Here is a 57,671-nt window from a genome sequence, read left to right on the forward strand (position 1 = left end):
CAAGAATAATCTTGCTCCCTCCCCGCGGGAGGGGAGGGTTGGGGTGGGGTACTTTGGATTTTTGCAAGAGTTTTATTGAATTATCTGCGTCTATCTGTGTCTATCCGCTGGAAATCGGCAGTTAACAGATCGAATATTTATGCCGATCGAGTTTAGCTTCAGCGGATATCGTATTGCTTTAAGATTAATTAGCCACAAAAAGTCTAACTTTCGGGCTTCTACAGACTTTTAAGTAGACTCTAGCGGAGCCATTGTCAGTCCAGCACGGCTCAATTGCATATGATAAAGTTCTGCTTGTTCTTGCGGGCCAACCCAGACGGTGGCCTGGCCTTCGTTGTGGATTTGGTTGGCGAGATCCCAAGCTCGATCGCTCGTCATCCCTGGAATGTATTTTGTCAAACATTCCACTACGTGCTGAAATGTATTGAAATCGTCGTTGAGGACTATTACCCGATAGTTAGGATAAGGCTTGCGGGTAACTTGACTCGATCGAACGGGTGCTATGGTTGGTGAAGAGGTCATCGCGCGAACAGCCACTGAAACTACAAAATTCGTAAAATAGTTACCTCTTCAACTATATCACAATTTCTGAACTTTAAAACCGCCCCTTGCAAATAAATCGACTTTGGCGATTTTCCAGGGCGATTTTTCGATTTGAGATTTGAGGACAAAGAAACCGGGTTTTCAGGAAATTGAGGGTTTCTACCCACGATTTTTGTTGAAAAACCCGGTTTCCGATCGATCGTTAGATGCAGTACAGCTTATCCAACTACAGTTAACTCTCGATCGACCCCAGAAGTGTTGGTGTCAGAGTATGCTTGCAGCAGAAGTTGCTTTAAATCTTCAATCAGCGGATAGCGGGGGTTTGCTCCGGTGCATTGATCGTCAAAAGCGCGATCGGCCATTTCCTCAACGCGAGCAAAAAAGAAATCATCACTCATTCCCTGACTGGCGATCGCCTCCTGAATCGTGCTAGGAATATCTACCTGACGCTTCAAATCTTCCACCGCTGCGATCAAGTTCTCAACTTTCTCATCTAGTGTTTCCCCGCCCAAATTCAGATAATCCGCAATTCGCGCATAACGCCACTTGCTGTTAGGATACTTATTCTGAGAAAAAATCGCTTGCTTGAACGGAACATCCGTTGCATTGTAGCGAATTACATGGGAAATCATCAGCGCGTTCGCTAAACCGTGAGGGACGTGACAAGTTGCACCTAATTGGTGAGCCATTGAGTGACAAACCCCCAGAAAAGCGTTCGCAAATGCCATCCCGGCGATCGTAGCAGCATAATGTACTTTCTCCCGCGCTTTCGGATCGTTAGCACCATTTTTGTAAGCGCTAGGCAGATATTTAAACAGCAAACGAATCGCTTCTAAAGCCAAACCATTTGTATACTCAGAAGCCAACACAGAAACATAAGCTTCTAAAGCGTGAGTCAGCGCATCAACGCCACCATAAGCAGTCAGTTTCCGGGGCATATTCAGCGTAATTTCGGGATCGACAATCGCCATACTCGGAGTCAGAGCATAATCAGCCAGCGGATACTTAATCCCCGATTTCTCATCGGTAACAACCGCAAAAGGTGTAACTTCCGAACCCGTTCCCGAAGTAGTTGGAATTGCCACCATAAGTGCCTTAGAACCCAAAGGAGGCAGTTCGTATACCCGCTTGCGAATATCCATAAACCGCATCGCCAATCCTTCAAACTCAATTTCTGGATGCTCGTACATCAGCCACATTACCTTAGCAGCATCCATCGGCGAGCCACCACCAAAAGCAATAATTACATCGGGATGGAAACTATTGCAAATTTCTAAACCTTTGCGAACAGTAGCAAGGGAAGGATCGGGTTCCACATCATAAAATGTATAATGAGCGATGCCAATTTCTTCCAAACTATCTGTGACTTCCTTAACCAATCCCAATTCAAACAAAGGTTTATCCGTCACAATCAAAGCACGTTTCTTACCTGCAAGATCCCTCAAAGCTACAGGAATGCAGCCAGACTTAAAATAAATCTTGGGAGGAATGCGGAACCAGAGCATATTTTCGCGCCTTTCTGCTACAGTTTTGATATTCAGCAGGTGATGGGGTGTCACGTTGACAGAAATCGAATTATCGCCCCAGCTACCGCAACCGAGGGTAAGGGAGGGATCGAGGCGGAAATTGTACAAATCGCCGATCGCACCTTGAGAAGAAGGCGTATTAATCAGCACCCGCGAAGTCTCTAGTTTGCTTTCAAAATAACGAATGTGGTTTTGATTGTGCGGAGCCGTGTAGAGTACAGAAGTATGGCCGTGTCCGCCAAAAATTATCAGCGCTTCAGCTTTGTCTACTGCTTCAGTAAAATCCTTGGCGCGGTACATTGCGAGAATCGGCGAAAGTTTTTCACAAGCAAAGGGTTCTTCTTTACCTATCGCCTCCACTTCTCCAATCAAAACCCTGATGTTTGACGGCACTGAAAAGCCAGCAATTTCTGCCACCTTTTGCACCGATTGTCCGACAATTTCAGCATTCAATCGACCATCAATTAAGATTACCTGCCGCACTTTTTCCCGTTCTTCAGCATTCAGGAAATAAGCACCGCGCTTGATAAATTCTAGTTGCACGGCATCGTACACCTCATCCACAACAACTACCGATTGTTCCGAAGCACAAATCGTGCCGTTGTCGAAAGTTTTGCTGAGCAAAATTGAGCTAACAGCCATTTGGATGTGGGCGGTTTCATCGATGATGGCCGGAGTATTTCCCGCGCCGACACCGAGGGAGGGATGTCCTGAAGAGTAGGCCGCTTTTACCATTCCCGGCCCGCCAGTTGCCAAAATTAATTTGATATCGGGGTGCTGCATCAAAGCTTGGGAAAGTGGCACAGTTGGCTCGTCAATCCACCCAATAATATCCGGTGGTGCTCCAGCAGCTACAGCAGCATCGAGGATGATTTTTGCCGCCGCAGCCGTGCAGGATTTGGCGCGGGGATGGGGAGAAAATATAATGCCATTTCTCGTCTTGAGCACGATTAAAGACTTAAAGATGGTGGTGGAAGTCGGGTTAGTTACAGGGACGATTCCCGCCAGCAGTCCCACCGGTTCGGCAATGCGTTCGTAGCCAAAATGGCGATCGGACTCGATGATACCGCAAGTCTTATCGTTTTTGTATTTGTTGTAAATCATTTCCGAGGCAAAATGATTTTTGATTGCCTTATCTTCGATGACTCCCATTCCCGATTCTTTGACTGCTGCCTTGGCTAAGGGAATGCGGGCGGCATTAGCGGCTAAAGCTACTTGCTTGAATATGCGATCGACTTGTTCTTGAGTGTAGGTAGCAAATTCAGCTTGGGCTGCTTTAACTTTTTGAATTAGGACTTCTAATTCTTCTAAATTGGTAACTTTCATGAGTTTTTTCCTGATGTTTATTTTGTGATAATTATTGCCTCAACCTTTGATTGGTAGGTAGGTAACCCGCAGATCGGCGCAGATAATTTCAAGGTTGTTGGTGAATTGTGAACGCGGTATTTTAATTATTATATACCGCTAGCTCCGATCGCATAAATGCCGCGATTGCTAAAAATATCAACAGTTTTTTGGACGAGTTCCGGTGAAGCTGGAGGTGTATCTTTGAGTTCGTAATTCAGCTTTAATTGTTCCCATTTGTATTCTCCCATTTTATGAAATGGTAATACTTCTACTCTTTCCACACTGGTCAGACTGGCAATAAAATCTGCTAGTTTTTCTATGTTTTCGATGGCATCTGTGAGGTGAGGAACTAAAACGAAGCGAATCCAAGTCGGTTTGCCAATTTCGCTGAGATATTTAGCCATTGCTAAAGTAGGCTCGATGGAAACGTTGGTGACTTTGTAATACACTTCGGGAATGTAGGATTTGATGTCCAACAAAACCAGATCGGTCATTTCCAGCACCGGTTTAGCAAGTTCTAGCAGACAGAATCCTGATGTGTCTAAGGCTGTATGCAACCCCATTTGATGACAGCGGCTAAAGATTTCTCTGACAAAATCTGGCTGCATCAAAGGTTCGCCGCCGCTGACTGTAACGCCTCCTTTCCGCAGGTATGATTTACATTTGGTAATTTGATCGATTAAATAATCGACGGTTACTTCTTTACCATCGTGGGAATTGCGACAGTCGGGATTGTGACAGTAAAGACAGCGTAAGGGACAGCCTTGGGTGAAGACGATAAACCGGATTCCGGGGCCATCGACGGTACCAAAAGTTTCGATTGAGTGAATACGTCCAATTCCAGACATTGATTTGGTTTTGAATTTTGCTTGGTTTCAACTCCGCTCAGCCAGCGGTTAAATTGTTAACTGAGCGAAGTCGAAGTTTGAGTTTGGGCTTTGCTCAGACACCGTTTAGGTTGGTGGCTGAGCGAAGTCGAAGCTATACCCGTTCGTGGAATGTCCGTTTAATCACATCTAATTGTTGTTCGCGGGTAAGCTTGATGAAGTTCACCGCATAACCGGAGACGCGAATTGTTAGCTGTGGATATTTTTCGGGATGTTCCATCGCATCTAGTAATGTTTGCCGATCGAGCGCGTTAACATTAATGTGATGGCCGCCATCGTGGAAATAGCCGTCTAGCAGCCCGACTAGGTTTTTTGTCCGATCGCCTTCCATTCTGCCCAAGGCTGCTGGTAGAATCGAAAAAGTATTCGATATGCCATCTTGACAATCGCTGTAAGGCAGTTTGGCGACAGAAGATAAGGATGCGATCGCCCCGCAGGAATCTCGCCCGTGCATCGGGTTAGCACCGGGAGCAAAGGGTTCCCCTGCTTTGCGTCCGTCGGGTGTACTACCAGTTTTTTTGCCGTACACTACGTTAGAAGTAATCGTGAGTACCGATTGAGTTGCTACAGCATCACGGTAGGTTTTGTGCTGGCGAATTTCGTTCATGAAACTTTGCACGAGTTCGATCGCCAAATTGTCTGCGAGATCGTCATTATTGCCGTATTTGGGATATTCGCCTTCCGTCGAGTAATCTACTGCTAAACCTTGCTCGTTGCGAATCACCTTAACTTTAGCGTATTTAATCGCCGAAAGCGAATCCGCCACCACGGACAGTCCGGCAATTCCACAGGCCATTGTCCGATAAACATCGCGATCGTGCAATGCCATTTCTAGACGCTCATAGCAGTATTTATCGTGCATATAGTGAATGACATTCAGCGTATTGATATAGGTTTTTGCCAACCACGCCATCATGTCATGGAACCGCGCTTTTACCTCGTCATAATCGAGATATTCGGAAGTAATTGGTGTAAATTGCGGCGCAATTTGGTCGCCGGATTTCTCATCTATACCGCCGTTGATTGCATAGAGCAAAGTCTTAGCTAAGTTAACTCGCGCTCCGAAAAACTGCATTTGCTTACCAATTCGCATCGCGGAGACGCAACAGGCGATCGCATAATCGTCGCCGTAGTCAGGACGCATTAGATCGTCGTTTTCGTACTGAATCGAACTCGTATCGCTGGATATTTTTGCACAAAATTCCTTGAAGCTTTCCGGCAAATTTTCCGACCACAAAACGGTAAGGTTAGGTTCTGGCGCAGTACCGAGATTTAAGAGAGTGTGCAAGAATCGGAAACTGTTGCGAGTTACCAATGTTCTCCCGTCATTGCTCATACCGCCGATCGCCTCTGTTACCCAAGTTGGATCGCCAGAGAACAGTTGGTTATAGTCGGGAGTTCGCAAAAACCGCACCATGCGGAGTTTCATTACAAAATGGTCGATTAGTTCTTGCAATTCCTGTTCGGAACTGGTGCCACTTTGCAAATCGCGCTCGAAATAAATGTCTAGAAACGTGGATACACGGCCGAGGGACATCGCCGCCCCATTTTGTTCTTTCACTGCTCCCAAGTAGCCAAAATACAGCCACTGGATAGCTTCTCGTGCATTGGCCGCCGGCTTGCCAATATCAAAGCCGTAGTTAGCAGCCATTTCTTTCAACTCAAACAAGGCGCGAATTTGCTCGGATAACTCTTCGCGCAGGCGAATTGTTTTCTCGTCCATCGCTTCTAGTTCGAGCGATTCTTGCTGGTGTTTCTTATCATCAATTAGGCGATCGACACCGTACAGAGCAACGCGCCGGTAGTCACCAATGATGCGCCCGCGTCCGTAGGCATCTGGCAAACCTGTGATGATACCAGAACGTCTCGCCAAACGCATGGAGCGGGTGTAAACATCGAAGACACCATCGTTGTGTGTTTTGCGATATTTCGTAAATATTTCTTCTGTTTGTGTATCGAGTTGATAACCGTAAGCTTCTAAACCAGCCTTGACCACGCGAATTCCGCCGAAGGGCATAATCGCGCGTTTCAAAGGTCGATCGGTTTGCAAACCTACTATTTGTTCTAACTCGCGATCGATGTATCCTGCTGCATGAGCGACGATCGATGTGGGTACTTTTGTATCAACATCCAACACGTCTTTTTCGCGCTCTTGCTTCATTAGTTCCAGAACTTTTTGCCAAAGCTGCTGGGTTTTTTCGGTTGGTGCTGCGAGAAATTCTGCATTCCCTTCGTAGGGGGTGTAATTCTTTTGAATAAAGTCTCTAACGTTGACTTCTTTTGTCCAACTGCCTTCTGTAAAGCCCTGCCATTCTATAAACATAGCTTTTTTTCGCCTCAAGTTTTTGTTAGCGATCTTTTTTTCTTCTTTAATCGCTAAATCTAGCATATCTTGAATTTCCAAATTTTTAATAGCTTTTTTGCCCTTTGTGACAAAAGTTTACTTTCCAATTTTGGGGAAAAAATCAAAATAGATAATATCCAGAAATCCCTCTGGAGTTTTTGATGAAATTATGATAAAATTGGATTCTGAACTAACACTTTGACAACAGCCTTGTTGTTTAATGTCGGGTTGGTCGGAAACGTGCAATCAGATTTTGTTGTCACAGGAATTTGGCAAGTGACACCATCAGTAGGGTGCGTTAGTGAAAAAAACAAATTTTTGGTACTAACCTTAAAACTGACGCACCCGGAGATCCTATTTAAAATGTGACAATCACGTAAGTAAGATGTCCAAAACGCTACTGGAGCGAGATCGAGAACCAGCCGAACAAGCCGAAAAAACCGAAAAATAGTTCGGATTTGATGCGGTAATTGTTCAGTAAATTCACCTAATTAAACTTTCAATAAGGCTGGTTTGGCTGGTTCCGTCAGTATTATCACTGCTCTCCTAGATGGCTAAGCTGTGAGAGCATTTAGATTGTGTATGGCGATCGAGCGCCAGAGGAGAAAAAGGAAGCTATAAAGGCTTCCTTCCACTGCGCTCTTAGCACAAGTTGCTCTTCGGATAAAAAGGAGAGTGGATTTGACGATTTTCGCTCGATTATCGAAATATACAATTTAAATGCAGAATAGCTTAAAGCCTTCTTGGTTCTTGTTTCTTGGTTCTGCTTTCTGGTTTATTGCTTTTACCGACAGCAAAGCAACATTAATGGCCGATCAATTGAACTAGGGTATTATGCAGATAAATTCAGTCAATCACAGCACTGCGAGCGATCCGGCTCACGATATTTGGAAAGAACAGCGTCACGAACTCGATCGCATTTTTCATCCTCGATCCGTGGCTGTTATCGGCGCAACAGAGAGAAAAGGAAGCGTCGGACGCACTCTCCTGTGGAACTTGATTAGCAATCCCTTTGGCGGAACAGTTTTTCCGGTAAATCCCCAGCGCCACAGCGTCCTGGGGCTCAAGTCTTATCCAGACATTGCTAGCGTCCCGGAAGTAGTGGATTTGGCGCTGATTGCTACGCCGGCGGCTGTTGTACCGCAAGCAATCCGCGAATGTATCGCTGCTGGGGTGAAAGGGGCAGTGATTGTTTCTGCTGGTTTTAAAGAAATTGGCCCGGCAGGCGTTGCGCTAGAACAGGAAATTATGGCTGCAGCGCGTCTGGGCGGAATGCGGATTATCGGCCCCAATTGTCTCGGCGTGATGAATCCTGTTCTCGGGCTCAATGCTACTTTTGCAGGTACGATCGCCCGTCCGGGTAATGTAGCCTTCATCAGTCAAAGTGGCGCCCTCTGTACTTCGATTCTGGATTGGAGTTTGGGAGAAAATGTCGGTTTTAGCACTTTTGTGTCGATCGGCTCTATGCTCGATGTCGGTTGGGGCGATCTGATCGAGTATTTTGGGGATGACCCCCACACCAAAAGTATTGTTTTATACATGGAATCGATGGGTGATGCTCGATCGTTCCTGTCCGCCGCCCGCCCAGTGGCGATCGACAAACCGATCATCATTCTCAAGGTGGGACGTACCGCCGCCGCCGCCGCCGCCGCCGCTTCCCATACGGGAGCTTTGACTGGCAGCGATGACGTGCTCAACGCTGCTTTCCGCCGCTGTGGTGCGTTGCGGGTACATACGATTTCCGATCTGTTTGACATGGCAGAAATTCTGGCAAAGCAACCCCGACCCCTAGGGAACCGCCTATCGATCGTCACCAATGCAGGAGGCCCAGGGGCGATCGCCACTGATGCCTTAATTAGCGGCGGCGGTGCCCTGGCAGAGCTTGCACCGGAGACGCTGCAGCAGCTTGATGGGTTTTTGCCGCCTCAGTGGAGCCATCAAAACCCGATCGATATTTTGGGCGATGCTAGTAGCGATCGCTACGCCAAAACTATAGAAGTTGTCGCTCCCGATCCCAATAGTGACGGATTGTTGGTCATCCTCACACCCCAAGCGATGACAAATCCCACCAAAACCGCAGAAGAATTAAAGTCCTACAGCAAACTCGGAAAGCCCTTATTAACAAGCTGGATGGGCGGTGCAGAAGTTTTAGCAGCAACGGAAATTCTCAATCAAGCCAAAATTCCGACTTTCCCCTATCCCGATACGGCCGTCAGGTTATTCAATTATATGTGGCGGTACAGCTACAACCTGCGCGCTATCTACGAAACGCCTTCTCTCGCGGCTGATTCGGATCTCTGGAGTCCCGATCGACCGACGATCGCTAAGATTTTGACTTCTGCACGCACAAGCGATCGCGCTCTGTTAACAGAGTACGAATCAAAGCAGTTACTCTCTGCTTATGGGATTCCCACCATCGCCACATCCATAGCCACCAGCGATCGCGAGGCTGTGGAAATTGCCGATCGCCTCGGTTATCCTGTGGTGCTAAAACTGCATTCTGAGACGATTACTCACAAGACCGATGTGGGGGGCGTACAACTAAATTTAGGCGATTCTAAGGCTGTAATTAGTGCCTTTGAGGCGATCGCCCAGCGGGTACGGGCGATCGATCCCGCAGCGTTTCTCGGCGTGACTGTGCAGCCGATGGTGCGTTTGGAAGGCTACGAACTAATTTTGGGTAGCAGTATCGACCCCCAATTTGGGCCAGTCATGCTGTTTGGTTCCGGCGGACAATTAGTAGAAGTGTTTCAGGATCGATCGCTAGCACTGCCGCCTTTAAATACCACCCTAGCGCGGCGGATGATGGAGCAAACGCGCATCTACAAAGCTTTGCAAGGAGTGCGCGGGCGATCGGCAATTGACCTAGAAAAACTCGAACAGTTATTAGTTCGTTTCAGTCAACTGATTGTCGAGCAACCTCAGATTGCCGAGATAGATATTAATCCGCTGCTGGTTTCTCCAGAAGGTGCGATCGCCCTCGATGCCCGCGTTGTGCTCCAGACTACAGAAAACACCGTTTCACCTGCGATTCGCCCCTATCCGGTGCAATACGTTCAACAATGGTCAACAGATAGTTCCATTACCATCCGTCCGATTCGCCCGGAAGATGAGCCGCTGATGGTGCTGTTTCATCAAGAGCTTTCCGAAGAGAGCGTGTATTTGCGCTACGCTCATATGGTAAATTTAAAGCACCGCATCGCTCACGAACGTTTGACCCGGAGTTGTTTTATTGACTACGATCGAGAAATGCTGTTAGTAGCCGATCGCAAAGACCCCGAAACCTCAGAACACCAGATTTTGGGAGTAGCACGTCTCAGCAATCTGCACGGCAAAAACGAAGCCGAATTTGCCCTGATCGTCCGTGACAGCTATCAGGAGCGGGGTTTGGGAACAGAATTATTGAGGCTGCTGCTGCAAATTGGTCGCGAAGAGAAATTAAATGCGATCGTCGGCTACATTCTCACTAGCAACTACAAGATGCAGAGCCTCTGTGAAAAAATAGGATTTGAACTGAAACCAGAGCGAGGTGAAGGAATGTTGAAAGCTGTTTTTGTCTACTAGCTCATCCAGTCTTACGCGCGCACTCTATTCGATCTCAAACAAGATGGAGGAGTGCGATCGCTTAATTCGTAATTCGCGATCGGACAAACTGATTATAATTGTGAATTACTTTTTGGTAGTGTAGTGATTAGACCTCTTGCAAAAATAACTAGGATGGATTCTCCGGCTCCTTCCATAATAAAAAATGTTGATCGTGGAACAAGCCGAAAAGCCTGTTCCACAATTTGATTAAAAGCACTTTTGCAAGAGGTCTATTGATAATTTCTGTTAATTTACTGGCTCATACCTGTATGAAAAAAACTATCGCGATCATTTCACTGCTATTAAATGTCATTCTCTTAACAGGGATTTTAGAATTTACGATAAAGAAGGGGTATTTAGGTAGATTTTTAGTCGTGTTTAATGCAAATGCCATCGGATTATCGACAGACACCCTAAGTTCTAGTTCTTGGTGGCTAGATGAAGTTGATTATCAACTATATCTGACTAAAAACACTCAAATCAATGCTTGCATTTGGGGCGATTCTATCACCTCTGAGCTGGGAAATACAATGGGTCAAGATACTTTTAATTTTGCCTTGCCCGGAATGTCAACAATTTCTCTGATCGAACAGCTCAAACTCTTAACTGCTGCTAACGTTAAATGTAATACATCAATTATTGCGATCGGTACTAACGATGCGGGTTATCGGATAAATGATCCACAATTTGTTGACAATATGCAGGAAATTATCCGCACTGTCAGAACAAAAATGAACACCAAAAAAGTAGTGTTAATCCCTGCTTTTTACTCAACGATTGAAGCCAGCCATGATATCACACTAGCAGGTTCTTTGGAAAGAGTGAAAAGCATTCAAGCCTTGACTCGTCAAGTGGCAGCGACAGATAAGTTATTGATAGTAGAAAAAGAAATTCAGCCCCTGTACGAAGGGACAGTATTGAAAGATCAGGTAACAACAGATGGCGTTCACCTTGACTCAGAAGGCAGACAGATTTATCGAAGAGCCTTATTAAAAATACTGAAGGGGGGATAACCAATACGGTTCACTTAAGTCAACGTAGGGTGCGTCGCCAAAAACAACTCTCGCCCTGGAACGCCAGATTAAACGAGCGATGCACCCTACAACTTAGAAATGAGAATTAAATAACTTCCAAATTTGATTGTTGTGGGATGGGCTAGAAGAAAAATGGAAATTATTTAATTCACAATCCTTAGAGAACCCATTTGACATCTTTGAGTTTTTGGGTTGGGTGACGAGAAATATAGAGATAAACTGGTTTCTGAGATTTACGCTCATGGCGAGAAACCGGGTATTCTTGGAGTTTTTGGTTGGGTGACGAGAAATATAGAGCTCAACCCGGTTTCTGAGATTTACACAGAATAGATATCAAATGGGTTCTATAACTTAAGTAAACCGTATTGGGGTATAAGTACGATTAACTTAAGGTTCTTTGAATTCCTCCAGTAGCATACGGGTTATCCGTAAACAGTCCCACAATTTTAGATTTCCTGTACGATAGCAACTGCCTTGGTAATACCATCTTCCGCTTGGATGTGCGCCGCCAATCTGGCGGCGCGTTGACGCATTGTTTGAGCTGTAATAGCTTGTTGAATCCTTTGTATCAGTCGTTCAACTCAACAGCCTAAAGTTTTGCTAAAGCTCGATCGATATGCACTCTCATTTTTTCGGCTAATAGAGGGACATTGGGTTCTTGAAGGATACTTAGATGATCTCCAGGGATATCATATATATCTAATCCTTCAAGCAACAGTTCCTTCCAGTTTTCCAAAGTGCTAAAGTGACTTTCCTCCTTCGCCCGGAACAAAACTGCCCTGCCTGGGTAAGGCTGTGGCTTGTAACTATTGAAAGCGTACTGCCGAAACTCTACTAGAGGATCGACGCTATTATTAACATTATTAATGTTAATATCAGGAGTCGATTTAGTCTTCGATTTTAGTATCTTTTGGAATAAATATGAAATCCCTTGTTTGCGGAGCTTTTTGATATGAAAAGCCAGCTTCTGACTCAATGATAGTTGGTTTTTTCCTGGAATCGCACTATCCAAAAGGCCCAGGAAAGCTACTTCCTCACCCTGTAAATGAAGTTGATGTGCTATTTCAAAAGCTACTAAGCCACCTAAGGACTCACCCGCTAGGAGGTAAGGGCCTTTAGGCTGATGTTTTTGTATTTCTTTGAGGTAGCGAGTGGCCAGATATGGAACACTCACTGAAGGCGTTGGTGATTGGTCAAGATTATTCCTTTGGAACATATTGACTTCCTCTTTGACATAGACTCCATAACAGGTTTGGTCTTTGCCGAGGTGTCTTGATAAATTATAGTAAAGGAATATGCCGTAAATAAAGAATAAAGGCAGTTTGGAACTACCTTTCTGAATCGTGACTAAAGCCTGCGAAGAAGACGAGAATCTTTGTTTGCGAAGGGTGTTAGCCAACTGCTGAATCGTTTGCGATTGGAAAAGGATAGGTAAAGGTAGCTCTTTATTGTAGGTTTTCTCTATTTCACGAATTAGGGATATCGCTAATAGGGAATGTCCTCCCATCTCGAAGAAATTATCTGTCGTACTGATGGGTGAAATATTCAATACTTCTTCCCAAATATTGACGAGTTGAACTTCCAAATCATCCTTGGGCTTGGCACTTTTTTCTGGCTTTTCTGGCTTTTCTTGAGTTGTAGGGGCGGGCAAATCTAGAGCCTTTTGAGTGGCGGGTATGATTGCTGCTTCGCGAGATTGTTCAGGTACAGGTAGAGCTTTACGATCTACCTTACCATTCGGTGTTAGAGGTAGAGCTTCCAAGAAAACGAAGATAGATGGCACCATATATTCTGGTACATACTCCTTGAGCAGACTTCGCAGTTCTTGGATGCTTGGGTTCTGATTGTTGAGAGCGACAATATAACCCACTAGACGCTTGTCGCCAGGAAAATCTTCCCTGACGATGACCACTGCCTGCTGCACGTTGGAATGTTTGACCAAAACAGACTCGATTTCACCGAGTTCGATCCGAAAACCGCGAATTTTGACTTGAAAATCTAGGCGACCTAAACACTCAATATTTCCATCGGGCAAATAACGTGCTAAGTCCCCTGTCTTATATATTCGTTCGGTTTCTCGAAAGGGATTAGGAATAAATCTCTCAGTGGTTAAATCGTCACGTTGCAAATAGCCTCGCGCTAATCCTGAACCACCAATATGTAATTCCCCAGCCACCCCAATGGGAACGGGTTGCAGGAGAGAATCTAAGATGTAGATATCGGTGTTGGCGATCGGCTTACCAATTAAAATTCGCTGTTCGGCGTCTTTGACTTGATAAACTGTTGACCAAACTGTTGTTTCCGTCGGCCCGTACATATTCCAAAGTTCTGTACCTTTGGTTAACAATTGGGCAGCCAATTCTTTGGGCATGGCTTCCCCACCGGAGAGGATTTTCAGCGGGAACTGACTTTCCCAACCCGATTCTATCAATAATCGCCAAGTCACTGGAGTCGCTTGCAGGATCGTAATGCCTAATTGGACGATCGTCCTTAATAACTTTCTGCCATCCATAGCAGCTTCCCGACTCAGGATCACAACCTGCGCTCCCACAGTCAGAGGTAAGAACAGTTCTAAGACTGCAATATCAAAAGAGAGAGTGGTGACAGACAGCAAAATATCCGCCTCACAAATTCCCGGTTGTTCGCGCATCGAATTTAAAAAATTGACTGCCCCGCGGTGAAGAACTTGTACGCCTTTGGGCTTACCCGTAGAACCAGACGTGTAAATGACGTAGGCCATATTTTCTGGCGTAACGCTGGCGATCGGCATTTCCTGACTCTCTTGGGCAATCAGTGGCCAATCCGTATCCAAACAGATGACCAATGCTTTTTTGGCTTCTTTGGCAGGCAGGCTATTCACAAGCTGCTGTTGTGTTAACAATACTTGGGCTTGGGAATTCTCGATCATGTATTCCACGCGATCGGGAGGGTAGTTGGGGTCTATGGGAACATAGGCTCCGCCCGCCTTCAGCACACCTAATAATCCCACAAGCATTTCCAGAGAGCGATCGACACAAATGCCCACTAAATCATCCGGCTTCACCCCTCTTTGTTGCAAATAGTGGGCCAGTTGATTAGAGCGTTGATGTAGTTCTTTGTACGTCAATGTTTGACCTTCAAAGGAAACCGCAATTTTCTCTGGAGTTACTTCTGCTTGTTGAGCTATTAACTGGTGCAGGCATAGCTCTTGCGACTCATCTTTTTGAGTCTGATTCCATTCCACAAGCAACAGATTTTTTTCTTGGTCTGGCAACAGCGGTAAGGCAGAAATCGATTGTTCTGGATGAGCCACAATCCCAGCCAACAAAATCTGGAAATGCTCGTTCATTCGTTCAATAGTTTCTGCATCAAACAAATCCGTGCTGTAGTACCAACTCCCCTCCAATCCTGCGCTGGTTGGTTTTAAGAATAAAGTTAAGTCAAACTTTCCTTCGTTGTTTTCAATCACCCACGGACTGGCTGTTAATGTTGACAGATCGATCCTTTGGAAGGGAATATTTTCCTCAAAGACAAAGGTCACTTGAAACAGAGGGGAATAGCTTAAGTCGGGCTGGGGACAAAATTGATCGACCAATAAGCAATAGGGCACATCTTGATAGGCTTGCCCTAACAAAACAACTTTCCGCACTCGTCCCAGAAACTCTGGAAACGTGGGATTACCCGACATATCTGTACGAAGGGGAACGGCATTGACAAAATTTTCTGCATTCACACGGCTCACAAAGGGGGAGCCAACAATCACGTCTTCCGTACCTGTATAGCGATAGAGCAAGATCTTAAACGCGGCTAACAGGGTTGTTGATAAGGCGACGCCTTCCTGGCCGCCCAATTGGCCCAGGGCTGTCGTGATTTCCCCAGAAATGCTAAAAGACAGAGAAGCTCCTTGGAGGGATTGCTCTGGGGGACGTGGCCTGTCAGTGGGTAGGGGTAATAGAGGGGTGGCTCCCGCAAGTTGTTTTTGCCAATAGGCTAAGGAGTCTTGAAGGGGGAGCTTGCGTAGTTCTGATATCAGAGTTGTATAGGATATTTCGTAGATTTCCCGATCGATATATTGCAATTTGGGATCGTAATACAAGATCAATTTCAGAATACCCAACGCTGCAACCCATTCTTGAGCTCGTATATATCTCAGGATTTCGTAAGGCAATCGATCGGCAAAAAGCTTAGTCCAAGATTTTTTTCCTTGTTCGTAAGCAGCTATATATTCTTCTTTTCCGGTTTGTTGAACGTAACTCCATTGCCGACCGTGGGATAGTCTTGCCTGGAGCAGCATTTTTGCCGATTTACTGGATAGGTTATTGCCAGTGTAGCGATATTTAGAAACGACTTGACCGTGAAAATAAATCGGAAATTCACGGGCAACCCGCAGGAATAAATTGATATCTTCCATTGGTACTAGACTTGGGTCAAATGCACCAACAGAATCAATAGAGACGGACTCCAGAGCAAAACGGCGAAACAGAATACAACCGCATTGAATCTTATGCTGGGTGGCTAAAATGGTTTGATAATTAGCAACTTCAGGCTGATCCTCATATGTCTCTTCTACTTTGTATGAGCCATCAGGTTGAATGGAATAGAAGAAATAACGACCAAATACAAAGCCCACCTCTGGTAGGGCGTTGATGTGGTTGACTCCAATCTCGATCGCTTCAGGTAAAAGGCAGTCATCACTATCCAGGAACAGAATATACTCTCCTGCACTAACCTGCAGACCAGTATTGCGTGCAGCAGCAACGCCTTGGTTTTTTTGATAGACGTATTTTATTTGCGGGTAACGATCGCAAATTTCTTTCGTTTCATCAGTAGAACCATCATCTACGACAATAATCTCAAATACGGGTAGAGTCTGCCCAAGTATACTCTCAATTGCTTCCGGTAAAAATTGGGCGCTATTGTAGGATGGAATCACTACTGATACGTTTTTTGTCATTTTTTATACTCCAAAAGGTTGTGTTAAATATTTCGGCACCCAATATTAAAAATATATCTCTCCAGACATCTATCTGTCCACACATCTATCTATCCAAAACTCTATCTATCACAACAACATTGCTCTAACAAGGGGAAACGTCCCGACTTTGCGAGGAAAGGATAGTATAACTCTCCTTTCCTCCCTACAAATGGGTTTAGAAATCTTCACAAATTAGATACCGTGTCAGGCAGTGGAAGTTCCAAAACTACCATCCCTATTCTTACATCCACTTATTAAGTAGGTTGGCGATATTAAACTTCACAATAGAAAAATATGTAAATCAGGCTAAAGAGTGTTGCTAGATGTGTACTTCAATGCTTTATAGTCGTTTATATATTTACGTTTTACAGCGCCGACCTACTTAAGCGAACCTATTAAGCTAGTAGTGAGAACTTCAGTCCTTGGAAACAAAAAATAAAGTCCTCACTACGAACTTAATAGATTCGTAGTGAGGACTTTAATCCTAAAACTTAGGTGCTACTAAGCCGCAGCCAAATTTTCTGCTGCGAAATCCCAGTTAGCCAAATTATCCAAGAAATTAGTAATGTAGTCGGGACGACGGTTTTGGAAATCCAAATAATAAGCGTGTTCCCACACATCCAGAGTCAGCAAAGGAGTTTGACCGTGTACTACCGGAGTGTCGGCGTTCGCAGTTTTGGTAACTTTCAAAGTACCGTTGTCCAAAACCAGCCAAGCCCAGCCACTGCCGAACTGAGTTGTCGCAGCAGCCTTGAATTCTTCTTTGAATTTGTCGAAGCTGCCAAAGTCGGCCTTGATTTTATCAGCTAAAGCTCCTGTCGGAGTGCCGCCACCACCTGGTTTAAGCGACTTCCAAAAGAAATTGTGGTTCCAAACTTGACCTGCATTGTTGAAAATGCCAGATTTGGATGGGTCTTTAGCAGATGCCATCACAATTTCTTCTAGGGATTTGCTGGCAAGTTCCGTGCCTTCAATCATTTTGTTGAGATTTGTCACGTAAGCAGCGTGGTGCTTATCGTGGTGAAACGAAAACGTGTTAGCCGACATATGATCTGACTCTAAGGCATCAGCGGCGAAGGGTAATGGTGCGAGTGTAATTGCCATTGTGTTCAATCCTCTCTAGGTGGCTGTTGTTTTTCGGTTGACTTTCCGGCTTTTCGTTGATTCGAGCCTAAAGTCCCTAGCTTGAGTTAATCAAGCTGTCGTAAATAATTCTTTACAATGTTTATATTTTATCTCAGTTGCAGCATTTTTGGATTTTGAATTCTGGTTTTCACCAAATCTACTAATACTATGAGCGAGCTAGCACAAACATTGCCAAGATGTCAACCCACTTGCGCGATAAATAAAAGTTTGGGGGGGGAAATGGTCAACACAGGGAAGCATGATAATAGTTATAAATAAATTAAACCTATTTTTTGTCAAAGAGTGACTTTATTTAACTTAAGCTGTAAGCAGGTCAAACAGATTACAGGAGCTGTCAATGGAAAATCGTTCACTTAACCATACAAGTAACCCCCCGCAGTGGTTGAATTTGAAACTAATAGTCAGCGTTCTCGAAACAATTCAAGATTTAATTGTAATTTCTTTGTGTATCGGTTTGTTCAGCTTTATGGTCATTGAACTGCGAGAAATGTTTTTCTCGCTGTTACCTCCTTTGGATTTCCAGCAAGTGACGGCAGATATTCTATTTCTATTAGTTTTGGTGGAATTGTTTCGCCTGTTAATTATTTATTTGCAAGAACAGCGCGTTTCGATTGGTGTGGCTGTGGAAGTTTGTATTGTATCAGTTTTGCGAGAAGTAATCGTGCGGGGAGTGCTGGAAACTCCCTGGATTCAAATATTATCAACAGGAGCATTTTTGCTGGTTTTGGGAGTGTTGTTGATAGTCCGAGTTTGGTTGCCGCCCACCTTTGAGGGAATTGACCCGGAACGCCGTTTTGCTAGCAAAAGGAAGAATCAGTTAGAGTCAGAATCTTCTTCAGAACCTGTTGCAGTTAATAGCAATTTTAATTCTCATTGAGTAGGGCTAAATGGCGAGTTGAGATTTGAGATTAGCTCTTTTACAAATGGTGGCGTTATTAGCCATTGTTTTCGGCAAAATAAACATGATAGCGTTCGGAATGCAAGTTTTTTGCGTTTTCCGAGGACTTGCATTCTTCACTACTATTTTATTTGATTGGGGTTGGACGATCGCGCTCCCATTAGATTACATCCTGTGCGATCGCCCAACCCCAAGAACTAAGGATCGCGCGATCGGACAGGATTCCTGGGCCGAGGGCCGACTTTAGTCCGCACTAGGAAGCGTTTTTTGTGTAATCGACGGGGCGCGATATTAACCCTCAGCCTGCAATTCCTCCAGACGGGAAAACACTTCTTGCGAGTGAATCGCCGGGTTAACCTTAACAAAAGTTTCCCGCAAAGTGCCTTCAGGATCAATAATAAAACTGTGCCGCGCCGAGATAAAACTCATCCAAGAACCGTAAGCTTTGCTGACTTGGCCGTCGGTATCAGCTAACAGCGGAAATTTTAAACCTTCAGCATCGCAAAATTCTGCGTGGGAGTTGACATCATCAGCGCTGATGCCGATAATTTGAGTGTTTTTTGCCAAGTATTTCGGTAAGTCTTGCTGGAATCGACGCGCTTCGATCGTACAACCCGATGTAAAATCTTTGGGATAGAAATAGACTACCAGCCACTTACCGCGATAATCGGAGAGGGACACTTGTCCGCCGCCACTGTTTGTCGGCAAACTAAAATCCGGTGCAGCTTCATTCACCGCCGGCAGCTTGCCGCCGAGGGCAAAGGCCGGGGCCGCAAAATTATAACTGAGAAAGACTAGACAAATTGCCAATAAAGTGCTAAAAAAATTGCGGCGGGAAATCATAAATTCACAAGTAGAATTGTACTTAAGACAAGTTTACAGTTTTCTGATTAAATGGGTAGGGGCAATTCGCGGATTGCTTCTGAAACCAAATCCGGTGTTAGCTACCCTTTGATGATTCGGCGGTTAAAACCGCTTCTCGACAGAGGGAACCAGCCTTGGCCGGTTAAGAAATAAAGCGGATATTTAGCCAGGATTTGGTATTAGTCAAGAGATAACTCACTCAAATCACAATTTACTTATGAGCGCTGCACTCCCGTTAACAGGCAAAGTTACAGTAGTCCAGGTAATTAACGGTCAACCCGTTACGATCGAAGTTGACGGCACTAATGCCCCGATTACTGGGGGAAATTTTGTTGATTTAGTTGAACGGGGCATCTACGATGGGGTGATGTTTCACCGAGTGGTACGCCAGCCAGATCCTTTTGTGGTGCAAGGAGGCGATCCGCGCAGCAAAGATCCTACAATTCCCGCAAGTCAATTGGGAACAGGTAATTTTATTGACCCGGATACTAATGGGCCGCGTTTTATTCCTTTGGAAATCAAACCGCAAGGCGCGGCGCAACCTGTTTACAACCAAGTTGTGACTCAGACACCGCAGTTGAAGCACACTGCCGGGGCTGTGGCAATGGCTCGGGCTACTGCTTTGAATTCGGCTTCTTCGCAGTTCTATTTTGCTTTGGATACTTTGCCGTTTTTGGACGGCAATTATGCTGTTTTTGGCAATGTTGTTCAAGGTTTTGAAACGGTGAATGCGGTGCAGCAGGGCGATCGCATTTCCAGCGCTAAAGTCGTTGGAGGAATCGTCCCAAGTCGGGTTTCCAACATCATTAGCGATACTGGTTTGCTGAACAATTTGGTTAATACTACCAATTTTGTCAATCTATCTTTGCGAGCGCTCAGATTGCCTGATGCCCCGAATAACTATCAAGTTACCACCCAAGATTCTCAGCAAAACCCCAGCGGCGTGCTCGGCGGTAGTGGAAACGATCGCATCGTCGGTTCACCGATTGATGATGCCATTAACGGCAGCCAAGGCAATGATACTATTACAGGCGAAGCAGGCAACGACTTCCTTAGAGGCGGCAAAGGTAACGACTTAATTAGTGGCGGTGTTGGCAACGATATTATCAACGGAAATCTCGGCGACGATACTATCAATGGCGATGCTGGTAACGACTTTTTGAGAGGTGGCAAAGGGAATGACGTGTTAATTGGTGGTGATGGCAACGATATTTTGATTGGAGATTTAGGCAACGACACTCTCACTGGTGGCGCAGGTGCAGATAATTTTGTTTTAATCGCAGGTGATGGAGAAACGGATACAATTACTGATTTTATATCGCAGCAGGGCGATCGTATTGGCATTGGCGGTACCAGTTTGGCAAGTCTGGTATTTACTCAATCTGGAAGCAACACTTTAATTCAATCAGGCGGGGCTACTTTGGCTAATGTTCAAAATGCTACGGCCGCAGCAGTTCAAAGTGCTGTTTTTGCCGTTGATTTTGCTACTATTTCCCGTCCGAATGACTTACCAGTAGGCGATGCTGCGTTCAGAATCGGCTAACTTTAACCTATAGGTGTAGGGTGCTGATATCGCACCTTACGCGACGATAGATTCCTAATTCCCGATTTCCAAATTTAACTAATACCGCAGTTGTCTAATTTGAGCGATCGATCTTTCATAGGAGAGATCGAACTGCTATCTCGGTTTTTATGAAACAAATTGTTTGCATACAAAGCATCTGCTAAATAACCGGATTATTCGCGATCGCCCGTCAATCGATTTTAGATTTGAGATTTGAGATTTTAGAGGCGACCCCACGAATAAATGCGGGGGCTTGAGGATTGAAGAATTTTAGATTTTGGATTGATTCCACGGATAAATCCGGGGGCTTGTACCACCAAGAAATTCTTGGTCAATCGATTTTAGATTTGAGATTTGAGATTTTAGAGGCGACCCCACGAATAAATGGGGGGGCTTGAGGATTGAAGAATTTTAGATTTTGGATTGATTCCACGGATAAATCCGGGGGCTTGTACCACCAAGAAATTCTTGGTCACGGCCATAGTTAAGTTCGTGTCTGGGTCAACCCCGATCGACATTTTACTAATATTTTTGAGTAATATTACCGGTGAAAGTTTCTGGTTATTTGCTATGCTTTGATTGTACATCAAGAATTTATCGCGCAAATTATTGTCAATGAACAGAGTTCTGAGGTTGAAAACTTTAGCTGCTACAGTGCTGGCGATCGCCCTGTTCACTCTCTACTTAACTCCTCCTGCGATCGCCGCGAATGCCGAGGATTTGAGTCAGCTATTAAAAGATAATTGGTGCGTCAGCTTTTTGTGGAAGCAGTGCGATTTGAGCGCTGCCGATTTGCAGGGAGTTAATCTCACTGAAGCCAACTTGAGCGGCGCTAATTTGTCCGGCGCTAACTTGTCCGGTGCTAATTTAAAAAATGCTGACCTTTCTGGTGCAGATCTCAGCCGCGCCAATTTGACAAATGCTGATATTTTGGGTACTACTCTCAGTCGAGCAAATTTGACTGAAGCTAATTTAAACCGCACCAAATTGTGGGACGCTAATCTGACTCTTGCAAATCTAAGTCGCGCCAACCTACAAGATGCTAATGTGTTAGATTCTCGACTTTGGGGAAGCAATCTCACTGAAGCTAATTTAACTGATGCGACGCTGCACGGTGCTGACTTGCAATACGCTAATTTGGCAAATACGAACTTGACAGGTGCTGACTTGCACAGCTTTTATTTTAGAGGTTCCAAACAAGTCACAAATCTGAGCAATGCTAATTTAGAAGGTGCTATTTTAACGAAAGCAAATTTCAGAGGTGCGGTGCTGGCTGGGGCCATAATGCCCGACGGATCTATTAATGAAGAAGTTGGCTTTAATTTAAAGTAAACTCGCTTTTAATTATCTCCAAAGCCAGTAAGAACAGGTAAAATGCCTGTTTCACAATGCCTGACTTTTTTCGGGTTTTCCGGCTTGTTCCACAATGTATTAATTTTCTGAACCAGTCAACAAAAGTTCCTAAAAGCTGGTTGAGGATGGTGTCAAGATTCCGTTAAAAGCAGGGTGCGATCGACCTTTCAACTCCCAACCAGTCAATATCGCTAAAATCTATCTCAAATTTCCGACCGAAGCTGCACGCATCTGTTACAATTTTTAACAGAGCCAGAACAGCACGCCAGTCTGAATTCACCGGAAATCGAAAAAACTAGATATTTAGTTTAACCTCCCAGATCACTCTAAAATCTAAAATCTAAAATCGACACTGGAGTCAATCTAAAATCTCAAATTATTCAATCTAAAATCTAAAATCGACTGATGGAAACCTTGGAAACCCTACTTTACGAACTCGCACAATTTGCTAATAATTTAGTCAACACTCAACTGACTCATCTAAGTTTAGTCAGCGTCGGAGTCATCTTTTTGGCAGGGTTGCTAACGAGCTTAACGCCCTGTATGCTTTCCATGTTGCCGATTACGATCGGCTACATCGGCGGATACGAAGCAAAAAGCCGCCTCCAAGCCGCCACCCAGTCTGCATGGTTTTCCTTGGGTTTGGCGACAACCCTTGCGGGTTTAGGCATTGTAGCATCATTTGCCGGCCAAATTTATGGCAAAATTGGTCTGGGTTTGCCGATCGCTGTCAGCATCATCGCTATTTTAATGGGGCTGAATTTACTCGAAGCTTTACCCTTGCAAATGCCGTCTTTTGACGCTGCGGGCTGGGTGCCGAAAAATTTGCCCGCAGGGGTGCGATCGTACTTATTGGGTTTAACTTTTGGTTTAGTAGCGTCTCCCTGCAGCACGCCTGTTTTAGCGACGCTGTTAGCTTGGGTTTCCAAAACGGGAGATGTTGTTTTAGGTGGTGTGTTGCTGCTGTTTTACGCCGCTGGCTACGTCGCTCCGCTAATTATAGCCGGGACTTTTACCGCCAGCATTAAAAAGTTGTTAGAATTACGCAGGTGGTCGAGTTGGATTACGCCTGTCAGTGGCGTTTTGCTGGTAGGATTTGGCGTTTTTTCCCTGATTTCCCGCATACTTCCGGCGTAACTAAAATTCGCATGATTCTGCGGCATGATTCTGCGGTTGAAACCGCTACTATACAAACTAAATCGGCGGTTGAAACCACTACTACACAAACAAATTCCGCCTCCGCCGACCAATAAAAAATCTGGAAATTCAACCAGGAATTGATATTATGTGTTACTCACAAATAACCAGTAACCAATAACCAGTAACCAATAACCAGTAACCAATAACCAATAACCAATAACCCATGACACCCGAATCAAACTGGGCGACTGCGCCTCAAAGGTTTTTCAAGCGAGAAATTTTGCCGGTGCTGGCAGATTTGCGGCTGGCAATTATTTTGTTGCTGGCGATCGCACTTTTCAGCATTTCTGGCACAGTGATAGAACAAGGCCAATCGGTAGAGTTTTACCAATCCAACTATCCCGAAAACCCGGCTTTGTTCGGCTTCCTAACTTGGAAAGTTGTACTGATTGCAGGATTAGACCACGTTTACCGCACTTGGTGGTTTTTGTCAATCCTAATTTTGTTCGGCAGCAGCTTGACAGCTTGCACTTTTACCAGACAATTTCCGGCACTAAAATCCGCCCGCCGCTGGAAATTTTATGAAGAACCAAAGCAGTTTGAAAAATTAGCTCTGAGTGCGGAGTTAGAAACAGTTCCTTTAACTTCGTTAGAACAACTTTTGCAGCAAAAAAACTACCGCATCTTTCGAGAAGGTGAAAAAGTTTATGCTCGCAAGGGCATAATTGGCAAAATTGGCCCGATTATTGTTCACGCCAGTATGCTAATTATTTTAGCTGGGTCGATGTGGGGCTCGCTGACGGGGTTTCTCGGTCAAGAAATGGTGGCTAGCGGTGAAAATTTTAAGGTGCAGAATATTATGGATGCTGGGCCTTGGGCGGGGCCGCAAATACCGAAGGATTGGTCGATGCGCGTGAATCGGTTCTGGATCGATTATAGTCCGAGCGGGGCGATCGACCAATTTTACTCGGATCTGTCAGTTTTGGACAAAACAGGCCAAGAGGTCGATCGCAAAACCATTCACGTTAACGAGCCCCTGAGATATCGGGGAGTGACTTTTTATCAAGCAGATTGGGCGATCGCCGCCGTGCGAGTCCGCCTCAACAAAAGCCCGGTTTTGCAACTACCAATGGCTCAGTTAGACACTCAAGGTCAAGGCAGAATTTGGGGCGCTTGGATTCCGACAAAACCAGATTTGAGTGCAGGAGTTTCTCTGCTAGCAAAGGACTTGCAAGGAACGATGTTAATCTACGGTACCGATGGCAAATTGTTAACTACAGTTCGCGCCGGCACCGCTGTAGAAGTTAACGGTGTGATGCTGACAATTGACGAAGTTGTAGGCAGCACGGGGTTGCAAATTAAGGCCGATCCGGGGATTCCGCTAGTCTATACTGGCTTCGGGTTGCTGATGCTCAGTGTGTTGATGAGCTATTTGTCTCACTCGCAGATTTGGGCTTTGGAGAAAAACGGCAAACTCTATGTGGGCGGCCGCACTAATCGCGCTCAGGTGACTTTTGAAAGAGAAGTTGTGGAGATTTTGGACAAGTTGGCCGAATCGAAAACAGCAGAGGGAAAAAGTGGGATATCCCCGACTTCTCTAGCCAGTCAAAGTTAATTGTAGGGTGGGCAATGCCCCACCTTACACCGGGATAAAAACCAATACTTGAAAGGAAATAAAGGCGATAAAAAGAATTGAATTCAGTCAACACGCATTACTAAAAATAGAAATTTTAGTAAGTCGCGGGGTTGCAATATCAACAGATATGATTTCGCAAACTATTAGAACCCCTAGTAAGCTAGAAGCAAGCGGTCAAGGGAAGTTTATTTGTCAAAAAAGATTGAATGGACTTGTCCTAAGAGTGGTCTACCAAGAATAGTCAGATAGAATTTTAGTAATTACTGCTTATCCTGGTAAGAGGTCAAGATATGAAAAAGATTAGATATAGCCCTGATGTAGATGCGATGCTGATTGAAATTTCCGATCCTCTTCGAGGGCTTCGCCAACGCCCGATCGCATTTGCCGAAGATGAAGGGCAAATGATTCTCCACTATTCTAGCAGTGGAGAACTGGTATTGATCGAAATATTAGACGTCAAACAATTTATCTCGTTAGAAGCTTTTTCTGAAGCAATTAAGTAATACCAATTTCAAAAAATCATGCAACAGTATTCTTGTCCCCCCCCAAAGCATCGGGGGGGCTAGGGGGGGTCGGAGACTCTTGCATGATTTTAGAGAAATGGTATAAGGTGCGCCAGAACCATGCTTTCCATGTCCATCGGCCATCTCAAACCTGACGCACCCTACTGCAATAACTATTTCATCATCTGTCTTGGTATCGAGTCAACAGTCAACAATCATCTGGCTTGAGTGCAACCGCAATTGATACTACTTCTCGTGTCGCACCTCAATCACAGTGTGTACGTTCCCCCTCGGAGAAAAATCGCCCTTCACAGTTGCTTCGAGCGGCGAGCAAGCTGCGACAAAATCGTCTAAAATTTGATTGATCGATTCTTCGTGAGAAATGTAGCGATCGCGATAACTGTTAACATACAATTTCAGGGCCTTCAACTCCACCACCCGCTCGTCTGGCACGTAAGTAACGTGAATTGTGGCAAAATCTGGATAGCCAGAAAACGGACACTTGCAAGTAAACTCCGGCAAAGTAATGTTAATCGTATAGCGCCGCCCGACTCGCGGATTCGGAAAAGTAATTAACTGCCCTTCCAAAATCTCGCGTTCGCCGTATTTCATTTCTTCGGTACTTGACTTTTGCGACATACTTTGTTCGGTTTGCTGGTGATTCATAGCGATCGACTAAAAATTTCTAACATTTAACTAAACTCACTATTAATATTTTTAACAAATATCTTGACGAATTGTATTGCGATCGATCTAATTGCAAATACTCTCAGGCTAAACTAAAAAAAGTTCACCCTCGCCAACTACTATGCAAAATACTACCTTATCTGACAATACATCCCCTGAAAACTCCAATAGTTACTCTCCATCGGTACCGATTTCGCTCTATCGAGAAGTCACCGCCGAATTGCAAGCCGCCCAAGCCATGCTTGACTCCCTCAAAACCCACAACCAGCAATTAGTCCAACAAAATCAACAACTGCGGCGAGAAGTAGAAACAGTAGTTCAAGTATCCCAACAACTACAGCAAGTAGTCAACTCGGCCCAAAGCGTCACCCAGACAGGGATGCCGCAAATGCCCTCAGTCAAATTCAATTTTAGCGTTGAACCGGAGCCTCCAGAACCTGTCATCTCGCGGAGTAGCTCTACCATACCTCAACCACCTCAGACAGTGGCTTTTCCCTTTCCCGTAGCGGAAGCCTCGCCCACATCCCCTCCGACACCCGAAACGCTTCCAGAAAAATTATTTTCAGAGGTGCAGGAAACTCCTTACCGCATTCGCTCTCAACCCAAAAAATCCTCAGACTTAAGCGGATTGTGGTTGGCCATCGCGATTTTTTTGATTGTTATTGCCGCCTTCGGTGCTGGTTATTTAGTTGTTCGCCCTTTATTAATGAAAAAGTAATTTCCAACAAGAATCCCACAGCCCGAGCCGTGGGATTTTTACCAAAACCTAGCATAAAATGTTCAAAGTTACGCTAATTGGCCATTATACTCTGGCGGCACTCGTTTCTAATGGACGAGGCGCATACTGCTCTTCACAAGCAGAACCTAGGCTGCCCACCCCGGGCTCGAAACCGCGCGTAAACTCAGTGAGTTTTACCTGTTTAGCTTCCAAAGCTGACTGTAGCACCTTCATGGCCTTGTGAGGGTCTCCGGCTCCGCAGAAAAATAAGTCTGCAGCAAAATAACCGTGTTCAGGCCAAGTATGGATTGCTATATGAGACTCTGCCAAAGTTGCAGTAGCCGTTACTCCGTGAGGACTAAACTGGTGCACGCACAAATCGATGAGAGTAGCTCCTCCGGCTTCGATCGCATCGAGTATGGCGCGGCGGATACGTTCAGGATCGTTGAGCAGGTCTCCTGGAGACTGCCAAGCATCAGCGATCAGATGGGTTCCCAATTGTTTCATTCTGCGGGGTTTTACCTCTAACTCACAATTCGTATCAAACCTTTTGACGATAGCACGATGTAAAAAATTTTGCAAGTAGTCTACCCAAAAAATCAAAAAATAGTGGTGAAGGGCGATCGTCCGAATAATTTTGGCACTTTAGGAGCAGCAACCTATAGCAAATATATGTAATAATCTGTTGGTGAAATCATAGATAATTATATTCCGTGAATCCCTTAAAAGTTTGGAAAAAAATTGCTCTGTTTGTTAGCTTAATGCTGTTATCGCTTGTGGGTGTCAAAACAGCCGCCTCTGCGACTTCCCCGGCAACAACCTTACAGGCTCAAAATTGCCCCTACGGAGGCAAACCTCGACCCTTCGCTCAAGTCGTCACCGCCAAAGATCCCCTCACTATCCGTTCCTCCCCCAACGGCCCGGTTATCGGTTTAGTTCCTAAAGGCTGGCAAGTCGTTACGGGCGATCGAGACGCAACGGGAAAATGGGTAAAAATTGGCAGTCACTTTAGTTCTAATACCCAAAATCTTGACGAAGGCAGGTTTATGAATGCACCGGATTTCCGAGTCGGTTGGGTTGATAAAAATTATCTAAAACCTTTAGGAAATTATTGCGAAAAGCCACTGAACGCACAGCGGGTAATTTTGCCAGAAGTATCAGATAAACAACAAGTTTTGATCGATCGAGATTGGCTGCAAATCGGAGATCAAATCGCCAGCCAAAACTCTGAAAAATAATTTGACCTTAATGAAATACGCATAAAAACCGCAGCGCAGCCAGCAAAAAGTGAGCGATAACAGCTTATGAGAGAATTGAGCGATCGCACCGCCATCAACTTAAAAAAAGTCTTAGAAGTTGCCCTAACTCTCCCAGGAAATTACCACCGCTTTTTGCAAGCTGGACTAATTGATTCCGACTCTGGGTTAAAACAACTTGTAACCGATTGGCAAACTGCTTTTAGTAACTTGCAGCCCATAGACAAACAAACTGTCCGGCAAAATCCAGGGTTATTTCTCGCAACTGCTGACGATTTAGTTTATCGAGGAATGACTAGCGGAACTTCCGGTGATTTTTTTACTTACTTTGCCGGTAATGAGTGGAATCAAGCGCGTTTATTGGCCCGCCACCGCGCTTTAGGTTGGTGGGGAATTGACGAACAAGTCCCAATTATTAATCTCGCCAGCCGCTTGCAGCCCCTGCGAGTTAACGATATTTCGTTAATTGGAAATATCACCGCCGATTGGCTGCAAAATTTAAAGGAATTGTTGCAAATTAAGCCTGCGGTAATTCGAGGTTATCCCAGTCGTTTGTCGGAAGTGGCGGCCGCCCTAGTTGGGCATTCAATTCCTGCTGTCTTAGGAATTATTTGTACAGGTGAGGTTTTATTTGAATTTCAAAAACAGTTACTTGAATCAATTTTTCAAACTTCTGTTATTAACGAATACGGTTGCCAAGAAACTGGGATTTCTGGCTTGAGTTGTCCTGAATGCGGGCGACTGCATTTAGATGTCGATCGCTGTTTTTATGAAATTATTGACGGTGAATTAGTCACTACAGATTTATTCAATTATACAATGCCTTTGATTCGCTATAAATGTGGCGATCGCATTCAATTAGATTTTGATGCGTGTCTTTGCGGGCGATCGGGATTCACCGCAAAAATTCTGGGCCGCAGTCAAGAACAAATTAAGACTCAGCAAGGCTGGAAATATCCGGGAGAAATCTGTTTACCTAAATTTCCGGGGATTCTGAATTATCAGATAGTCAAGCAAAATCAATTAGATGTAGATATTTGGCTGCAAGTCGAACCGCAGCAAGTTCTCGATCTGCAACCTTTACAGCTTTGGTTAGAAAATTTATTTGGAGAAGTTCGAGGGAGAGTTATTGTAGATTCATCGGATTTAAGTCAACTGGAAAATACCCAAAGTTGTAGCGATCTAGAGTGGATCGAATGGGTGACGAAAAAATCTTGGCGCGAGTGGTTGGAATTGGGTTTATTACCCGCAGGAGAAGCGAGAGAAATTGCATTATTGTTAAAAAGTTTAATTCAGCCGACAGCGATGGTAAATTCGGGGATTTCGCCGTTGGCCCAACAAGCCCTAGAAAGGCTATTACAACGTAAAACTTATCGGGAATCAACCGTAGAATTGATGTCTGTACGAGTATTGCTGTTGACTTGCAGCTTTTTAGCCGATCGCCCAACCAGACAAAATATCTACCACAGCGCCCAACAACGTTTAGCCGAGATGAATTGCGGCGAATATTCCGCGATGGTAGATTTACTAATTCCCAGTTTAGGATTCGACAGCAACACCGCTAGATCCATCTGGGAAAATACCAATTTACCCGATTCTGGCAAGCTAGATGTATTTAATATTCAACACTTATTAGCAGCATTCAATCTCGCAGCAAGCACAGCCAAACGCGAAAATCCCAAAATCGCGATCGCCTGGAAACCAATTTTATCTATTTTAATCGGAGATTTGAATTTTTGGGCCTCCAGATTCCAGATTCAAATTTTAGCATCCTGGTGGCAGTTGGTCAACGGAAAAACCCTCGCATCCAGCAACCACCGACAAACAACGGGCGATTCCTTTTTAGACGGTTGGCTAACTTGGCGGCAAGCAATTTTGGGCGATCGCGCATCAGCTACCACAGCATTATCTCAGTTACAAGCCACAGCAACTTTACCGACAGAAATAGCACGAGTCGAACTCGAACAAGGATATGCTAAACTACTTTGGCAAGAACCACTTAACCCCGTAGAATGGTTAGAGAAAATTCAAAAAAATGCTGGACTAATTAGCGCCAACTTGCCCGATCGAGATATCGATCCCATACCTTGGATACCGCTTTTGTGGAAATTAGCCCCACTTTGGTTAGCACGGGGAGAATCGGAATTAGCTTATCAGTGTTTAATTGCCGCCGCCCCGCCGGATATGCGCGCTTCGGGATTTGAAAGATTAGCAAGAGAAATGAATTACAAACAATCTACCATTTGCGATCGATCGTAATATACCTCCAATAATTCTTGCGGATTGGGTTGAAGATTTACAGTTTTTCAGGAAAAATATAATAGGTTATTGTCTAAATTTTGGTCGGATGGCGAAAGCGCAGATAAACGCAGGTAAACGCAGATATTTTTCAGACTGTTTCTGACTTTTGGTAGAGGTGTGATGGTAAGTTTAACTCTAATTATACTGGGTGAAAGTAATCTTGACTGGGAAAAAAAGGCGATCGCCACTTGGCAAAATCAAGGCTGCAACTTAGAATTAAAACAGGTAATTAGCATCAATCCTGCAATCCCCGATCGTGCAATTACAAATTGCACCTCGCCCGGTAATTTAGATGAATTAAAAATAGTCTCTTGGGCCTCGTTTTGGAAATTATTACAGACAATCAATACTGAATTAATAGCAATTTTACCTATTAACACAAAATTAAACTTTTTAGTGCCAAAATTAACCAATCTAGCCCTGCTATCTTTACCTCCAGCGGTGGATTTACCGCGAGAAACTGCCAAACAATATCCTGTCGCCGCCTTGGGTTGGATTGCTTCAACGCCTTTGGTAAAAGCAGCGCTACCGCAGTTAGAAATAAATTGCTGGAATTTTTTAGCAGTTGCGAGGGAATTAGAACGGCAAAATATTGCTTTTAGTTGGGGAACAACTACAGCAACTGCTACGAGTTTAGATGTTGTAAAGAACGATCGCGCAAAACCTCGTCCGATTCCTGGTAAAATATTAAATAAAATTCTAACAAACATCAATTATTCCCCAAAACATGATATAATTACAGGCAAATCTCGCGTCTTGGCGCTGATTCCCCATTATCGCTGCGAACAGTTTCTACATCGCTGCTTGCAGTCTCTAGTAGCTCAAACTACACCTCTGGATGGTATTGTGGTGCTGGATGATGGCTCGGATTCGCCACCTATCGATATTGTCCGAGAGTTTCCGGGAGTGACTTTATTAGCTTCGGCTGTGAATGTCGGGCCTTACCGCTTAATTCAACAGGCGATCGAACTAACAAATTATGATGCTTATTTGTTCCAAGATGCTGATGATTGGTCTAGCGAAAATCGCTTAGAATTGTTGTTAGCAGCAGCAGAAAATACTGGTGCTGAATTAGTGGGAACGCAGGAATTGCGCGCGTTTGAAGATGATAGGCTGTTACCTGTTGTTTATCCTCTCAATGTCAGCGCCGCCCTAGCAGAAAAACCGGGACATCCACTGTTACACCCTACTAGCTTAGTGTCGCGGGATTTAGTCTTAAGGTTGGGCGGTTTTGCTACGGGGTTGCGGTTTTCTGGAGATAGTGAGTTTTTGCTGCGATCGCACTTTGCTGCAAAAATAGTTAATATTCCTGACTTTGCTTATTTTCGCCGGCACCGAGAGGGTTCGCTAACTACCGATCGACAAACTGGACTAGATGCTCCGGTGCGTTTAGAATTGATTCAGCAACTCAAGAGTAGAGCGATCGCCAATACTGCGGCGGTGCGCGAGGGTAAACTACCAGATTTGCGTCCTTTGAAGACAGCAGAGGCGATCGAACTCAATTATATCACAGGTTCTTCCCTAAACTGGGCAAGCTAATACTATTTTAGATTGATTTTATACTTGGCAATTCCTTGTTGAGCTAGCCTCTTTTTTCAAACTGTTATAGACATCATGTTACAGGTAATTATTCCCCTTAAGAACCGTCCTGAAATCGGCGACTGCGTGCGATCGCTTTTAGTGGGCTTTCCGGTCACTAAAATCATTATTTGCGATGGTGGAACAACAGAATCTCAATGTTTAATTGCTTTACACGCTCTAGCCCAATTAAAAGAAATAGAGTGGTTAAAATATCCTCAATCCGACTTTAATAAAGCTCAGTTAATCAATCAAGGAATTCTCCGCGCCACCGCCGAATATTTGCTAATTTCCGATGCAGACATTATCTGGAATCAGCAGGAAATTTTACAATTATTATACTCTGTTGTATCCCCAAATAGTCTAAAATTATTATCGCTCAATAATATAAAAACTGTAGAAAATCTACCGCAGTTATTGCCTGTATCTGCCAAATCGCGAGAAAATGGGATTATTTGCTGTGTGAAAACTGTCGGAGAATCTCGCCCGCAAACCGCAGCTTTGAAGCGAAAACGCTATACTTACAACATCCAGATGCGCCAACAGACTGCCACGGTTAATATTGTAGAGGCGGTGGCGGGCGATCGCGATCGACCGGGCTGCGGCTTAATCTGTGCCCGCAAACAAACGCTATTACGCTTGGGAGGATACAAGCAAATTTTTACAGGTTGGGGATGGGAAGACCAAGATTTGCTAATTCGCGCTACCCTGTTGGGAATCGAGATCTGCAGCGCGGGGAATGTAATCCATATTTCTCATGCGGATCGGACACGCAACCAACATCACCAGCAACTACCAACCCAGCAAACGCGCGATCGCAATATCATCTCTTGCTTGCAATCTCTCCAAAAAGGCGCTCTATTTGGCGATTTAGTCCAACCACCAATTTTACCTCCTCAAATTTTGGAAATTACCACTAATTTTACCTCGAATTATAGCCGTGACTGAAATTCAGTTATCATTAATTATTACCTACCGCCAGCGAGAACACCACTTGAAAACTCAACTCGCGTGGTGGAAAACTCAAGCTTCCTCAAATTTATTATCTATTTCCGAAATTATTTTAATCGAGATCGATCGGGTTTCTTCACCTTGGATTTTACCAGAAATTACCAACCTACCAATCAGCTACAATTATCTTCCCTGTGCGGGAACTTTTCATAAAACCAAAGCTTTAAATTTAGGTTTATCTCTGTCGCGCGGACAATGGGTGACAGCTTTTGATGTCGATCTCATTCCCTACCAAAATACCCTAGAGCGCCATTTTAAAATGGCTCAAATTTCCTCCGAAATGTTAGTCACTGGCTATCGAATGATGTGCGATAAAGCCTGCTTGGATTTCGAGCAAAATTCTGCCATAATTGAAGAGTTGAAAGTTGCGCCCGAAGATATGCCGACAGCCCTATTTAAGCACTTGACACGGCGGGAGCGGTTTGGAGTTTCACCCATATTTCAACGCCAGCGCTTAATAGAAATCGGCGGATGGGATGAGACATTCATTGGCTGGGGAGCAGAGGATCAAGATATTGTTGAACGCTACTTAGGAGAGGATAGCTATTTTTGTCGATCGCCCGAATTAATCTACCTCCATTTAGCGCACCAACCCGATCCGAATTGGTCAGAATCTCAGTGGATAAAACAAAATCGCCAGCACTATTATACTAAACGCCAGTTGTGACGGGGGCGGTTGAAACCGCGTCTACACAAACAAAGTCGGCCTGCGCCGACTGGTTTCTAAAGGGGAACCCAAACCCGGATTTGAGATAGCTCTAAAACCCGTGCTTGTGAGAAACCCAGTTTCTCAAATAAACCCGGTTTACAGGTATTATAGTTTATCGACTAAACCAGACTTGAATCAACTGTCTAATATTTGCTATTAGACATTTCCAAGAATTATTTTGAAACAGGCATAGAGCCGGTTCTTGGCTTTTAGGAGAGGTCTCTTATAGCAACAACTAACAACTACCAACTGCCAACTGCCAACTGCCAACTGCCAACTGCCAACTGCCAACTGCCAACAACCAACTGCCAACTGCCAACTGCCAACTGCCAACTGCCAACTAACAACTAACAAGTTGCAACATATCAATCGCGGCTGTGAGTAGCTCCATTCGGCAAAATAGCGCCGCCCAAAGCCGCTTGATTCAAATTATCAACATTTAAGCTCGCCCCAATCAAATTCGCCTCTGACAAATTAGTTCCTGTCAAATTTGCTCCTGTCAAAGAACTTAGCAGCAAACCCGCTCCCGATAAATTGGCGTGACTCAAATTTGCCCCCCGCAAATCCGCTTCCAACAAGCTAGCACCCGACAAATTCGCACCGCTCAAATCAGCTCCCCGCAAAGAAGCTTTGTTCAAATTCGCAGCCCTCAAATCAGCATTGTGCAGAATCAAACCATTTAAATTGGCTTTACTTAAATTAGCTCCGTGTAAGTCAGCACCGCTCAAATTAGAGCCATTTAAATTAGCACCGCTCAAGTCAGCCCCGCTCAAATCAGCACCGCTTAAATCAGCAGCGCAAACAGAAGCCTCCCGCATACTTGCTTCGCTCAAATAAGCGCCAACTAAGTTGACACCTCCGAGATTTCCGCGATTGAGATAAGCCCGAATTAAAGTTGCTCCGCTCAGGTTGGCCCCGCTCAAATCCACTTCGCTGAGAATCGCTCTAGTCAAATTTGCTTTGCTTAAGTCAACCCCGCTCATAATTGCTCGACTAAGTGTCGCCCCGCTCAAATTAGCCTCATTTAGTTTCGAGCTGCTTAACAAACAAGCTCCTACTAAACTCGCTCCAGTTAAAATAGCTTTGCTCAAGTCAGCGCGAGACAATATTGCTCCGCTGAGATTTGCCCCACTAAAATCTGCTGCGATCGCCACAGTTCCAGTTAAACTAGAAGTGCCGAGGTTAGCTTCAATTAATTTTGCTTTAGATAAATTAGCCCCGCTCAAGTCGGCACCGTTTAAATTAGCTCCAATTAGTTTGCTTCTAATTAAGTTGGCTCCTTTCAAATTAGCGTTGCTCAAATTTGTGCGACTGAGATTAGCTTCAATCAAATGAGCTGCAATGAGGTTTGCTCCTCGAAAATCTCGTTCCCCGTTTCTATGTCTAGTTAAAAGTTCATTGGCACTTAAAATTTCAGTGAAATCCATAAAAAAAGTTGAGTGAGTTTCCTTAATTTCTCGATGTTCTATGTTGTCTGAAAGTTGGTTGTATTGTGTTTGCCAGTCAGTTTTGTCGATCGATACGGCTACAGTAAAAATCATCAAAACTGGTTGATTACTAGCATCACTCTGTTAACTTAGTTATAACCAGCCCTGTAGGGCGTGTTTGATGAGTTTGGTTTAAACTCTCCAAAATACTTGAAATATCGTCAGAATGCAGGATGGCCGCCAGCACCGGCTAATCTTGAACGGTTGGCTTAAGACGGTAGCCAAAAAGTCAACCGATCGCCCAGCGATGAGAAACAAGGTCAACCGGTACGCGGTGCACACCCTAGTTTTTTACCAAATTTCAAGGGTTTCAGGCAGTTTTAACCAAGGGTTTGACACGCGCCAGACAGGGCTGCCTAGTTATAACTTACGAAAATCAACCATGTTTTTCGTAACAGATTTTGGGTTTTCCACCGAGGCAGTCATTAATAAACAGAGTTTATCGCCACCCCGCGTAAGTCCTGTCAGTCTTATTTTGCTAATAGTTAGTTGCGACTGATGTTAGTTGTTAATTGTTAGTTGTATTTATACTAACTGCTAATCACTAACTATTAACTACTAAGCATTTGCCAAACTCGCAAAATATTGATAAATTGTCGATCGCCCTTGTCAAGGTCGATCGCCTATTTGGGGTATTGCTGCCGGCATCCCCGCCCCCTTCTGAGCCGAAAAATTGCCGGTACGGGCGATCGAATTTATTAGTGCCAGAAAGAAATAAGAACTCGAAGCTTCAAATCCGAATGTCTGCTACTTTCTGCCTTCTATCTTCCATCGCCCATCAAAGCAGAACCCTGCCAGCTCAGCTAGTTTCACCTCCCCCCACTGTACTCGCGTCCAGTGAAATCTCACAGGAAGGCTGTTTCCCTCACTCGCTCCCAAGGGCCGGGCGAAGCAAAAAACAGGCTATCTCTCGCCTGAGATTTCCCGAAAAAATGCCCCGCGAGGCTGATGCTTGCTCCCGCGATGCTGTGCTTGCTGTCAATCTTGACTCGATCCATGAGCGCTTGCCGTTCTAATTAACAGAAAGCCCGACACCAGACGCGCTGCCGGACATAAAAGCTGTTCCTGGCTCAAATGCTTCGCTGAGACATTGCCAGAAAAACTGTATTCATGCCACACGCAGGTGTTGCCAACGGCCATTGGGCTGCTACAGCCAACCAATCACCAGCCTCAGTCTGGACTGAAGGGGACGACAATATTATTATTAGTCATATGAACTTTTAACTGAATGTGAGTGGGAAGTCCCGCACCCTACCTGTACTCAGGTGGGTGACGGGATGAAAACGAACCAGAAACAAGTTGAGCGATAGCGAATCAGTGATACAATTGCACTATCTTGACCACTATCCTCCTAGGCGAAAACCAAGCTAAACGGAGCGTGTAGCCAGAAAAAGTATGGGTCTTAGGAACTAGGACTCCGGCCTGTGGAGGGAAGATCAGACTCCTTGCTTCAACGGATAGCAACAGCACATCCCAATGAATCAGGAAGCCAGTGCTGTATGCTACGCATCAGCGTCTGGTAGTTCACGATACTTCGGCTTCGCTGTACAAATTTGTGATTTAAGATTTTAGCATGGCCAATGACTTATTCTATATGAGTTTGGAGTTGGTCGAAAGTTGCTTGTTTACCAGAAAAAATGGGTTTAAAGCCTTCCCCTTGTAGGGTGTAAGGAAAAATTAATTTCCCTAGCAGGCAATCACCTCGCGATCGACTACCGGGTAACTGTCCTTTTGTCAACTATCAACTGTTGAATAGTGTCGCTTTTTTTAACTTTCTAAAACAAAACAAAAGCCAGCTTTCACAAAAAAAGCTGACTTTTGAGATTATTCGATCGGCCAAGCGTTCAACGCCCATCCCCTAAACAATCCGAGTGCGGGAGATGCACTACCCTGCCGTTCGTAGAAACAATACCCAAACCGAGTTTGAAGTAGTGAACTACCAGACGCTGATGCGTAGCATACAGCACTGGCTTCCTGATTCATTGGGATGTGCTGTTGCTATCCGTTGAAGCAAGTAGTCTGATCTTCCCTCCACAGGCCGGAGTCCTAGTTCCTAAGACCCATACTTTTTCTGGCTACACGCTCCGTTTAGCTTGGTTTTCGCCTAGGAGGATAGTGGTCAAGATAGTACAATTGTATCACTGATTCGCTATCGCTCAACTTGTTTCTGGTTCGTTTTCATCCCGTCACCCACCTGAGTACAGGTAGGGTGCGGGACTTCCCACTCACATTCAGTTAAATTCTTGGGTGGCCGGTCAGGCCCTGATTGGGGTCGTAAATACCAGGTGTAGTATCAACGCCGGGAGTGCCGGGAGCGCCGTAATCGGCCCGAGCGCCATCGACGCTGGGATAGTCGTAGATGCTCCAATCCTGAATGCCGCCGCGGCTCAAAATCTTTTCAGCTCTGGCGATTTCTGCTTCGCTACCGTCAAGCAGCACCAAATAATCTCCCCTTGCCACTCGATCGCTGTATACTCTAGCTTGCTCTTCAGGAATTCCCAAACCGACCAAAGCTCCGAGCAAACCGCCTGCAGCCGCACCCAAAGCAGTACCGGCAAGTGTAGTGGCGATCGCCGTAGCGGAGGCTCCTGCCAGCATAATCGGCCCGATACCAGGAATTGCCACCAGGCCCAGACCCACCAACAAGCCCGTCAAACCGCCCAAAGTGCCGCCTGTGAGCGCGCCCTTGGTCGCTCCTTCATCAGCCTTATTGTCGGCGCTGTCGTGTACGTCAATCCCTGCGATGTCGCCTTGAGAATCAGCATCTTTAGCGATCACCGAAACCCGATTCATGTCAAAACCCGCTGTTCTGAGTTCTCCCAGGGCGTGCTCGGTCTCGCGGCGGGTTGAAAATACCCCCACAGCGCGCTTGTCGTGGGTCGAAGCTCTGCGGTCGGTGTGTGTCGGCACATCGTAAATGCCCCAATCCTGAATGCCCCGCACGCTCATAATTCCTTCAGCAGTGGCAAGTTCGGCATCTGTTCCTTCTACGAATACCAAATATTCTCCGCGCGAGAGGCGATCGCTATAAACTTTAGCTTTGTCTTCGGGAACGCCCAAACCAATTAAGCCGCCCACCAAACCGCCTGCTGCAGCCCCAATCGCACCTCCGACCACAGTATCGGCCAGCAGAGTCGCGATCGCGCCCCCCGCCATAATCGGGCCAACTCCCGGAATCGCCAGCGCCCCAATGCTGCCGAGCAACCCAATCAAACCGCCCGTCACGACTCCCGCCGTCGCGCCAGCTTTCGCGCCGCCCCCCACTTTCTCATCGGTGCTCTTAGCAGCGCTAGCGCCCCCAATTTCGTTCCCATTGAGATTTTCCCCAACTACCGAAACTTTATTCATCGGAAAGCCGGTACTTTGCAGTTCCGACAGGGCTAGTTCCGTATCGCGGTAATTAGAAAAAGATCCTACAGCTCGCTTGTTTTGACCTAAAGCCATTTTTTTGTCCTTCAAAATAAACTACTTTTACACAACTACAGAATTTATGCTCTGCTTGCTACCATTAATCACATTTATTCATTTTTTTCGACATTTTTCATCGGTCGCTGGGAATAACTTCGACCTCTTTCTTCAGGCGGATTTACCCGGATTTTCAGAAATTGGAAATCGGCGGAAATTGGGAATGGGAAATTGCAGGTATTGCACGAGTTTTGAGTTGGGAGTTTTCAGTGCGTGAATCTTAAAACTTTTAACTTAAAACCCCGTTACCCGGAAGGAAGAGTCACCCAAGCATTGAGAGCCGCTTTTAAAAGCACTTTTAAAACTCCCAATTTTCCGTTTGCTCTCTTCCTTCTTTCCCTTTTCCTTCTTGTTACCCGCTCGCGACTTGTGAGCCAGCATAGCCGAAGCAAGCCGAAAAGCTTTATTGCTTCTTCCTGCTAATTAATTACTTAGGCGATGCAGGTGCAGCCGGGGCAACAGTAGCCGTAACGTTCACCATTTTGACACCCTTAATTTCTTTAGCTAGCGGCTCAATTTTAGCTAAATCTTCTTGATTGGGAACAGTGCCAGCTACGGTGACAACCCCATCTTTGGCGTCAACAGTTAGCTGACCTTTGGTGATGTTCACTTCCAACTTGGAGCGAACTTCACTTTGGAGGTCGCCATCGGCTCTGATTGCATCGCCTCCAGTCACGTTGTTGCGCTGTTCTCTGGCTCTGATATCAGAATTTGCTTGGTTTTTGCGAATGTCGCTAGTGGCGTCGGACTGAGTTTTTTTAACCGTATCCGCTGGGGGCGGGCTGGCGGCATTTTCTGTGGTGGTGGTAGAATTAGGAGCGTCAGCACTTGTTTTAGCTCCATCGCTACAAGCCGCAGCTCCAAATAATAGGAGAGCGCTGATGACAATTGGTGTTAGTTTGTTCATAAGATCTAATAACCTCCGGGTAAGCTTTCGATGAGTCTAGACTTGGTTGAGCACTGCGCCGCGCCTGACAGAATCTGTGTTGGCTGCGTAGTTTGTGCTGATTGCGGAAAAATCCTTGTCTCAAATATATAAATTTGAGGAAGTTCTTACATCGCTCTACAGGTGTAAATTCTATATTATAAGTTACGCAATTGTCACGCTACCATCAAGTTATAGGGTGCGTCAGACGCATTATTAGATCGAGATCATCAGGGTTTGGACTTCTGGGGCATCCTACTAATTCTGCCCTTTGCGTAAGTGGTGTATGTATTTCGTTAGATAGATGACAAAAAACCAAACAATGTGTTACGTCCTGTTTAACTTGTAGCAAGTTCGAGCCAAATATCGGGTATTGACCGATCGAGTTCTCAATCCCCCAATCTAAAATCCCCCAATCTAAAATCCCCCAATCTAAAATTATCACCTTTTTGAGAAAAAATATCATTAGTTATAAACCCACTATTTCTCAAAAACCCGATCGCTCTCGATATTTTTCGTTACCAAAGTCAATATTTTCGTGCAAACAAAGTTGAAAAGCCTCAATTTTATTAATAAATTCGATCGTCGCCACTTCCAGCTAATTTTTTACTCCCACCTCGAACCTATTACCCACTACGGCTAAATTCGTTAAACGCCACAAACAATTAGTTGCCGATTTTCTGGCTTCAAAACAAACGAAAAGAATCAAGAAATTTTTGAGCGTTTTCTGGTTTCGAGGTGGTCGCAACCAAGCCGTAAACGCGGGTTTCCACCAAAAATACTTGGCCCACACCTACAGGTGCAGCCGGAGAAAGCGGTTGAAACTCAAACTCTTTTCCCGGATAGCTGCCGAGGGAAATATCCCGCACTTGCAGCAATTTAGCATTTGACCCTACAACAAAGAAATCAACGGCATTATTTAAAGTAATTTTGATATTATTATTACTATTATTGTTGCCGAGCCGAAAATCGAGATCGAAGTATTGAAGTAAATAACTGTCTTTGTTTTTCAATACAGACCTGTAGGTATGAGCGATAACTTGAGTTGAAAAAGTTTCGGCATTAATTTTAGGATTTCCCGGCATATCGATCGCAAACAAACCCATCGCCGAGCAAAACGGCTGCCACTCTGGCATCTCCAAAGCAGGCCGCTGCGGGGCGGCTTGAGCTTTTGCCAAAGTGGCAAACTTGACAGGGAATATCAGTAATGTAGCAGTAACTAAGAATAAATGCAGCAATTTCATTTGGGTAAAAATTATATTTGCCCGATCGATCTGCGCTAGCCTAGAAAGATATCCGCAAACGAGGGATTTATGCTGAATACTATATTTACTCAACGACAACGCAAGTCGATCGGGCAAGCTAAAACCAGTAAAACCAATAAAACCAATATACTCCCTGGTGTAAAGACTGGGCTGGCCCTGTGTCTGCTAGCTGCTGTCACAGCTTGTGCAAACAGCCCCAACAGCAAAGCACTCGAAGAATCTTTAGCCGCCGATCCCAAATTACAACAAAATCCAGTAGTTTTATCTCCCCCGCCTCCTCCGCCAGCAGTCGAAACCAGCACAACCGCCAAACTTCCTCCCGACTTCCCCACCGAGATTCCACTCTATCCTAACGCTCAGTTAATCGAAGTTGGCGGGCAAACCGATCCGTCGCCAAAAACTGTACGGCTGCGCTGGGAAAGCACAGATCCGATTAATTCCGTACAGAACTTTTACACCAAAGAATTTGGGCGCAGCAACTGGCAAATAGTCAGCAGCCCCAGCGCCGACGAACCAGGTACTTTAGTCGCAACGCGAGATAATTTGCGGGTAACAGTGTCGCTTTCTCCTACTCAAAAAGTAGGGGGTTCTACAGAATTTGCGATCGATTATAGTAAAGAGAGTTCAGAAAATGCCAGCAGTCCCCAACCTAACAATTCGGAGTCTAGCCCATCTCCAAGCGCTTCACCAACTCCATCTAATTCAGAGGAAACTACCCCAGCACCATCAGCTTCGCCAAAATCAGCAAAAGTTAGCGAATTAGACAGCCAAATTCCTCAACAATTGCGCCAGTATGTGGCAGATTTGGCTCAGTTGGAAGTGCTGAAAGTGCGAACTACAGAAAATGCTAACTTAGAAACTAACAGCACTTTGCCCAAACCCAACAAAATTATCACCCGCCGCGAATACGCCCGCTGGTTAGTAGCAGCAAACAACCAGATTTATGCCAGCCGTCAAGGCAAACAAATTAGATTAGCAGTAGACTCTAGCGAACCCGCCTTTTCTGACGTATCCAAAACAGACCCAGATTTTTCAGTAATTCAAGGTTTAGCAGAAGCAGGTGTAATTCCGAGTTCGCTTTCAGCAGACACTAAAGATGTGAAATTTCGCCCCGATGCACCTTTAACTCGCGAAACAATGATTCTTTGGAAAGTGCCTTTAGATACTCGTCAAATTTTACCGACAGCTAACATAGACGGAGTGAAAGAAAAGTGGGGCTTTCAAGACGCTTCTAAAATTGACTCCCAGGCCTCGCGGGCAATTTTAGCTGATTTTAACAATGGAGATTTGGCAAATATTCGCCGAGTTTTTGGTTTTACAACTTTGTTTCAGCCGAAGAAATCCGTGACTCGCGCCGAAGCTGCCGCTAGTTTGTGGTATTTTGGTACTCAAGATGGGGGATTGTCAGCTAAAGATGCTCTGCAAGCAAAGTCTCAACCTACTCAGTAAAGTTGTTTGAGTGTTTAAAAGTTCACACAAAGCATCTATTTATTATGAAGCAAGTTCGATCGTTCCGACAGAAGAGCACCATTCTCAACAAGCTCTTAAAAACCGGGTTTCTGAACTTCAGATATAGGTTGTGATGCTAAATTTGCGGTCAGAAACCCGGTTTTTGCCACAGGTGCTCTTCTATCAGATCGTTCCGACTTAGGTTGTCAGCAAAAGAAGCACCCAAGTCAGAACCATCGAACCTTTTTGATTGCGGTAGTCACCGCAGTAGAAAATTCCCGTTTCTGTAATTTCTGTGCGCGAGTCACAGTCACAAATCCTTTCAAACACCGTACATCAACATCTCTCTGCTTAAACGGCGCACGCTGCGGGCTCAATTGTTTTCCCTCAGTCTTCATTTATGTATTCTCCGACACAATTTCTGGAAATTCCGAGAAGATTTTGTACGTATTTTAACCAACAGTTTTCAAACCTCTCAGTAGGATTCCGGATGCGGTAGCGGCCTTAACGATAAATGAAAAAGAGTGTTTGAGCTCTGGGAGAGCGTTTTTTAATGTACGATATGACCAAAAAAAATGGGATACAAGCCCCTTCTTCAGTGGCCGGCTTTTCTTGATTTCTGATATACTCCTTCAAAACTTCTTTCTTACGCACCCCCAACAGAAACGGCAAAATAACTAGGACTCCACAATGCTTCTTTGTGGGGTTTTTTGTGTCCAGCCTGTCCGTATCTACGACTGGAAACGCCTTTGAGCGCGTTAACTATTTGAGATATCTACAATTTAGGCGGATACTCGATCGGCGCATGAACATGATCGGCTTCCCCGTTGAACTCTAGCACTCGAAAGTTCATTTTTTGAGCTACAAGAGAGAAACGACTTTTCAATCAAATCAAGACCTTCGCCAGTGAATACAGACCGACGATATTTTGTTATGCAGACCAAATGTATTTTAAGCTCTGTAACAGAATGACGTTCGCGACGGTAAATAGTTGTCATTACTTGTAGACCAATATATAATCAAACCTACAGACCAATATTCAGTATAACCATGAAGGCGAGATTCAAGTACAGATTTTATCCGACGACAGAACAAAAGCAGAGCTTGTCTCGGCTGTTTGGCTGCGTGAGGGTCGTCTGGAACGATAGCCTAGCCCTCTGCAAGCAGTGTGAAAAAAAGCCAAGTTCATCTGATTTGCAAAAAATCGTAATAACCCAAGCGAAAAAGACCGAAGAAAGAGCTTGGTTGAGCGAAGTTTCTAATATTCCTCTACAGCAATCTGTAGCAGACTTAGAGACAGCTTTCAAAAACTTCTTCGATTCCTGTAAAGGAAAACGGAAAGGTCGTAAGGTTGGTTATCCTAAGTTCAAGAAAAGAACAAATAGCCAGTCGGCCCGATTTAGGATTGGAGGTTTTTCTCTGAAAAATGGCGGTGTCTACTTAGCCAAGATTGGTATTGCCAAGCCAATATGGTCAAGGGATCTACCCTCTGAGCCTAGCTCGGTAACAGTAATCAAAGATTGTGCAAATCGTTATTTCGTAAGTTTTGTGGTAGAAGTTCAACCTGTTCAATCTGATGCTAAAAACCAAAGTATCGGAATCGATTTGGGTATTAAAACTTTTGCTGTGATGAGCAACGGTGAAAAAGCTGAAAGTCCCGGCTATAAAAAAATAGACCGAAAAGTTCGCAAACTCCAGCGCAAATTAGCTCGCCAGCCACAAGATTCTAAAAGGAGAAACATAACCCGAATCAAAGTTGCTAAGTTGCACAACCGCATTGCCGACACCCGTAAAGATTTCCTGCACAAATTGTCAACCAAAGTGGTCAACGAAAACCAAGTGATTATTTTGGAAGATTTGAACCTGTCAGGGATGGTGAAAAACCGGAAACTTTCACGGGCAATTAGTCAGCAAGGATGGAGAGAGTTTAGGACTCTCTGTGAGGCTAAGTCTGAAAAGTTTGGGAGAGAATTTCAAGTAATTAGTAGGTGGCAACCTACTAGCCAAGTTTGTGCGGATTGTGGTTTTAAATGGGGCAAAATTGATTTATCCATTCGTTCAGTGCTTTGTGTTGGTTGTGGTACTGAGCAAGATAGAGATCAAAACGCATCCAAGAATATCGAAAAAGTCGGGATGGGGAATCGCCACGACTCAAAACGGACGCAGAGGGATTGTCAGACTAGCAACGGTTAGCAGAACCCGATGAAGCGTCAAGAATCACCGCTCATTTATGACGGTGAGTATTTCAACCGATTTACCCCGCAAGACATGGCGAAATGCAGCTTAGTCCTGCGCCAGCTAGGTAGAAATACAGCTAGTATGGAGGCTTGCAGCCAGAAAATTGTTAAATTTATTTATCAACATTTTTGCAGTTCGGAAACAGGAGAAAATAGCTGTGTTTTGGTGCGTTTGTTCAAAACTCATCCCTACGGGGAATTAGAAGAATCTTTGCAACAGTCTGTCCGCCGTTTGATGAACAATCATTCCCCTGCATCCGACATGAAATGCTGGACTTTGCTAGCAGCAGCAGGCGCGGAACCGCAGTGGAATTCTCGGCATACAGCAGCCCAAAATACTGCTATTGGGTTAGTTAGCACCGAATTAGTAGCCGAAATGCCGACGATTTCGGCAATAATCCGACAGTTTGGTTTAGACATTCCTACAGTCATCGGAACCCAGCGAGAAAGGTTCCTGCAATTAGAATCTGCAGTATTAAATATTTTTCACGTTTCAGAGGCAAAAGGCAGTCTCTTGATTCCCGAACAAAAATCTTTAATTATTCCCTACCAAGTCAAATCTGTGTTGGGATTTGGGGGACTTCTGCCGTCTGGGAGTTTGTTTGCTGTAGAGATTCTCCTGAAAGTTAAAATTTCACAAAATACGGCTGAAATGTTTAAACATTTAGCACTGAGTGTCAAAACGGCTTTGTTGTTTGGTGATGAAAAAGTTGTATTTGATTCCTCAAATACTGCGGAAATATCGGCAATCAATAATGATTTTTACGAAAATCATTTTCTGGAATATCAGATTTCTAATTTGATTCAGTTGCTGGATTTTTCAGAACAAGAAATGCTCAGACAAGCCTCTCGTTTTCAACAGATAATTGATAAGTTGCAGCGCGAAATTGCCGATCGCAAAAACAAGGAACAAGCTTTGCCACTAAGTCAAGAGTCATTCACGGGTATCCTCAATGTTCCCAATGATGGTATTGTTCGCCTTGAGGAAAATCAAGGAAGTCAGCGTTTTGATCGAGGAGACGAACAGATTTAACTCAACTTCTGTTGTTAAAATAGATTCGCAGCATGGGAATGCAATTTTTTAGAATCTTAGATTGATGTTTGAGGTGAATTTCAAAATTAGAATTAGCTTCGTAGGCGTGAATCACGTTCTGGGAAACTTGTTTTTCGCAGCAAGGGGAAATAGCCCGACCTTGGCTCAAATATCAATAATTGTTCTTGGATATTGGGAGAATTGCTCGACTCCGCAGCAGTCATTTAAAAGCACTTCTATAAATTTTCCCTCTAGGCTTTTTTTTGCAGGGACGTTTACTTGATACCGCTTTTTTTGCACAATTAATTGTTTTAGCAATTGAAAGCTAGCAAATATAGCCTTGCTCATAAAGATGAGGTACTATCCGGCATAGGGCTCCGTGGGCATAGGACTATACTCACTTTTGTTATCGCCGCTATATGTTGATTTTTCACTAATTTTTGGGCTATGATTTTGCGCTGCATTAGTGGCGCTAAATCTTTGAAAAATAAAGCCATAATTTACTTTGTCGTTACTGTCAAAATAACAACATTTCGGAGGGTTTGAACTCTAAGGAGTAAATCTGCTTTAATGTATGTCAAAATGCGATTCCAAACGCGGGAATAAAAAATGTTAGAGTTCGATCGCCTGTTTCAAACAATCGAAGAATTAGTTATGCTGCACTCTCCCAGCGGTGTAGAGTCGGAAATTAACCAGCGGTTGATGGAAAAATTCGCCGCTTTGGGAGTGAATGCTTGGATCGATCGCGCCGACAATGCGATCGCCCTAATTCCTGGCCGCAATCCCGAAAGGTCGATCGCCATTACCGCCCACAAAGACGAAATTGGGGCGATCGTCAAAACCATAGGCGATCGCGGCCGCGTGGAAGTCCGCAGGTTGGGCGGCGCGTTTCCGTGGGTGTACGGCGAAGGTGTCGTCGATTTGTTGGGCGACAAGCAAACAATTAGCGGCATTCTCAGCTTCGGAAGCCGCCACGTTTCTCACGAATCTCCTCAAAAAGCTCAGCAGGAGGATGTTTCTTTGAAGTGGGAAAATGCCTGGATCGAAACCAAGTGTACCAGGGAGGAATTAGCCGAGGCGGGAATTCGGCCGGGAACGCGGATGGTGGTGGGAAAGCACCGCAAGCGCCCGCTGCGGTTGAAGGATTGGATAGCGAGCTACACCCTGGACAATAAGGCTTCTGTGGCGATTTTGCTGGCTCTGGCCCAATGTTTGCAAGAGCCTGCGGTGAATGTTTATCTGGTGGCTTCGGCGAAGGAGGAGGTTGGGGCGATCGGGGCTTTGTATTTTTCGCAGCGCCAGCCGTTGGACGCGCTGATTGCTTTGGAAATTTGCCCTCTAGCGCCAGAATACCCGATCGATGATGGCGAAAACCCGGTTTTGCTGGTTCAGGACGGCTACGGAGTTTACGATGAAGGATTGAACGCCCAATTGCGCGCAGCCGCCGCAGCAGCCGATGTGGAGGTGCAGTTGGCCGTAATTAGCGGTTTTGGGAGCGATGCTTCGATCGCCATGAAGTTCGGCCATGTAGCCCGCGCGGCTTGTTTGGCTTTCCCGACGCAGAACACCCACGGGTTTGAGATTGCTCGCTTGGGGGCGATCGGCAACTGCGCCAGCATCCTCAAAGCTTACTGCGAGCAGCTTTCGGACGACTAGAAAAAAAACTTTCACAAAGTAGTTGACAGATTGGGAAAAATTAGTTAAGGTAATAAAGGTGCGGAACACAAGCAAACGCAACGAAACGCGCCCCCATCGTCTAGAGGCCTAGGACACATCCCTTTCACGGATGCGACGGGGATTCGAATTCCCCTGGGGGTATTGAAAATCTAACTCTGATATCAAAGTGATATCTAGCAACTGGTAAAGGCAAAAACCCGAACCCACAAGCTAGGTATCATTTTTGCATTTGGGGTGGGTGAGAAACTTAGTTTTTGATTAAGGGTACAAATCTTGTTCTATTAAATCAATCAATTCAAGAATATTTATTGAAGAGCTAGGTTCAACATTTGACTCTTCGCAAATAGGAACATGATGGTGAGACAATGGATAGGTGACGAGGTGCGATCGCATTTTGCCTTGAAAAAAATATGCGATCGCTCCTCAATTCACAGACCGATTTTTTGCCGAATTTAATTCAGTTTTTCTCTACAGCTCTGTGATAAACTTTCTCAAGTCATTAGCACGGTTCACCCAACCCTGCAAAAAGACATCCTGGGAAATGTTTTCCTCAACTCTCCTGCGATGGTAAGCAATTCTTCCATCGATAATATTCAAGGCTGTTTCTTTGTTATTGTTAGCTCGCATTCCACTTTCAGTTTGCGGCCCAAAAATTCCATCAACGCCAACTCCTAATGCTTCCTGTAAAAACTGAACAGCACCGCTTACTCCAAAAAGGACAGCAGTATCAAAATGCACTATAGCTAGAGGCAATATCATTGAATCAGCCTGAGATGGTTTCCAATACATCTCGAAGTAGATTTCCATCACTTCGGCATCCTCAATAAACTGCACATCCTTGGTGGGGAGTCCTTTGGCAATCCTGTAGGTGTCATAATTTCTATGGGTAATACCTTTGTTTGTCGGCCCGCCTAAGTCAAATGGGTTATCGACATAGCCTCCTTCCCACATCAAGGTGAATTGAAGTGCGAACGCAAGTTTATTTGGCAAAGAACCGGGCGCACCGGTCGAAAAAGAAGTTACACCAGGAGTACCCCGGCGATCCATAAGTTTTTGGAAAAATGTCGGCCCAAATAAGCCAGTGTTCATGTTGTTGAGGAATACTGAATCGCAAAAACGAGTTAGCGCCTTCTTAGTAACGTTTCCAAAAATTCCATCTACATCAGATAATTCCAGTAAACCAAGAGCATTAAGCCGGCGTTGGATTTCCCGAACTAATTCCTTGTCAGCAGTGAGTTTTTCCAACTTAATCACTCGCTTATTTTTCAAGATTTCCCCAAGTTTTGATAGATCCTCTTTTACTTCTGGAATATCGTCGGGGTTAGGGCCGCGTCGTTGCGGAATAGAAACTCTATGTAGCCACATTGTTGCAGTAGATTCGATCTTGTTACTATCCCAATTCCTATAAAAATCCAAAGCGTCTGGCCAGTTAAAGGCATTAGCACCGGAAGAGATCAACCTGCGACTGTATAGTTTGTTTTCACCTTTGTTATCTGGTGAAACTGTTGAATTTACATGATACCCACCGTAGACCCATTCTCCATGTGGATCGTTTACAAAAAAGTCACCGTTGTTGTTATAACCACGAATAACCAAAATGTGACCCGAACCCGTCCAAAAGCCATGCAAGATACATATTTCACCAGAATCAAGAGAGCGAGTAATATCTGAAAGGCTTGCGGTCAGTGTCAAATTATCTTTTAACCCTAAACCTTCTAACAATCTCTTAATTCCATCTGGAGAACCGTGATCTATGCCAAGTCTATCAAAACGCGCTTTAACGTCATCTTCGTACTGCGGAAAAGAACCTAAATCTGGAACATTAAAATACTTCAAACACATTGCTGCACTCGTAGCACCGCAGGTACGCAAAGGCTCAATCTCGTTATCTTCTTGACTGAAATACGGAACGTTATGATTAATAGCCATAATTTACCTCAAGTAATAACAGCTTGTTTTTAAAGCTGTTATTAAATTGATAACCAAAGCCCGATCGCCCTGTCGGTGAGAAAAAGTGAGTTGCTTTTGTAAAGTTTCTGTAATGTTCCCTGAAAGGCTACTGGTAAGCGTTTAGAAGCCAGTAAACCTGACATAATAAGTCAAGGTAGTGGCGATGAGAGGACAAGAAGCGCTGACCGTAGTCGATCGGCTTTTACAAACAGCGAACTGCGGACAAAAACTCAACGATCTGCAATCTGCTGTATTTCTGGAAGCTTGGGAGGAACGTTCCTATTCAGAAATTTCCCAGCAGCTAGGTTACGAATACGACTACATCAAACAAGTGGGTTCGCATTTGTGGCGAACTCTCTCCCAAATCTTGGGCGAACCAGTCTCTAAGTGCAATATTCAAGCTGTTTTGCGTCGCTACCAACAATCGCAACAAGCTAAGCAAGATGACGATGAAGCGATCGCCCTTTCCCGGTTTTACGATCGCCCAAAAGAACCGCAAATCCCAGAAAGTTCGATAATTGAAGATCGCTGTCGTTTAATTGGTATGTTTGGACTCCGTGGCGCGGGTAAAGCTTTCGGCTGTCTAACTTTTATAATTGTTGTCAATAGCGATCGAGATATATCGTAGCTACCCGACCGGACGGCGCAGCAGACAATCTTCAAACAGTTGTCTAGCCTCGCTGAACCTTTCCCGATTGTAGAGCATCCAGGCACTTTCAAAAGCTGTTTTCGCGATCGACTTATACAAAATACGGATTCGTTACTGCTTGATAATTCGGATAGTGAAATCGCTATTTGCACAAACTTTCGTCCACTCCTAGCGTACTAGGAAATAAAGGGTGTATTTAAACCGTAATCTATAGCGATTTCATAAATTAAGCAGACACAATTCAATGATCGTAAATTTATGCTATACTTAAATTCTAATTTTTTACCCCAGATTCACCTATGCCAACTTTAACTGATATTGGCACTCTCATCATTTCCACACCAGAAACCGGTGGAAATCGCCCCCGCATCGCAGGCACTAGAATAACAGTTCAACGAATCGCTGTTTGGTACAAGATGGGGATGAAACCAGAAGAAATTATTGCAGAAATTCCCCACTTAAATTTAGCACAAGTTCATGCAGCACTAGCTTACTACTACGCCAATAAACAGCAAATAGATGCTGATATTGCTGATGAAGACGCTGAATGCGATCGCTTAGCTAATGAACACAAAGCGGAGAGTTAATCTTGAGCCAAATTTGTTTATATTTAGATGAGGATATTCTGGAACGCTCCTTCGTTAAAGTGCTCCGAAATGCAGGTATTGATGTAGCTACAACTGCTGAAGCTAGCAATCTCAGTTGCACTGATGAAGAGCAATTAATATGGGCAACTGCCCAAGGGCGAGTTATCTATACTTTGAATGTGGGATACTTTTGTCGCTTGCATAAAATTTATATGGAACAAGGCCGGGAACATTCAGGAATTGTGATGGGCAGACAAAGTTATTCGATTGGGGAACAATTGCGAGGATTTTTGAGGTTGATTTCTGCAAAGTCAGCAGAAGAGACGATCGCTCAGCAAGAGTTTCTGGGAAATTATATGGACTAGCAATTTTAAATGCAGGAGACATCACGAGCCAAATTCGTCTTTCATTTAGGATCGAAAACTTAATAACTTAAACACCTCCTACAGTCCTCTCTCCTGTAAGTTGCCAGATATAGCAACCGCCACATCGGGCGCGGACATTCAAGAACTCATCAATAGAGTCTAAAATCCTTGCTTTATAAACGGTTAGATTCGGATACCATAACTGTCAACTGTCAACTGTCAACTGTCAACTGCTATAAAAGGAGGCTCTTCCTCCGCACCTGCATTACCAGGCAGAGCGAAAGTAACGAGCAATGAGGACTCTTCGTGCTCACTGCGATCGCAATTCCCAATTCCCAAGTAGATTTATTTTCCTACCATGCGATCGAGCTTTTCCTTAACCAGCAAGTCTAAGAAAGAGCGCAACACAAACAAGCCGCCGAATCCTGACAGAGCAAAAGCCACCATCGCCCCCGTTTGATATCCGCCCACCAGCAGCACCGCACCAGACAGCACCGCAAAACCAGTCACACAAGCAAAAATTAGAGTTTTTAGCGCTAAACTAATCCGTTTCAAGGCTCTTTCGCTCTCGATATTTCGCACTCGAATTTGCAACTCCCCATCTTCGATCCGCTGCTCCAAACGCTTGAGGAAAACTTGCGATTTGCTCGGCTGTCGCAACTTGTAGGTGATAAAAGTTCGCGCTTGTCGGGCTAATTCTGCGATCGCACTTCCCCGGCCCTTACTCACCGCAATACTCTTGACAAAAGGCTGAGCGGATGCTAGGAAATTGTAGTCAGGGTCAAGAGTTCTAGCAATGCCGTCGAGAGTTGTCAGAGACTTGACAATAAACATCATTTCTGCAGGCAAGCGAAACGGTTGCTGCTCGAACATAATGTAAAGTTCGTTCTTAATTTCATTAAAAGCTTGAAAGTCGATCGGCTTATCAATAAACTTATCCAACAGAAAAGCAATCAGCCTCCGCACCGGCATCATATCCGGCATCGGTTCAACTAAGCCGATCGTCATTAAAGTATTGAGTACCTCGTCAGTATCTTTTCTGAGCACCGCAAAAAAAGTATTGACCATTTGGTCTTTAGCCAGAGATTTCACCTCAGCCATCATCCCAAAATCGTAAAAAATCAACCTACCATCTTCTGTCACCGCCAAATTTCCAGGATGCGGGTCAGCTTGAAAAAAGCCGTCAATTAATAATTGCTTCAAATAACAGCAAATTCCGATTTGATTTAGCTTGGCAATATCTACTCCAATCGCCTCCAAACTAATGCGATCGTCCACCTTAATCCCCGGCACGTATTCGACAGTCAACACTTTTTTTGTAGTGTATTGCCAGTAGACTTTAGGAACAATAATCTGAGGATATTCTTGAAAATTATGGCTGAAGCGATCGGAATTTTTACCTTCTTGCACGTAGTCAATTTCTTGATATAAAATCTTAAAAAACTCGTGATAAATAGATTCCAAATCGTACTTGCGCGTCGCCGGAAAATAGCGATCGCAAAAACGCATCACTTGGCGCACCGCCTTCACATCTAAATCGAATAAACTTTCCAAACCCGGACGCTGCACCTTGACAACCACATCTTCCCCGGTGTGCAGCCTCGCCTTGTGCACCTGTCCCAGACTCGCCGCAGCAATGGGAAACGGGTCAAAATCGCGGTACAAAGCATAAATATCTTTGCCTAATTCTGATTCTACAAGGGCGATCGCCTCTTCGGAACCAAACTCAGGAACCCGATCCTGCAACTGTTCCAACTCCTTCACGTACTCCAGCGGCAGCAAATCCGCCCGAGTCGAGAGAGACTGCCCGATTTTAATAAAAGTCGGGCCCAAATCCAGCAAAGTATTGACCAACCAATGGGCGCGAATTCTTCTAGTTTGAGGAGAATTATTTTGCAGCAGTCCATCCCACCACAAAAAAAACATAAACTTTGCCGTTGCAGCAAAAACGTCTATTTGTCGTGCCAGGGGCGAATATTTAGAACGCTGCCAACGCAGGAGTTTTGGTGCAGCTTTTGTTAGCATAATATTCAGGTTCTAGTTCCATGCAGCGCGATAATTTTTTAGGGATATTCTATAGCATAGAAACCGGCTTCGACGTACAAAAATACTTCGTTGCAGGCTTTGAAAAAAATTGAAAACCCCGGTTTATTCGATCAGAAATAGATAATAAACTAAGGAACTAAAATTTAATAATTTAAACACCCCCTCCAGTCCTCTATCTCCTATAAAACCTGTTTAAGAGCGGACTGAAGTCCGCACGCGCGAAACTGTTTAAGAGCGGACTTAAGTCCGCACGCGCGAACCTGCTATTGAGACAGGAAACCTGACAAACAATTTTAAAAGCAGGATTTGCTAGGTTTGCGAGATTTTCCAATCTCGGAATAAAGGTAAGTCTTCGCCTGTTTGTTGCCAATTAAGCGTTGCTTTTTTACCTAACTATTCTTCTAGATGACAGAATTCCGCTGGAGATTTTAGCAGAGTCAGAGTAAAAGATGTGCGCCACAAGTCGCCAGCTTCAGAACTTTCTGCAGGAGAGCTACACACCTCGATCGTACCATTCAAGTGCTCTACTAAACACTTTACCAGCGCCAGACCCAAACCCGTACCCGCGATCACTTGGTCAGTAATGCCTGTCCCGCGGCGAAATTTGTCAAAGATGTGGGGTAAATCAGCAGCAGAAATGCCGCGCCCGAAATTAGAGAGGCTCAAGACAATGCAGTCACCAGCCTCAGAAACCTCCAAAATCACCGCACTTCCAGCAGCCGAATATTTGCCAGCATTCGTCAGCAGTTCCAGCAGCACCCGCTTGAAACTGTCCGGGTCGGTTTGCAGCGAAGGGGAAGACTTCGGCCAATTTACCTTCAGAGTCAATCCCCTATCCGCCCAATTTTTATCAAAATCCTTAGCTAAATCTTGAATTAAATGCTTGAGATCGATTTCGATCGGAGCAATAGGGACTTGCTGCGGTTCAAACTGCTTGAGAGCCAGCAAATCGTTAACCAGAGCGGTTTGCTTAGAACACTGCTGTTCTAGAATGTCGAGATACTTAGCCCGACTTGCTAAGGGCTGTTCTGCTTGTTTGAGCATCAGAATCGCCAGCTTCATGATGGTTAGAGGGGTACGCAACTCGTGACTCATTGTACTGAGAAACTCGTCTTTCATCAGTTTCAATTTGCGTAGTTGCTCTCGTTGATTGGCAGATTTTGCGTACAGTTTTTCCTGCACCTCGAGACTTTGCTGCAACTGAGCGGTTCTATCTTCGACTAGGATTTGCGCTTGCTTGAGTTTCTGATTTTGGATAATCGCCTTGCTGACTCGGGAGCAGACTGATTCGAGCACTTCCAATTCTTCAGGACTCCAAGGGCGGGGCTCGGAGTGCTGCAACATCAAGAACCCCAAGACGGTTTGCTCTTTGTTGGTGTCGGTGAGGGGAACTAGCAATAGGGCGCGAATGTCTTGGAGTTTCAAGATTTCTGCGAGTTTCTCTGGTTCCTTGCCGATTAATTCGCTGGCGTCAGCGAGGGCGAGGGGTTTGGGTGCGGTGTGGAATGCCCGATCGCACAAATTAGATTCCGACAGCCCAAAAGCGGGAGAATTCTTTGATTTTGAGTTGGAGATTTGAGATTTGGAATTAGCTGTTTTTTCTAGATTTTTTGTTTTGCCACTCGCACTTTGTTTCTGGACATTGTTTGATTTTATTGTTTGTTTATTGCCATTTTTTTTGACAGCGAATTCGCAAACCAATTCGACTTTTGCTTTGGGCGTTTGAGTGAGGGAAGATGTTTCTAAGAGCGGATCTGTATATTTCAACAGCAGGATTTGACCTCTATCTACTTGCAGGGTATCGACGGTACGTTCAATAACTCGCTGCAAAATTAGATCTACTTCTGAACTCGTCTCAATCGCTGCGGCCACAGATTTGAGAAGATTTTTGTATTGAGCTTGTTGCTCTAACTGTTGTTTTAAACTGGCAATTTCTTGATTTTTTTGAATGTGACAAATCGCGATGCCGATCGCGTCTGATACTGCTTCTAGGCGCTTTTTGTCGGCGGCCGACCACTCGTGAGGTTGCGACTTACCAACAACTATTATCCCATTTACAGCTCCTCCAAATCGTGCTGGGCCTGCCAAAATTGCCCTCCAAGACAGCGGTGTCGCGGGGGAATTGGGCGATGAAGCTGCTGCTGTATCGAGCTCGTCTGATATGGCCACTATCTCGCCGTCTGCTAGGACTTTGACCAGGAGTGGATGGTCGAGTGATATGTTGGGCGATTCTAATTTGATGGTTTGGGACTGTTCCGCTGTTTGAGTTGAATCCGCTGCGACAGGGGCAGGATTTGGGCGATCGCTCTTATTTTCCCAGCAAGCATTGGGATTTATTAGTTTCTGGTTAGCTACAGCAGCAACCAAGCAGAAATCTACCCCCCATGCAGCCCCCAAAGTATTTGCTATTTGCAGGAGGACTTCTCGATCGATGCTGGTAGCGAGAATTTGGTAAAATTGCGGCCCATTAAGGGCGGGATCGACCTGATACTGCATAAGACGATCCAGAAATTTTGGGACTGATACTGGTTCTGTGATTTGTGGTAGATGCAAAGTGCAAGACTGGCGTTCGGTCGATCGGTCGATCGATCTGAGTAACGTCTTGATTTCCCTGGCGATCGATCATGGCAAATAGGCCTTTATTGTTAAATAGTGTTTGAACTGGCGCTGCAAATAGAACCTATCAATCACAGTCAGCTTAACTGTATATGAGCCTGCTTTCTGTGTTTGTGCAGGTTGCGGGCGGGTCATTGTCTGTAGGAAAATATACCTCAAGCGGATCGAGTTTTATTTTGCTCTTTTCTACCCTTCGATCTGTACTGGATGATTTTGACACCCTCGTGCGCGATCGGGATAAATCCCATCCCACTAATTTTCATGCGCCCAAAAACGGGTACTTGCTTTCCGACACTTTTGTCGTGGAGATCCCAAGATTTTAGAATTTTGTTCGGGTTCCTAGATTGAATGCTGAAAGTAAATCTTCAATACGAAAATCGACTGACCGTTATGATTATCAAGCTTTTCTAGAGACCGCTTGGTGACACTCCTCTGCTGAGTCTGTGATGTTTCCTATTTAAGTTTGTGATCCTAGCAAAATTTTATTGTGATACAAATCAGCCCATCCAGTGATGGCGATCGCAAAAATTAAAAAATCCCCAAATCCTTACTCGCGGTCTGGCTGATGGTTACGAACTTTTTGCTCAAAAAATCATTTTTCACTGCTTATAGAGACACTGAGACAGCTCTATTGTTAAAATTATGCAACTTTCCTGCTTACTTATTTTGTGCTTCCTCTTGGGCGTTATCGCTATTTTGGCGGTACACAGCCGTCCGGTTGACAGCAATCGTGTAGCGGGGATGATTTGGAGGCACGGCGGCCATCAAATCCGAAGCTTGCTGCCACTTAGCAGCTACCATTAACCAATCCTGGCGAGATTGAGCGTTTTTGCCCTCGGTGGCTGCTTGCTCGGCCGTTCGCACAGCTTGTGCAAAAGAGTCCACAGCAGAATTAGCAGTCTGCTGAGAAATTTTCTTTTCTGGTGTTGCCGGACTTGGAGTAGCAACGGCTTGGGTGGTGGCTGCGGTGCTGTTTGGCACTTGGGAATTGAGCCCTTTGTAGATGGCGGCGGTCGCAGCGAGCAACAGCACGATGAAGCCGACACCGGCGACGAGACCGCGCGGTAATTTTCGCGGTTCCTGCATCGAGCGAAGTGGAGCAATTCTCGGCAAAGCCCGCTTGCCCCCTCGATCGTGGCGTTCGTGATGGGCGGCGGCCAAACGCTTGAACAAATTCGGCTTTCTGAGTTTAATTTGTTGAGACCACAGCAGTTGATTTTCGGGATCGCGGCTAATTTCTTCGAGCCACAGCAGTTGGTGTTCTCGGACAAGCCTGCTGTTGATGTTGACTCGGCGAATATTGCGGGGATCTAGGCCCTCCAAAATTTCTCGGACTCGATCGACCAAACTAGACTGTTCTAACAGTTGGGGTGTGGCAGCTTCGCACAGCAGTTGCAGCACACCTTCGGCAAAAACGGCTCTAGCCCTGACTCCTACCTGTGCGAGCTGGTCGTTAAGGATTTGAATAATCGCTGCCACGGAGCCCAGGCGAGCTTGTCGAGCAATATCATCTACTTGTTGATTCACCATAAAACTTCTTGACGCTTAGCAGTCTGTATATTTATCAATCCAAAGTCTCGGATCTAATTTTTACTCCTACAGGTTATCACTGGCGCTGCCAGGTTAAAATGAACTGGTGCAAATTTTGCATACCGATCGCACTTAAAACTATCAACACAGCCTCCGAGCTCGCGCCAAAAGGAAATAAATAAACTATGGGTAAAGTAATTAGCGGTAAAATTTTTGTTTTAGACGACAACATCGATACAGATCAAATTATTCCTGCCGAATATCTGACCCTGGTGCCCTCCAAGCCCGACGAGTACGAGAAACTCGGCAGTTATGCGATGATTGGGTTGCCCGATCGCTACGGCAAGTTTATCGAAGCCGGCGAAATCAAAACCCAGTATCCGATTATAATTGCCGGCGAAAATTTTGGCTGCGGTTCTTCGCGGGAACACGCTCCGATCGCTCTGGGGGCTGCGGGCGTGAAAGCCGTGGTAGCTTTGTCTTACGCGCGGATTTTCTTTCGCAATTGCTCGGCTACTGGCGAATTGTATCCGATCGAATCGGTCGATCGACTTTGCGATGTATTTGTAACCGGCCAAGAAGTGACGATCGACTTTGCGGGCGATCGAATTATCAACCACACTCAAAACCTCACGTACTCCCTCAAGCCTTTAGGAGATGTCGGGCCAGTGATTGATGCCGGAGGACTGTTTGACTACGCACGACAAACAGGAATGATTGCAGCTCGATCATAACTGCAAAAAAACCTAAAATGTAGGGTGCCCATTCCGCACCTTACAAATATCAATAAAATCTCAAATCGAATC

42 protein-coding genes, 1 tRNA gene and 1 pseudogene (1 of these 44 running past the window's edge) are annotated in these 57,671 nt (G+C 45.0%); 25 read left to right on the top strand and 19 right to left on the bottom strand.

Translation table 11 applies throughout. The annotated features are described in order from the left end of the window. Positions 1 to 228: 228 nt before the first annotated feature. The 4 genes from clpS to pflB all read right to left on the bottom strand — a co-directional run bounded on the left by clpS (position 229) and on the right by pflB (position 6,626). Positions 229 to 522 carry an ATP-dependent Clp protease adapter ClpS gene (gene clpS, locus AACV78_RS15465; RefSeq protein ID WP_194008643.1) on the bottom strand — a complete coding sequence of 98 codons (294 nt, stop codon included), beginning with the start codon at positions 520 to 522 and terminating at the stop codon, positions 229 to 231. Positions 523 to 761: 239 nt separating this feature from the next. Further along, entirely contained in the window at positions 762 to 3,395 is a 2,634-nt protein-coding gene (gene adhE, locus AACV78_RS15470; protein ID WP_194008642.1) for a bifunctional acetaldehyde-CoA/alcohol dehydrogenase, read from the bottom strand. Between the two features lie 128 nt (positions 3,396 to 3,523). Next, entirely contained in the window at positions 3,524 to 4,264 is a 741-nt protein-coding gene (gene pflA / locus AACV78_RS15475) for a pyruvate formate-lyase-activating protein (protein ID WP_194008641.1), read from the bottom strand. A 133-nt stretch (positions 4,265 to 4,397) separates the two neighbouring features. Next, positions 4,398 to 6,626, bottom strand: coding sequence for a formate C-acetyltransferase (pflB, locus tag AACV78_RS15480; protein WP_194008650.1), 2,229 nt, complete (start codon positions 6,624 to 6,626; stop codon positions 4,398 to 4,400). Between the two features lie 855 nt (positions 6,627 to 7,481). Here pflB and AACV78_RS15485 point away from each other — a divergent pair. Beyond that, entirely contained in the window at positions 7,482 to 10,211 is a 2,730-nt protein-coding gene (locus tag AACV78_RS15485; protein WP_194008640.1) for a bifunctional acetate--CoA ligase family protein/GNAT family N-acetyltransferase, read from the top strand. A gap of 290 nt (positions 10,212 to 10,501) precedes the next feature. Beyond that, positions 10,502 to 11,245 (top strand): SGNH/GDSL hydrolase family protein, encoded by a 744-nt coding sequence (locus tag AACV78_RS15490; RefSeq protein ID WP_194008639.1) that lies wholly within the window; start codon positions 10,502 to 10,504, stop codon positions 11,243 to 11,245. A 610-nt stretch (positions 11,246 to 11,855) separates the two neighbouring features. Here the strand turns inward: AACV78_RS15490 and AACV78_RS15495 are convergent. Together AACV78_RS15495 and AACV78_RS15500 are read right to left on the bottom strand one after the other, a co-directional pair. Beyond that, a complete protein-coding gene (locus tag AACV78_RS15495; RefSeq protein ID WP_194008638.1) occupies positions 11,856 to 16,199 on the bottom strand; it encodes a non-ribosomal peptide synthetase in 4,344 nt (1,447 codons plus the stop codon). Between the two features lie 522 nt (positions 16,200 to 16,721). Then, positions 16,722 to 17,324, bottom strand: coding sequence for a superoxide dismutase (locus AACV78_RS15500; RefSeq protein WP_194008637.1), 603 nt, complete (start codon positions 17,322 to 17,324; stop codon positions 16,722 to 16,724). Positions 17,325 to 17,703: 379 nt separating this feature from the next. Between AACV78_RS15500 and AACV78_RS15505 the strand changes: the two genes are divergently transcribed. Both AACV78_RS15505 and AACV78_RS15510 read left to right on the top strand, forming a co-directional pair. Beyond that, positions 17,704 to 18,243, top strand: a complete 540-nt coding sequence (locus AACV78_RS15505) for a phosphate-starvation-inducible PsiE family protein (RefSeq protein ID WP_194008636.1) — start codon at positions 17,704 to 17,706, stop codon at positions 18,241 to 18,243. A 100-nt stretch (positions 18,244 to 18,343) separates the two neighbouring features. Next, positions 18,344 to 18,511, top strand: a complete 168-nt coding sequence (locus AACV78_RS15510; RefSeq protein WP_194008635.1) for a hypothetical protein — start codon at positions 18,344 to 18,346, stop codon at positions 18,509 to 18,511. Positions 18,512 to 18,555: 44 nt separating this feature from the next. Here the strand turns inward: AACV78_RS15510 and AACV78_RS15515 are convergent, their stop codons facing one another. Next, positions 18,556 to 19,107 carry a peroxiredoxin gene (locus tag AACV78_RS15515; RefSeq protein WP_194008634.1) on the bottom strand — a complete coding sequence of 184 codons (552 nt, stop codon included), beginning with the start codon at positions 19,105 to 19,107 and terminating at the stop codon, positions 18,556 to 18,558. A gap of 238 nt (positions 19,108 to 19,345) precedes the next feature. Between AACV78_RS15515 and AACV78_RS15520 the strand changes: the two genes are divergently transcribed. The 5 genes from AACV78_RS15520 (at position 19,346) to AACV78_RS15540 (ending at position 25,324) form a co-directional block, all read left to right on the top strand. Further along, positions 19,346 to 20,671, top strand: coding sequence for a peptidylprolyl isomerase (locus AACV78_RS15520; protein ID WP_194008633.1), 1,326 nt, complete (start codon positions 19,346 to 19,348; stop codon positions 20,669 to 20,671). 636 nt (positions 20,672 to 21,307) lie between these two features. Then, the gene (locus tag AACV78_RS15525) at positions 21,308 to 22,024 is read left to right on the top strand and encodes a pentapeptide repeat-containing protein (RefSeq protein ID WP_194008632.1); all 717 of its coding nucleotides are present in this window, start codon (positions 21,308 to 21,310) and stop codon (positions 22,022 to 22,024) included. Between the two features lie 426 nt (positions 22,025 to 22,450). Continuing rightward, positions 22,451 to 23,182 carry a cytochrome c biogenesis protein CcdA gene (locus tag AACV78_RS15530; RefSeq protein ID WP_194008631.1) on the top strand — a complete coding sequence of 244 codons (732 nt, stop codon included), beginning with the start codon at positions 22,451 to 22,453 and terminating at the stop codon, positions 23,180 to 23,182. 226 nt (positions 23,183 to 23,408) lie between these two features. After that, positions 23,409 to 24,800 (top strand): cytochrome c biogenesis protein, encoded by a 1,392-nt coding sequence (locus tag AACV78_RS15535; RefSeq protein ID WP_194008630.1) that lies wholly within the window; start codon positions 23,409 to 23,411, stop codon positions 24,798 to 24,800. A 311-nt stretch (positions 24,801 to 25,111) separates the two neighbouring features. Further along, positions 25,112 to 25,324: a DUF2283 domain-containing protein gene (locus AACV78_RS15540; protein ID WP_194008629.1), complete on the top strand. Its 213-nt coding sequence runs from the start codon at positions 25,112 to 25,114 to the stop codon at positions 25,322 to 25,324. A gap of 246 nt (positions 25,325 to 25,570) precedes the next feature. Here the strand turns inward: AACV78_RS15540 and queF are convergent, their stop codons facing one another. Further along, entirely contained in the window at positions 25,571 to 25,990 is a 420-nt protein-coding gene (gene queF / locus AACV78_RS15545) for a preQ(1) synthase (RefSeq protein ID WP_194008628.1), read from the bottom strand. 142 nt (positions 25,991 to 26,132) lie between these two features. Between queF and AACV78_RS15550 the strand changes: the two genes are divergently transcribed. Continuing rightward, a complete protein-coding gene (locus tag AACV78_RS15550) occupies positions 26,133 to 26,729 on the top strand; it encodes a hypothetical protein (RefSeq protein WP_194008627.1) in 597 nt (198 codons plus the stop codon). An 84-nt stretch (positions 26,730 to 26,813) separates the two neighbouring features. Here AACV78_RS15550 and speD read toward each other — a convergent pair whose 3' ends face one another. Continuing rightward, positions 26,814 to 27,236, bottom strand: coding sequence for an adenosylmethionine decarboxylase (speD, locus tag AACV78_RS15555; RefSeq protein WP_194008626.1), 423 nt, complete (start codon positions 27,234 to 27,236; stop codon positions 26,814 to 26,816). Positions 27,237 to 27,442: 206 nt separating this feature from the next. Between speD and AACV78_RS15560 the strand changes: the two genes are divergently transcribed. The 5 genes from AACV78_RS15560 to AACV78_RS15580 all read left to right on the top strand — a co-directional run bounded on the left by AACV78_RS15560 (position 27,443) and on the right by AACV78_RS15580 (position 33,542). Continuing rightward, positions 27,443 to 27,967 carry an SH3 domain-containing protein gene (locus AACV78_RS15560; RefSeq protein ID WP_194008625.1) on the top strand — a complete coding sequence of 175 codons (525 nt, stop codon included), beginning with the start codon at positions 27,443 to 27,445 and terminating at the stop codon, positions 27,965 to 27,967. 66 nt (positions 27,968 to 28,033) lie between these two features. Then, positions 28,034 to 30,244: a phenylacetate--CoA ligase family protein gene (locus AACV78_RS15565; RefSeq protein WP_194008624.1), complete on the top strand. Its 2,211-nt coding sequence runs from the start codon at positions 28,034 to 28,036 to the stop codon at positions 30,242 to 30,244. Between the two features lie 162 nt (positions 30,245 to 30,406). Then, on the top strand, positions 30,407 to 31,825 hold the full coding sequence (locus tag AACV78_RS15570; protein WP_194008623.1) for a glycosyltransferase family 2 protein: 1,419 nt from the start codon (positions 30,407 to 30,409) through the stop codon (positions 31,823 to 31,825). A gap of 75 nt (positions 31,826 to 31,900) precedes the next feature. After that, positions 31,901 to 32,812, top strand: a complete 912-nt coding sequence (locus tag AACV78_RS15575; protein ID WP_194008622.1) for a glycosyltransferase — start codon at positions 31,901 to 31,903, stop codon at positions 32,810 to 32,812. After that, positions 32,805 to 33,542, top strand: a complete 738-nt coding sequence (locus tag AACV78_RS15580) for a galactosyltransferase-related protein (protein WP_339383667.1) — start codon at positions 32,805 to 32,807, stop codon at positions 33,540 to 33,542. The genes AACV78_RS15575 and AACV78_RS15580 overlap by 8 nt, the downstream gene beginning before the upstream one ends. 407 nt (positions 33,543 to 33,949) lie before the next feature. On the opposite strand, the gene AACV78_RS15585 is transcribed toward AACV78_RS15580, so the two are convergent. Continuing rightward, on the bottom strand, positions 33,950 to 35,011 hold the full coding sequence (locus AACV78_RS15585; RefSeq protein WP_194008648.1) for a pentapeptide repeat-containing protein: 1,062 nt from the start codon (positions 35,009 to 35,011) through the stop codon (positions 33,950 to 33,952). A 626-nt stretch (positions 35,012 to 35,637) separates the two neighbouring features. Here AACV78_RS15585 and AACV78_RS15590 point away from each other — a divergent pair. After that, positions 35,638 to 36,087, top strand: a complete 450-nt coding sequence (locus AACV78_RS15590) for a hypothetical protein (protein ID WP_194074310.1) — start codon at positions 35,638 to 35,640, stop codon at positions 36,085 to 36,087. A gap of 1,219 nt (positions 36,088 to 37,306) precedes the next feature. Here AACV78_RS15590 and AACV78_RS15595 read toward each other — a convergent pair. The 3 genes from AACV78_RS15595 to AACV78_RS15605 all read right to left on the bottom strand — a co-directional run bounded on the left by AACV78_RS15595 (position 37,307) and on the right by AACV78_RS15605 (position 40,705). Further along, positions 37,307 to 38,515 carry a general stress protein gene (locus AACV78_RS15595; RefSeq protein ID WP_194008620.1) on the bottom strand — a complete coding sequence of 403 codons (1,209 nt, stop codon included), beginning with the start codon at positions 38,513 to 38,515 and terminating at the stop codon, positions 37,307 to 37,309. Between the two features lie 448 nt (positions 38,516 to 38,963). Next, the gene (locus AACV78_RS15600; RefSeq protein WP_194008619.1) at positions 38,964 to 39,443 is read right to left on the bottom strand and encodes a BON domain-containing protein; all 480 of its coding nucleotides are present in this window, start codon (positions 39,441 to 39,443) and stop codon (positions 38,964 to 38,966) included. Positions 39,444 to 40,147: 704 nt separating this feature from the next. Continuing rightward, on the bottom strand, positions 40,148 to 40,705 hold the full coding sequence (locus AACV78_RS15605) for a hypothetical protein (RefSeq protein ID WP_194008618.1): 558 nt from the start codon (positions 40,703 to 40,705) through the stop codon (positions 40,148 to 40,150). 69 nt (positions 40,706 to 40,774) lie between these two features. Between AACV78_RS15605 and AACV78_RS15610 the strand changes: the two genes are divergently transcribed. After that, positions 40,775 to 42,175, top strand: a complete 1,401-nt coding sequence (locus AACV78_RS15610) for an S-layer homology domain-containing protein (protein WP_194008617.1) — start codon at positions 40,775 to 40,777, stop codon at positions 42,173 to 42,175. A gap of 600 nt (positions 42,176 to 42,775) precedes the next feature. On the opposite strand, the pseudogene tnpA reads toward AACV78_RS15610, so the two are convergent. After that, positions 42,776 to 43,173: pseudogene (tnpA, locus tag AACV78_RS15615) on the bottom strand (IS200/IS605 family transposase); the annotation flags it as partial. 52 nt (positions 43,174 to 43,225) lie between these two features. Here tnpA and AACV78_RS15620 point away from each other — a divergent pair. The 4 genes from AACV78_RS15620 (at position 43,226) to AACV78_RS15635 (ending at position 47,263) form a co-directional block, all read left to right on the top strand. Beyond that, a complete protein-coding gene (locus tag AACV78_RS15620; protein WP_194008616.1) occupies positions 43,226 to 44,368 on the top strand; it encodes an RNA-guided endonuclease InsQ/TnpB family protein in 1,143 nt (380 codons plus the stop codon). Between the two features lie 9 nt (positions 44,369 to 44,377). Continuing rightward, on the top strand, positions 44,378 to 45,445 hold the full coding sequence (locus tag AACV78_RS15625) for a histidine kinase (RefSeq protein WP_194008615.1): 1,068 nt from the start codon (positions 44,378 to 44,380) through the stop codon (positions 45,443 to 45,445). 609 nt (positions 45,446 to 46,054) lie between these two features. After that, the gene (locus AACV78_RS15630; protein ID WP_194008614.1) at positions 46,055 to 47,101 is read left to right on the top strand and encodes a M42 family metallopeptidase; all 1,047 of its coding nucleotides are present in this window, start codon (positions 46,055 to 46,057) and stop codon (positions 47,099 to 47,101) included. A gap of 89 nt (positions 47,102 to 47,190) precedes the next feature. After that, a tRNA-Glu gene (locus AACV78_RS15635) sits at positions 47,191 to 47,263 on the top strand. A gap of 327 nt (positions 47,264 to 47,590) precedes the next feature. Here AACV78_RS15635 and AACV78_RS15640 read toward each other — a convergent pair. Next, the gene (locus AACV78_RS15640) at positions 47,591 to 49,051 is read right to left on the bottom strand and encodes a glycosyl hydrolase 108 family protein (protein WP_194008613.1); all 1,461 of its coding nucleotides are present in this window, start codon (positions 49,049 to 49,051) and stop codon (positions 47,591 to 47,593) included. A gap of 184 nt (positions 49,052 to 49,235) precedes the next feature. On the opposite strand from AACV78_RS15640, the gene AACV78_RS15645 reads away from it, so the two are divergent. The 3 genes from AACV78_RS15645 to AACV78_RS15655 all read left to right on the top strand — a co-directional run bounded on the left by AACV78_RS15645 (position 49,236) and on the right by AACV78_RS15655 (position 50,673). Further along, entirely contained in the window at positions 49,236 to 49,700 is a 465-nt protein-coding gene (locus AACV78_RS15645) for a helix-turn-helix domain-containing protein (RefSeq protein ID WP_194008612.1), read from the top strand. A 320-nt stretch (positions 49,701 to 50,020) separates the two neighbouring features. After that, positions 50,021 to 50,308 (top strand): DUF433 domain-containing protein, encoded by a 288-nt coding sequence (locus AACV78_RS15650; RefSeq protein WP_194008611.1) that lies wholly within the window; start codon positions 50,021 to 50,023, stop codon positions 50,306 to 50,308. A 2-nt stretch (positions 50,309 to 50,310) separates the two neighbouring features. After that, the gene (locus AACV78_RS15655; protein ID WP_194008610.1) at positions 50,311 to 50,673 is read left to right on the top strand and encodes a DUF5615 family PIN-like protein; all 363 of its coding nucleotides are present in this window, start codon (positions 50,311 to 50,313) and stop codon (positions 50,671 to 50,673) included. 345 nt (positions 50,674 to 51,018) lie between these two features. On the opposite strand, the gene AACV78_RS15660 is transcribed toward AACV78_RS15655, so the two are convergent. From AACV78_RS15660 to AACV78_RS15670, 3 genes are all read right to left on the bottom strand, one after another. Then, on the bottom strand, positions 51,019 to 52,698 hold the full coding sequence (locus AACV78_RS15660) for an ABC1 kinase family protein (RefSeq protein ID WP_194008609.1): 1,680 nt from the start codon (positions 52,696 to 52,698) through the stop codon (positions 51,019 to 51,021). 414 nt (positions 52,699 to 53,112) lie between these two features. Further along, the gene (locus AACV78_RS15665) at positions 53,113 to 55,215 is read right to left on the bottom strand and encodes a GAF domain-containing sensor histidine kinase (protein ID WP_194008608.1); all 2,103 of its coding nucleotides are present in this window, start codon (positions 55,213 to 55,215) and stop codon (positions 53,113 to 53,115) included. A gap of 777 nt (positions 55,216 to 55,992) precedes the next feature. Then, positions 55,993 to 56,865, bottom strand: coding sequence for a hypothetical protein (locus AACV78_RS15670; protein ID WP_194008607.1), 873 nt, complete (start codon positions 56,863 to 56,865; stop codon positions 55,993 to 55,995). Between the two features lie 185 nt (positions 56,866 to 57,050). Here AACV78_RS15670 and AACV78_RS15675 point away from each other — a divergent pair, with 185 nt between their 5' ends. Further along, positions 57,051 to 57,599 (top strand): LeuD/DmdB family oxidoreductase small subunit, encoded by a 549-nt coding sequence (locus tag AACV78_RS15675; protein ID WP_194008606.1) that lies wholly within the window; start codon positions 57,051 to 57,053, stop codon positions 57,597 to 57,599. 60 nt (positions 57,600 to 57,659) lie between these two features. On the opposite strand, the gene AACV78_RS15680 is transcribed toward AACV78_RS15675, so the two are convergent. Continuing rightward, positions 57,660 to 57,671: the 3' end of an NUDIX hydrolase gene (locus AACV78_RS15680; RefSeq protein WP_194008605.1), read on the bottom strand. 411 nt of this gene lie beyond the right edge of the window; only the last 12 of its 423 coding nucleotides appear in the window; its start codon lies off the right edge, out of view; its stop codon occupies positions 57,660 to 57,662.

It is taken from the genome of Tychonema sp. LEGE 07196 (assembly GCF_963890365.1).
GTDB lineage: Bacteria > Cyanobacteriota > Cyanobacteriia > Cyanobacteriales > Microcoleaceae > Microcoleus.

Coding starts and splice junctions, on each gene's coding strand:
- clpS (WP_194008643.1), bottom strand. CDS start 522: ATGACCTCTTCACCAACCATAGCACCCGTTCGATCGAGTCAAGTTACC.
- adhE (WP_194008642.1), bottom strand. CDS start 3,395: ATGAAAGTTACCAATTTAGAAGAATTAGAAGTCCTAATTCAAAAAGTT.
- pflA (WP_194008641.1), bottom strand. CDS start 4,264: ATGTCTGGAATTGGACGTATTCACTCAATCGAAACTTTTGGTACCGTC.
- pflB (WP_194008650.1), bottom strand. CDS start 6,626: ATGTTTATAGAATGGCAGGGCTTTACAGAAGGCAGTTGGACAAAAGAA.
- AACV78_RS15485 (WP_194008640.1), top strand. CDS start 7,482: ATGCAGATAAATTCAGTCAATCACAGCACTGCGAGCGATCCGGCTCAC.
- AACV78_RS15490 (WP_194008639.1), top strand. CDS start 10,502: ATGAAAAAAACTATCGCGATCATTTCACTGCTATTAAATGTCATTCTC.
- AACV78_RS15495 (WP_194008638.1), bottom strand. CDS start 16,199: ATGACAAAAAACGTATCAGTAGTGATTCCATCCTACAATAGCGCCCAA.
- AACV78_RS15500 (WP_194008637.1), bottom strand. CDS start 17,324: ATGGCAATTACACTCGCACCATTACCCTTCGCCGCTGATGCCTTAGAG.
- AACV78_RS15505 (WP_194008636.1), top strand. CDS start 17,704: ATGGAAAATCGTTCACTTAACCATACAAGTAACCCCCCGCAGTGGTTG.
- AACV78_RS15510 (WP_194008635.1), top strand. CDS start 18,344: ATGCAAGTTTTTTGCGTTTTCCGAGGACTTGCATTCTTCACTACTATT.
- AACV78_RS15515 (WP_194008634.1), bottom strand. CDS start 19,107: ATGATTTCCCGCCGCAATTTTTTTAGCACTTTATTGGCAATTTGTCTA.
- AACV78_RS15520 (WP_194008633.1), top strand. CDS start 19,346: ATGAGCGCTGCACTCCCGTTAACAGGCAAAGTTACAGTAGTCCAGGTA.
- AACV78_RS15525 (WP_194008632.1), top strand. CDS start 21,308: ATGAACAGAGTTCTGAGGTTGAAAACTTTAGCTGCTACAGTGCTGGCG.
- AACV78_RS15530 (WP_194008631.1), top strand. CDS start 22,451: ATGGAAACCTTGGAAACCCTACTTTACGAACTCGCACAATTTGCTAAT.
- AACV78_RS15535 (WP_194008630.1), top strand. CDS start 23,409: ATGACACCCGAATCAAACTGGGCGACTGCGCCTCAAAGGTTTTTCAAG.
- AACV78_RS15540 (WP_194008629.1), top strand. CDS start 25,112: ATGAAAAAGATTAGATATAGCCCTGATGTAGATGCGATGCTGATTGAA.
- queF (WP_194008628.1), bottom strand. CDS start 25,990: ATGAATCACCAGCAAACCGAACAAAGTATGTCGCAAAAGTCAAGTACC.
- AACV78_RS15550 (WP_194008627.1), top strand. CDS start 26,133: ATGCAAAATACTACCTTATCTGACAATACATCCCCTGAAAACTCCAAT.
- speD (WP_194008626.1), bottom strand. CDS start 27,236: ATGAAACAATTGGGAACCCATCTGATCGCTGATGCTTGGCAGTCTCCA.
- AACV78_RS15565 (WP_194008624.1), top strand. CDS start 28,034: ATGAGAGAATTGAGCGATCGCACCGCCATCAACTTAAAAAAAGTCTTA.
- AACV78_RS15570 (WP_194008623.1), top strand. CDS start 30,407: ATGGTAAGTTTAACTCTAATTATACTGGGTGAAAGTAATCTTGACTGG.
- AACV78_RS15575 (WP_194008622.1), top strand. CDS start 31,901: ATGTTACAGGTAATTATTCCCCTTAAGAACCGTCCTGAAATCGGCGAC.
- AACV78_RS15585 (WP_194008648.1), bottom strand. CDS start 35,011: ATGGATTTCACTGAAATTTTAAGTGCCAATGAACTTTTAACTAGACAT.
- AACV78_RS15595 (WP_194008620.1), bottom strand. CDS start 38,515: ATGGCTTTAGGTCAAAACAAGCGAGCTGTAGGATCTTTTTCTAATTAC.
- AACV78_RS15600 (WP_194008619.1), bottom strand. CDS start 39,443: ATGAACAAACTAACACCAATTGTCATCAGCGCTCTCCTATTATTTGGA.
- AACV78_RS15605 (WP_194008618.1), bottom strand. CDS start 40,705: ATGAAATTGCTGCATTTATTCTTAGTTACTGCTACATTACTGATATTC.
- AACV78_RS15610 (WP_194008617.1), top strand. CDS start 40,775: ATGCTGAATACTATATTTACTCAACGACAACGCAAGTCGATCGGGCAA.
- AACV78_RS15620 (WP_194008616.1), top strand. CDS start 43,226: ATGAAGGCGAGATTCAAGTACAGATTTTATCCGACGACAGAACAAAAG.
- AACV78_RS15625 (WP_194008615.1), top strand. CDS start 44,378: ATGAAGCGTCAAGAATCACCGCTCATTTATGACGGTGAGTATTTCAAC.
- AACV78_RS15630 (WP_194008614.1), top strand. CDS start 46,055: ATGTTAGAGTTCGATCGCCTGTTTCAAACAATCGAAGAATTAGTTATG.
- AACV78_RS15640 (WP_194008613.1), bottom strand. CDS start 49,051: ATGGCTATTAATCATAACGTTCCGTATTTCAGTCAAGAAGATAACGAG.
- AACV78_RS15645 (WP_194008612.1), top strand. CDS start 49,236: ATGAGAGGACAAGAAGCGCTGACCGTAGTCGATCGGCTTTTACAAACA.
- AACV78_RS15650 (WP_194008611.1), top strand. CDS start 50,021: ATGCCAACTTTAACTGATATTGGCACTCTCATCATTTCCACACCAGAA.
- AACV78_RS15660 (WP_194008609.1), bottom strand. CDS start 52,698: ATGCTAACAAAAGCTGCACCAAAACTCCTGCGTTGGCAGCGTTCTAAA.
- AACV78_RS15665 (WP_194008608.1), bottom strand. CDS start 55,215: ATGCAGTATCAGGTCGATCCCGCCCTTAATGGGCCGCAATTTTACCAA.
- AACV78_RS15670 (WP_194008607.1), bottom strand. CDS start 56,865: ATGGTGAATCAACAAGTAGATGATATTGCTCGACAAGCTCGCCTGGGC.
- AACV78_RS15675 (WP_194008606.1), top strand. CDS start 57,051: ATGGGTAAAGTAATTAGCGGTAAAATTTTTGTTTTAGACGACAACATC.